Genomic DNA, 54514 nt, shown 5'->3' with positions numbered 1-54514 from the left:
AGTATCTGGAACTTATTAAAAGATTACCCAGAACGCTATATTTATGAAGCAGTGAAAACCGGAGTAGATTTACCATTACCGGAACATATTGCTAGAGGTTTAAATGATGTTTCTCAAAGACAGAATTGGAATCAACCAGCAGATGATAATTATGGTTTACCTACGGAAATTTGGAGAGAATATATTACCAGAAAAACCCGTTATTTAGAAATCAGAGAAAAGCTAGTTAATGGAGAAATTAATCATATCAATGATTTAATTACTTATAACTTGAATATTCGTCAATTTGCAGAAGATGTCATTAATAATTGTCAAGATCCGCAATTTTTATATAGTATCTATGACCAATTAGGTAAAATGTCAATTCTTGACCCTACTTGTGGGAGTGGGGCTTTTTTATTTGCTGCTTTGAATATTCTTGAACCTCTTTATGATGCTTGTTTAGAAAAAATGACCAGTTTTCTAGAGGATAATGATAACAATAATAAGAATAAGACTATCAAGCAATTTCAACAAATTTTAAATGATGTGAAATTTCATCATAACCAACGTTATTTTATTCTCAAAAAGATTATGTTAAATAATCTCTATGGGGTGGATATTATGGAGGAAGCGACGGAAATTTGTAAATTACGTTTATTTTTAAAACTAGTAGCACAGGTAACTCCTAATCATAGTTTACCTAATTATGGGATTGAACCTTTACCAGATATTGATTTTAATATTCGTGCGGGTAATAGTTTGGTGGGTTTTGCTAATTATGATCAGGTTAAAAAAGCCGTTGAAGGTTCTCAACAATTTATAGAAGTTTATGAAACTTTTAAAATAATGCAAACTTGTAATCAAACTTATAAAAATAAACAAATGATACAAGAAACTTTAAATATTTTAAATGAGGATTTGAATGAGTATTTAGCGCGGGAATATGGGATAGATGTTAAGAAGAAGCAGGAGTGGGAAAAGTGGAAATTATCTCATTGTCCTTTTCATTGGTTTGTGGAGTTTTATGGTATTATTAGTCGTGGGGGTTTTGATGTGATTATTGGTAATCCTCCTTATGTGGAATATAGTAAGGTCAAAAAGGATTATGAAATTAAAGGTTATCAAACAGAAAAATGTAATGATTTATATTCATTCTTAATAGAAAGAAGTATTTACATTTCTCATCAAAAAAGCTGGTTAGGAATGATTATTCCAATATCTTTTGTTAGTACAAATGGATTTGATTTACTGCGTAATTTAGTACAAATAAATTATGTAAAAACTTGGATAAGCACTTATGCAATGCGTCCATCTAAGCTATTTGAAAATGTAGATAAACATTTATGTATTTGTATTGGAAAAAAAAGTTTAATAAGTTTACAAAAAAGTATAAGCAATAATTTGGTATATTCTAGTAAATATTATCGGTGGTATCATGAAGAAAGAAATTATCTTTTTCAACTCTTGAAATATGTTATTATTCCAGAACATTTATTTTACTTAACCTCTATTCCAAAATTTGGAACAATTTTAGAAATTAGCGTTTTTGAGAAAGTTATTAAAGAACAAAAAACATTAGGTGAACAAACAAGTCAAAATGGTAAGTATTCTTTATATCATACTAGAAAATTAAGATATTTTTTACAATTCCTTAATCAACCACCAACAATCATAAATTCTCTAGGGAAAACACAAACAACTTCTGAGTTAAAAACAATAAATTTTGATTTAGAAATTAATTGTAATGCTGTTTTATCTGTTTATTTATCCTCGTTATTTTTCTGGTATTTTTTATCTTTATCAGATTGTAGAAATGTTAATAAACGGGAAGTCAACGGATTTTTGTTTAATTTAAACAAAGTGAGTAATAGTATTAAACTTTCATTATCAGAACTTGCTCAACAATTAATGTTAGATTTACAAAAAAACTCAATCATGAAAGATATTAATTATGTCAAGCAAGGTATATTAAAAGTTCAGTTCTTTTCTCCCAAATTATCCAAACCTATCATAGATGAAATAGATAAGATATTAGCAGAACATTATGGATTTACAGAAGCAGAATTAGACTTTATCATCAACTATGATATAAAATATCGCCTGGGTAAAGAACTAGAAGAAGATGATGATTAAATATCAGCTACCGAAATGCTAAAATCAGTGTAATGGTCTAAATGTCTGTCCCACTTATAGTACAAATGTATACATTATCACCCATTATCCTTTGCGGGTAACGCTTTTTTTCATAGGTTTTCCTTGTTAATCTCAAGTTAGTTAATCAAAAATTTACTAAAAAAGGAACTCGTAAATGATTATTGTCATGAAGGTTGGTTCCCCCCAGGAAGAAATAAATCGCATTACTACAGAATTATCTAGCTGGGGACTAACTCCAGAAAAAATTATTGGTCAACATAAGGTGGTCATTGCTTTAGTTGGGGAAACCGCTGATTTAGACCCCCCCCGTATTCAAGAATTGAGTCAATGGATTGAGCAAGTATTACGAGTGGAAGTACCCTATAAACGGGCTAGTCGTCAATTCCGTCATGGACAAGCTTCTGAGGTGGTGGTAAATACTCCTCAAGGAGATGTGGTGTTTGGTGAACATCATCCTTTGGTGGTTGTGGCTGGACCGTGTTCGGTGGAAAATGAGGAGATGATTGTGGAAACGGCGCTGCGGGTAAAGGCTGCGGGGGCTAAGTTTTTGCGAGGTGGAGCCTATAAACCCCGCACGTCACCCTATGCTTTTCAAGGTCATGGTGAAAGCGCTTTGGAATTGTTAGCTACAGCCCGGAAAGTTAGCGGTTTGGGGATTATTACCGAGGTTATGGATACGGAAGATTTGGAGAAAATTGGCCAAGTCGCAGATGTGATTCAGGTGGGGGCGAGAAATATGCAGAATTTCTCCATGCTCAAAAAAGTGGGAGCGCAACCTAAACCCGTGCTGTTAAAACGCGGTATGGCTGCAACCATTGAGGATTGGTTAATGGCGGCTGAGTATATTTTAGCAGCGGGTAATCCTCATGTAATTTTGTGTGAACGGGGAATTAGAACTTTTGACCGTCAATATACCCGCAATACTCTAGATTTATCGGTTGTGCCGGTGTTGCGGAAACTCACCCATTTACCAATTATGATTGATCCTAGTCATGGTGTGGGTTGGTCCGAATTTGTCCCTGCTATGGCCATGGCGGCGATCGCTGCGGGTACGGACGCGCTTATGATTGAAGTTCACCCCAACCCAGCCAAAGCGTTATCCGATGGACCCCAATCTTTAACACCGGACGCTTTTGATCAATTAATGTCAGAATTGGCGGTAATTAGTCAAGGGGTCGGTCGTTGGCCGAACCAAAAAAGCTAAAGAATGCTAACAAGAGTCGGCTCTATGTAAAGACGTTCCATGGAACGTCTCTACCACGGTCAACCTGACTTCATGGATAACCTTGTCAGGGAACGAAAAAACTTTTTCAGCACTTATTTCAGCACTATTTCAGCACTATTTCAGCAAGCCTTAATTAAAAATGCTTGAATCTTGTTTATAAAATCAACTAATCCTAGTACCAATTCATAAGCACCGACAAAACTCTGTTTGCGACTAAGTTGTTCTAGTTCTTCTGCAATTTTCCGCATGGCTGTAGCACCAACATTACCACTAGAACCTTTAAGATGATGAGCTTCCCTGGCCAGTTGAGGAAAGTCATTAACGGTAATTGCGGCTTTAATTCCCTCTACATGAAATAGGCTATCTTCCACAAAAACTTTTAATATTTCTAACTCAAATTCTGGATCATTGTCTGAGATTTGATGTAGATGTTCCCAATCAATTGGTAAATCTGTTAACGGATTATTTGTTATTAAAACTGCTGGCTCAGGGTCAGGAATAGTCACTAGTCGTCCTGCCATAATTCTGGAACTCCAAAGCTCTAATAATGTTGCTAATTTATCCTTAGTAATTGGTTTGCTAAAATAGTCATCCATACCAGCATCTAAACAACTCTGTTGATCCTCCTTCATAGCATTAGCAGTAATAGCAATAACTATAGGTTGTCGGTGATTAACAAATGAACTTATTGGCCGAGAACGAATTACTTTTGTAGTTTTTAAACCATCGAGAATTGGCATTTGACAGTCCATCAAAATTAAATCATAGGCAATGTTATCCAACATTTCCAAAACTTCTTGACCATTGGCAACGATATCAGCTTTATAGCCTAAACTGTGGAGTTGCTTGAGGATAACTTTTTGATTAACTGGATTATCTTCTGCTACGAGCAATTTTAACTTTGATTTTGTCGAATCAGGTATCTTTTCATCCAACACAGTTATAGAAGATTGCTCAATTTTAGAAGATTGGAAATTATCTAATTTTGCTTGGTTTCCTAAAATATCCATGATAGTATCTAGCAAGCGAGAAGGCTTTATTGGTTTAACTAAATAACTAATAAATCCTATGTTGATTGCTTTTTTCGATTCATCCTTTTGATTACTAGAAGTCAATAGAACTAAAGGAATATTGCTAATGGCAGAATTAGCCTTAATTTGTGATCCCAGCGTTAGACCATCTATCACAGGCATTTGCATATCAATGAGAACAATATCATAAGGGTGATTTTCGGTAGCAGCCTTTTGTAAAGCTGCAAGACCAGTATTTGCACAAGCCGCTTCATCTACCAACATTCCCCAATGAGTAGCTTGATGATAAATAATTCTCCGGTTAGTGCCATTGTCATCTATTACTAACAACCGTTTGTTAGTCAATATATCAAGCTCCAAAATCTGAGAAGAAGGCTGGATTTGCTTCATAAAAGGTAGCTCAAACCAAAACTGAGATCCTTTACCCATCTGACTTTTTACGCCAATTTTTCCACCCATTAAACTTACCAATTGTTGACAAATTGCCAATCCCAAACCTGTGCCACCATATTGACGGGTAATAGAAGCATCAACTTGGCTAAATGCTTGAAAAAGTTTGTTTTGATCTTGAAGACTAATACCAATTCCTGTATCTATAATAGTAAAGTTGAGAATGACTAGATCCTGAGTTTCTGACTTCAATTCTACTTCTAATAATACCTCTCCTTCTTTGGTAAATTTAATAGCATTACCAATTAAATTCATGATAATTTGTCGTAAGCGGCCAACATCTCCCGTCAGATATTTATAGACATTCTGTTGTACCAGTGTGGCAATTTCTAGTCCCTTTTGATGTGCTTGAGGAGCTAATAAATCTAGCACTTCTTCCAGACAATTACAAAGATCGAAATCTATGCTTTCGATGATCATTTCTCCAGCTTCAAGTTTGGATAAGTCTAAAATCTCGTTAATCAGAGATAAAAGAGCATCCCCACTCACGCGAACTATTTCTAAAAAATCTTTTTGTTCTGGGTTGAGAGGAGTTTCTAATAATAAACCAGTCATGCCCAAAATGCCATTCATGGGGGTGCGAATTTCATGACTCATATTCGCTAAAAAACTACTTTTGGACAGAGATGCTAACTCAGCTTGATGACGAGCAATTTCCAGTTCTCGTCTTTGCAGAATTTCCGCTTGCAGCAATTTAGCTTGAGCTAAAGCAATACCTATTTGATCAGATAAAGACTTGAGAAATTCTGTTTCCCAGTTAGTCCATTGACGGGGTTGGGTGCAATGATGAGCAATTAGTAAACCCCAAAATTCATCTTTGAGAAAAATAGGAACAACCAGGTTAGCTTTGACATTAAACTTTTGTAATAGTTCGACGTGACAAGACCGAATGTTAGCTTTCTCAATATCATTAATCACACCAATCCATCCTTGAGTATATTTCTCGATGTAATTTTTTGTCAAGCAAGGCTCAACAATATTTGTCCCCATAACAACTGGAATACCGGGAATTAATGCTTCTTTCCGCGCTGTTAAAGAGCCATCGGCCAACAACTCTAGAATCACTACACGGTCAGTTTTCAACAGTTTTTGGACTTCTGTAACACTCGTTTGCAGAATATCATCTATCTGCAAAGAACCGCGAATTTTTAAAGTAATATCAGCTAATAATTGCGATCGCAAGTTGAAGTATTTTAGTTCTTCCTCGGCTTCTTTGCGTTTACTGATATCACGGCCTACACAAATGAATCCTCCATCTTTCAACTTTGTCAGAGACATTTCTGCGGCAAAGTTACTGCTATCTTTTCTCTGAGCAATTGTTTCTCCATGCCAGTAACCTTGTTTCATTAGTTCAGGAAATATCTTTTTTTCAAACAATTTAACCTGCTCTTGTTCATAAACTTGTTGCCAATTTTTTCCTAGCAATTCCGTGGCATGACTATAGCCAAATATATTCACGTAAGAGCTATTGAGATAAAGATAATTACCCTGTTTATCAACAATACTAATGCCATCACTGGTCGCTTCTACTGCTGCTAATTGCCGTTTTAGAGACTCTTCAGCTTGTTTGCGTTCAGTGATATCTATGCCGGTACAAACAATAAATTCAATTTCACCATTTTCATTTGAAACCGTTCTATTTGACCAATTAATTAGCCGCAGATTTCCGTCTTTTATGCGCCAATAGTTTTCATATTCTTTTAACCCTTTACTTGATTTAATTTTTTCAAAAATAGATTGTGCCGTTCGACGGCGTTTCGGTTCTGTAAATACGTTCCAAAAGCATTGATTTCTAACTTCATTGTAAGAATAACCCGTGGTTTCTTCACAAGCTCGATTAAATCCAATAATTTCCCCTTCTGGGTTAAGAACTATCACTAAAGCATTAACTGTATCTAATACCGTTGAGAGAAGCAAACTATCTAAATTACGCCGCCATTCTAATTGTTGCATGACTTGGCGACCTAAAATATTTAATGCCTCTATCTGTTGTGGTGCGAGTTGTCTTGGTATGTCATCGAGAACACACAGCGCTCCTAAGCCATAACCGTCATCATTAATTAGGGGTATGCCCGCATAAAAACGGATCTTGGGATCTGATGTCACCAAAGGGTTATTCACAAATCTTGGATCTAAAGTAGCATCGGGAATGATCATGGGATCTGGTTGCTGGATAGCATGATTGCAAAAACCAATACTACGGGGTGTTTCTGATGCTTCTAGCCCAATTTTAGATTTAAACCATTGGCGGTCTGTATCAACTAAGGTCATTACGGCCATGGGAGTTGCACAAATAAAAGAAGCTAAACGGGTAATATCATCAAACTCCCGTTCGGACTGAGTATCAAGAATTCTGTACTGTAAAAGTGCTTCAATTCTTCCAGCTTCGTCATTGCGTAATAATGCTTTCATATTTAAAATTTACCCCTAGTTAAAAGTGTTGTGATTTTGGCTATTTTGAGTATGTAGACGTAAAAACACCAAAATGTCTAACAATATCTACGTAAATTTGGCTGATGCGTTATTTTACTTATTCACCACTTACCTACTGATAGCGAAGCGCTGCTGCAAGCAGATCAAGAAAATTCAGGATTTTTATACTTTATTTCTTGCTTCTGGGTATTATATTATAGGCAAAATAGCAAAAGTGCTGAATATTAAGAAAAATTTTCAACTCTGATCCTAAAATACATTATGATTTAGACTGAGTAGGTATGCCTAAGATTATCGGTATATGTTCAGCCTTGTAAACCAAGTCAGGACTCCAGGAAAAGTGTGGGGCGGCGAAATTGCCCCTCTGAATAAACTCAATGCCTCACGTACTCCATTACAGAGAAGAGTTTAAACCCTACAAAGAAATATCTAGTTTCTGTTCTAGAACCAAGTAGTTAAATAACCGAAAGTAACCATATACTGTGCATAACAATACAATTACAACAAACAATCCTCCTGTATCCTGGCGCTATGATCCCACGCTCTACGGAAACCGAGATCTAAGGATTGATTTTCTCCGGGGCATTGCCATTGTTTCCATGGTATTCAATCATTTAGAAAGTTCTTCTTATTTCAGTGCTATCAACAGGGGACATATTTACGCCAGTGCGGCCGAAGGATTCGTATTTCTCTCTGGGCTAGTATTAGGAATGGTGACATTGGGGCGTATCAATAAAGTTGGCTTTTCTGAAGCCATGAAAAAACTGTTAGAGCGTTCTGGAAAACTTTATCTCACCAGTCTTATTTTAATGTCTGTCCTGGGTTTATTAAGTATAATTGCCCCCGGTTGGACCCGTCCTGCCTTTGATTTTGCGCCTGGGACTTGGTGGCAAATCTTACTAGCGGCAGCTACATTCCATTTAGCACCACCTGTCATTGACATTTTGCAACTGTATGTATTGCTGTTGCTGTTTTCCCCCGCCATTTTCTGGATGTTAAGGAAGGGCTTTTGGTTGCCTGTTTTGGCTATTTCCTGGACATTTTGGAGTATCCAACAATTACATCCTTATGCCTTGAGTTTCCATCCTTTAGACAGAGAACATCCTTACTTTGCCTTAGCTGGTTGGCAAATTTTATACGTGCATGGGGTATTAGCAGGTTATTATCGTCAAAAACTACAAAAATTATGGGGAAAAATACCGAAAATCCCCCTAGTCTTATGCTTAGTATTAATCGTCATTGGCTCAATTACAACCGCACATTATGATATTCAGCTTGGTGTTTGGCCAGCCAAATTCTCAGATAGAGTTGCTTGGTTAGCATGGACAGACCGCAGTCGGGTGGGTTTTTTACGTTTAATTAATCACATCGGTTTCTTCCCTTTGCTGTACATGATTGTGGATACATTTTGGCAACCGTTGCATAAAATTCTGGGGAAACTGTTGATTAGTTTGGGTCAAAACTCCTTGTACGTCTATATTGTTCACGTTCCAGTCACAGTGATTTGGTTTTTAATTCCGGCTTTAGTTGATGGTAATCCCATAGTCACTACTATTGCTCAGGCTGTAGCTGTGGGCTGCTTCTGGTGGCTGGTGAAAAAAGAAGTGTTGTTTAATATTATCCCCCGCTAACCATGACACAAGATACAACTATCAATCCTACTCCGATCCAACCTAGTTTATTAAAACAAACTATTATCGCTGCGGCGATCGCTTTAGTTGGTTTTGGATTGCATAAAGGAATACAATGGCGTGAGACTAACATTCTCCCAATTCCAGTGACTTCCGTTGGTCAAAATCGGCTGAATGCAGAAGATATACAATTAGCCCGTACAGCTTGGCGCTATTTCGAGAAAAATCGGTTATCCACGGGTTTAGTTTCTTCTGCTGCGGACTTTCCCAGTACAACAATGTGGGACGTGGGTAGTCAGTTAGCTGGTATGGTGGCAGCACGGGAATTAGGCTTGCTCAAGCCAGCAGAATTTGATAAATGGATAGAGGAAGTATTGGCCACCCTAGCCAAAATACCTTTGTACCGGAATGAGTTACCAAACAAAGCCTATAACGCGAAAACTTTAATCCCGGTTAACTACGGCAAGTTGGCAGAACCTGAAGAAATTGGGTTTTCGGCCATTGATTTAGCACGACTAGTGCAATGGCTAGATATCATCGAAACTCGATACCCCAAACACGCTGCGGCTAGTAAAGCCGTCACGGCTCGTTGGCAGTTAAAGCGGTTACTCAAGAATGGACAGCTAATGGGGACAAGTATTAAAAATGGTAAAGAAACCTGGAACCAAGAAGGACGACTAGGTTATGAACAATATGCAGCCTATAGATTACAAAAAATTGGGATTGTAGCCCCCAAAGCACTCGATACCAAAGCCGAAACTCAGTTTGTCAATGTTATGGGTGTGGAACTACCAGCGGATAAACGCAGCACCTATCATAATTATGTCACTAGTGAACCCTATATTTTGGATGGGTTGGAAAGTGGTTTTCAGGCTTTACCTGCGGAATATGCAGCCAAGTTACTCCAAGTTCAACAACGTCGCTATCAAGCTACCAATCAACTCACCGCTTGGTCTGAAGATAATTTAGATCGGGAGCCTTGGTTTGTCTACAATTGTATTTTTGTCAATGGTCAACCTTGGAAAAGTATAGACTCATCTGGTAAAGATGCTTTTGTTTATCGGGGTAGTAGTGTTAAAGCCGCAATAGGCTGGAATATGCTGTTTCAAACTCGCTATACAGAAAGACTTTATAAGGGTATGCGCTGGCTGGCTGACCCGACTCGTGGCGTTTTTGCAGGTTTTTATGAGGAAACTCAAGAACCAAATCGAGCTTTGACTGTGAATACTAACGGTATAGTGTTAGAAGCAATACTATATCGTCGTGTGGGCAAACCCTTGACAGTTTGGGCTAAGGAAAAAGAACCCTAATCATCGGATAGGGCTTGCTGATAGCCTGCGTGGCGTAGCCATAAAAGTTGCCTGTGAGGGCAGGGAACAGGGAACAGGGAACAGGGAACAGGGAACAGGGAACAGGGAACAGGGAACAGGGAACAGAAATGGGGGCTTAGGGAGAGATATTTTGCGTAAATCCTGACTTAAAAAAACTAGACAAGAAAAAACTTTCAATTATATTACAAATTACCAATTACCAATTACCAATTCCATGATGAATTCTGATTTTGAGCCACCATCAAAAAAACTATCTTTTCTTGCTACCTTTGGCGGAGTTATAACCGCTGTAATTGCAATTATAGGTTTCAATTCTTTGTCAAAGTATTTAACTATAAATACTGATAATATTAGCAAGCTGAATACTAAATTAACAATTGTAGCAGGTAAACCCATTGCCGCTGCGGAATTGACAACCGCCAAAAGACCCTATATTGCGCCAGGAAGTGGGACATTAACTACAGAGGAAACTGCAATGGCGCGTCAAGCTTGGTTATACTTCCAACGTAATTGGAACGATCAAACTGGTTTAGTTAATTCTGTAAATAATTTTCCCTCTGTTACTATGTGGGACCAAGCCGCTGCTATGGCTGCTTTGGTCAGTGCTAAAGAACTTAATATCATTACCGTAGAAGAGTTTGAGAGCAAAATGAGTCAGATGTTAAAAACTCTAGCGTCTATGCCTTTGTATAAAGGAGAATTACCGAATAAAGTCTATAATTCAAAAACATTGATACCTGTAAATTATGGTCAATTAGATAAACGAGAAGAAATTGGTTGGTCTGCTTTGGATTTAGGACGTTTAGCTATATGGCTGAATATTGTTGGTACAAAATATCCCAAAATGCGATCGCCAACGGAAGCTGTCTGGAAACATTGGCAAATTAAGCGCTTGGTTAAAAACGGGCAAATGTACGGTACTTCTGTTATTGCTGGTCAAGAACAGTATACCCAGGAAGGGCGTTTAGGTTATGAAAATTACGGAGCTTATGGGTTAAAACTCTGGGGTTTAGATGTCAAAAAAGCCTTAGATTATACATCCAATACAGACTTTGTAGACCTCTACGGGCAGGGTGTTCCTTATGATCGACGGGATTATCAAAATTCAGGTGCAAATAATTATGTTCTCAGCGAACCTTATATTTTAGATGGCATTGAAACCGGATTTCAAGCTTTACCTAAAGCATTCTCAGACCGAATTTTAGCCGCTCAAGAAGCTCGTTATCAAACAACTAAATTTTTAACTGCTGTCACGGAAGATAATTTAGATCGCGCTCCTTACTTTGTTTATAGTAGCTTATTTGTGAATGGAGAACCTTGGGCAACCATCACAGCAACAGGGAAAAAATATGATGATCTACGTTTTCTCAGTGCTAAAGCCGCCGTAGGTTGGCACGTCCTTTATAATACTGCTTACACAGACAAATTATTTAATTTTGTGCAAACTCAACTCAAATCTGATCAAGGTTGGTACAACGGGTTTTATGAGTCTTTAAATCAGCCAAATAAAGCTCTTACTGCCAATAATAATGGTGTAATTTTAGAAAGCTTGCTGTATAAAAAAGTTGGTAAACCTCTCACGGTTTGGGCTGGAATAAAAGAGTAAAGTAAAAGTTTATTTTGATGCTGTGAAATTCGATAATTTATGATTTCGATTTCCCTGCTTTTACTTTTTTAAACTTTTAAAATCTTGGGTTGTCAGTAAAAAAACAGGTCAAAATTTTATCTGTAATTGGCCTGTTAATGTCTGATTATTATACAGACTTTCCCCAGTCATAAGATTGTGAGACTTACCTAAACTATAACCTAAATCTAAAGCTATATTTGGTGATATTTTGACTGTACAGCGAGTTTGATAGCCAGTACCTCCACTTTTACTACCATTAACTCTTTGTCTTCCCAAGGTGGTATTTAAGCGACAATTTAAAAAAGGAAAAATGTTTTTTCCCCATCCGATTTCACCGTTATAAACTAGAGAAGATTCTGGAGAAAAATAGCCACTACTTTCTTGGCGATCGCTTGTATACTTCCAAGCGAAAACATTACCAGCAAACCAAAATTCACCCCACTTATGTTCCAAGCGATTAAAAATCTGTTGCTCAAAATTACCATCATTATATAAACCCACACGATAGGAGCCAAAAAAGCTAGTATTAGGGTCAATTTGCCAAAAAGTATTGAAACCAGAGCGTATAGCTGTAATTTGATTTTCCAGTGTTTTCACACTAGTTTTATAAAGACCTTGTTCTACGACTGCTGATAAAAATAAACCTGACTTGAGGCTATAATCTGGATTGAGTTTAACAGCAATTGGTCTATCTATCTGAGCATTGAAATTGAGAGCCATTGGTAAGCGATTAAATAGATCAATTCCTGCTCCTAATTTTAGAGTATATTTACCTGTTTTGCCTTCCCATCCGAACTGAAGGGGAATATTAGTAAGAGATGTAAATTTCGTTTGACTCAACTTATTAAAGGCAGTTTTCAATTTAATTTTCTCTCCATTGAATAACCGGAATTGAAAGACTGGTTCAATAATTTGATTCTCCTGCTGGGAACTATTCATGTCCGTACGAAACCCTGTTTGGATACTTTCCAAAACAAACGCTGGCTGCACAGGTGTAGTAGGAGTTGGTTGTGAAGTTGATTGTACTGTAGGAGTTGGTTGTGAAGTTGGTTGTACTGTAGGAGTTGGTTGTCTTTGCGGAGGAGATACTTGTTGGGAAGTTAACCTTAGCTGAGGATTGAAGTTTTCAGGTGCAGCAATTAATATTGGTATTGACTGCAAATTCTGAGGAAGAAAGCTGCTGTCAAAAACTATGTTTAAGTTTTCTAAAATACCAAAATTTGTAATTTGTGCGGTTAATTCTGGAAATGAGTTCAAGTTTTTATGTAGTGGGAAAAAAATAGAGGAATCTGTTTCTGTAATATCCCCGTTATTTTGGCGTGAATTTGGTACATTATCAACCACAGGAACGGGTTCTATCACAAGTGAGACTGAACCCCAATTTTCATCTAGTTGAATAGGAGCAGCAGATACAGACTTAATACCGGAACTAGTGATCATACTTATTGGAAAAAATAAATATAGTATTCGTTGTAGCCAGTTCACTGAGAGTAACATCTTACAAAACAGTTACGTAAGGGAAGAGAATGAATATTTTCATATTAATACCTCATATTAATACCTTTGCCAATTTATCAAAAATCGCCGTAATACCCCGTTCTTCATAAGACGGGGATATAAGGCGAGACAAAAATTAAACAGACTCTAAGTGATATTAAGTATAACTTAATCATGCAGAGTGTAGTTTGATTTTTGTTAATTAGGGTTTACTAATTCCCTAAGTTAGATTAAATTGGTATCAAGTCGAAAAGGAAAAATACCGTCAGTAACCCAGCCCTAAAGGGACTGGGCTTGCAAGAGTAATCAAGCAAGCCGTACTGACCAGACCACCCTGAGTTTACTCTCATGGTAGCCGTTATTTGAGTCACGACACCCTGGAATGCGTAGCTAGTTCCCTGCTCTGTCGCTGGCAATTAAACAGTTTTAAGGTAACAGAAACAGTGTTGCCAGCCTAACAAGCTCTTATAACAGGTCGAAGCTAACATTACCCCGCAAGGGAGTTGGTTTCCAGATTCCAATCAAAAATCTGGTTTCAATTTTAAGATTCACAGCGGTTAAAACCGCTCGTGCCGTTTCCCTCTCAGGGCTAAAGCCACTGAGTTTCCCACTTGCCGGGTATTCTTATGATTGTTTTAGAATTTAAAGCCAAAGGCACGAAACAACAGTTTCAAAATATTAACGAAGGTATACGAATAACCCAATTCATTCGGAATAAGTGTCTACGGTTTTGGATGGACAATCAAGGTGTGAAACCTTACGACTTAAACAAATATACTGCTGTTTTGGCTAATGAATTTGATTTTGCGGATAAATTAAATTCTATGGCTAGACAAGCAGCAGCCGAAAGAGCCGCATTCGCAATTAAAAGATTTTTTGATAATTGTCAAGCTAAAACTCCTGGAAAGAAAGGATATCCAAAGTTTCAAAAGAATAACCGTTCCATTGAATATAAAACTGGATGGAAATTATTGGAAGACCGAAAACACATTAACTTTACAGATAAATGTGGAATTGGACAACTAAAATTAATTGGAACTTGGGATTTACATTTCTATCAAATCAACCAAATCAAAAGAATTAGAATAGTTAAACGTTCTGATGGATATTACGTTCAATTCTGTATAGATGCAGAAAGAAATATTGAGATTAAACCAACAAATAAAACTATTGGTTTAGATGTTGGACTCAACAGTTTCTATACTGATTACCAAGGAGATAAAGTTGATAATCCGAGGTATTTACGAAAATCAGAAAAATCTTGAAAACGATTACAGAAAAAAGTTAGTCGTAAAAAGAAAGGTTCTAATAATCGCAAGAAAGCTATTAACCGTCTTGGTAGAGGACACTTAAAAGTTTCACGTCAGCGTAAAGACTTTGCTATAAAAACAGCATTGTGCGTGGTTAGATCTAATGATTTAGTGGCGTTTGAAAAACTGCAAGTGAGAAACATGGTTAAAAATAGCAAATTAGCCAAATCAATTAGTGATGTGGGATGGTCAGTGGATTTTGGATTTACGATTTTGGATTTTGGATTGACTTCACCCTCAAGTGTGGAGCTTGGGGATTTTAGATTAGCAATTTTGGATTAGTTCCGCCCTGAAATTGTAGGGGTCAACGGCCGTTGCCCCCTACTTGTACCGAAAATTCCCAATCTAAAATCTAAAATCTAAAATCTAAAATTTCTTGGTCATTGTTTACTCAATGGTTAGAGTATTTTTAAAGTCTATGGGCGTGTAATTATACCTGTTGCACCTCAATATACTTCTCAAAATTGTTCTAATTGTGGGGAAATAGTTAAAAAATCTCTATCAGTTAGAACTCATGTTTGTAAATGTGGTTGTGTTCTTGACCGTGACCATAATGCTGCAATCAACATTCTAACTAAGGCACTAAGACAAGTTGGCTAGGATGTAAGTACGGTGGGGCGCACCGAAACTAACGCTTGTGGAGAGATGACCCTCTACCCAGACTTGGAGACAAGTTTATTGAAACAAGAATCCCCGTCCCTCTATAGGGCGGGGAGCGTCAAGAAATATCTCCTCTTTCATAGTAACGACGATAAAGTAATTCTAACTGACCACCATATTCTTGAATCCAAGCAATTTGGCGTAAATACATTCCCCGAAAGGTATTAGCAAAAAACAGGGTAATAATAGCTACCACTAATCCTGATGCTGTAGATACTAAGGCTTCACTAATTCCAGAGGTGACACCGGCGGTTTTTGTCCCGCCGACATCACCAATATTCAATGATTTAAAGGAAGCAATTAAGCCCAATACTGTACCTAGCAGACCCAACAAGGGGGCTAAACCAATAATTGTATCGAAAATGTTCTGAAACCTTTTTAATAGGGGAATTTCTGCCTGTGCTTCACTTTCTAAAGCCAAACGAAATTCTTCTGGGTTGGGTTCTTCCAGTTCTAAGGCTGCTAAAAAAATCCGGGCTATAGGTAAATCAGCATTTCTATGTAGTATGTCTAAAGCAGCGACTACATTACCTTGACGATAAGCTTTAAGGACAGTTTGGACAATACGGTTTTGACGGTTGCTGATTTTTACCCAAAAGGCAACGCGTTCAATAATTAGCGCCACTCCTAACACCGAAAAAAACAGCAGTGGCCACATGACTATACCACCAGCTTGGAATAAATTACTAATTTCCATTAATTTCCATTGACTATTTTGCTAATCTTCCACACTTAGATTAACAGATCGTGGTCAAGAAACAAGAATCAGTAAGTGTTGTTTTATTTTTAAGTAATTTAATTTACAATTGAATCTGTATTCCTGGGTTAATGGCTCGGAGTTTTTTGGTAGAGATTAACTTTGGATTTATTGTTAGATCATATATTGACACAACACAATTTAGGATGCAAAATACTTTTTGCTACTTTTGATCCTTAAAATTAAAAGTTATCAATATAAAACAGGGATATAAATTGGCATTATCTAATTAATTTTGATTATTAGGTAATGTCATTTTTGAAAAAATGATTTATAGATTAAACATTATGATTTTGAATGAATGGCAGTACAATATTACTAAGGCACAAATGAATAAATTTGAGTTAGCAATGGCTCAATATGCTAGTAAACCAGTTCCAGAAGATGAAAACCAAAAACTACGTTATGAGGCTCGTATTGATTCACTCAAAAGCCAAATTGAGGAGTTTACTCAAGAGATAAAAGAGTACGAAAATCTCAAAAATAATCAAGGTAAAATTGAGAAATTGCAATATGATAGTTTAGAAAAACTACCAGAAGCACTCATCAAAGCGCGGATTATTCGTGGACTCACTCAAGAGAGTTTTGCCAAACTTTTAGGAGTTAAACCTCAACAGGTGCAACGTGATGAAGCAAATGGATATGCTAGTGCTAGTTTGACAAAACTTTTGAAAATTCAACACACTCTTAATCTGGAAATTCGGGAGGAAATTATCTTTAAATAAGGGAGGATTAATTCACTTTTCCACGAATATCTACACCATTACTTTTCAATTGTCCATCTTCCATGTAAATAATCCGATCAGCTATATCGAGAATGCGGTTATCATGGGTGACAAGCAAAATAGTACAGTCTTGTTCTTTGGCCAACATTTGCATTAATTCTACCACATCGCGGCCTGATTGTTTATCTAATGAAGCTGTAGGTTCGTCTGCTAATACTATTTTTGGGTGACTAACTAAAGCGCGGGCTATAGCTACCCGTTGTTTTTGTCCACCGGATAAATTCTCTGGATAGTAATTAATATGTTCCCCTAAACCAACGTGTTCTAACATCGCTATAGCTTTGGCATTAATATCACCTTTGAAGTAATTTTCGTGCAACTCTAAAGACATCCTGACATTTTCTTTTGCTGTTAAAAAACTCATTAAATTATGGGCTTGAAAAATATAACCAATTTGACGACGTAATTTAGTTAATTGTCCCTTACTTGCACCAGACATTTCCTGTCCTAATATTTGTAAACTTCCACTTTGGGCAGAACGTAAACCCCCCATTAATGATAATAGGGTAGTTTTGCCCGAACCAGAGGGACCTGTCATAATCACAATTTCCCCCGCATTAATCTCTAAATTAATATCAAATAATACTTGTTTTTGTAGCGCACCTTTACCAAAATAATGATTAAGATTGGCTACAGAAATCACTGTTTCTGAACTAGAAATAACTTCAGGAGCAATAGTTGTAAGTTTCAATGGCATAGTTCCTTCCCTTGGGGTGAGATATAAAAAAGAGTTTTATTGATTGAGAATTAAAAAATGTCAGCAGGATCAGCAGAACGCAGTTTTCCCATGGCAACTGCTCCAGAAATAGTACACATAATTACTGTTAAGATAAAAACATTAATTGCCCGATCTAATTTCATAGCTATGGGTAAAAGAGTCGCAGTAAAAGTTAATTGATATATCCCAAAAGATAGCAACAATGCAGGTAAATAACCTAATGCAGCTAATAACAATGCCTCTTGTAATAAAACTCCCAATAGATAATGATCAGTATACCCCATGGCTTTGAGAGTTGCGTATTCTGGTAAGTGATCAGAAACATCAGAATAAAGGATTTGATAAACAATGACAATACCAACAATAAAACCGACAATCACACCCAAACCAAAAATAAAACCAATACCTGTACCATTAGCCCAATAATCCTTTTCCTTTTGAGCAAATGTTTCTGGAGTTCCAACTTCCACAAAAGGATTTTGAGGATCTGGATTTAATCTTATTCTCAATTCGGCTTTGATTTTTTCAAGATCAGCACCGGGTTTGAGAGTAATTAAACCAACTTCAATTTGATCAGGTTTGCGGTTAGGAAATAATTGTAAAAAAGTGGAATCACTAGCCACAACATTACCATCAGAAGCAAAGGAAGCACCATTTTGAAATAAACCTTTAACATTGATATTTTTTCCGTTTAATTCAGTATTAAATTTCCCCGTTGCTCGAAAAATTTTGCCAATTTCCCCATATTCTGGACGACTGGCTTCATCAAACAAAACTTGATTTAATTGTTTGAGATCATCTTTATTAGCTTGGACTTCAGGAAATTTTAAACCAGGTGTAGCTGGATCTACACCCCAAACTAAAATAGATCGATCCATTCTTGTCTCAGGATTACGCCATTGTCCTATACCTATGTAAATAGAACTAACTGATTTGACACCTTCATAACTTAATGCTTGATAAAGTCTTTCTCTAGAAAAGCTTTTAACTGAAAATAGAGTTTGAAATTGGGGATTAGTTAAGACTAAATCGGCTTGTAAATTGCGATGAGGTTTGATAGCAGAATCAAATAATGCACTTTCAAAACCCATTTGAATAAATATTAGTATATCAGCAAAGGCAATTCCTGATACTGCAATTACTAACCGCGTTTTTTCTTTCATTAATTGTCGCCAAGCTAGGGGTGTTTTTTTAAATATTTTATTAATCATTAGTTTGATTTTTTGCACCTTTATGGGTAAGATTTTACAATTTAATTGCTGTTTGGACTTGCAAGTTAGTTAAGCCAGAAACTCGTTTACTATCTTCAGGATTTAGGCGAATTTTTACTTCAATAATTCTACCATCTAGGTTTTCTCCTGGTTGATCACCAAAGACATTTTGGCGCTTGACTTGTAACCCAATTTGTTGGACTATACCTTTTAATTCTCCTGTAAATCCTTGACTGGTAATTATGGCTGTTTGTCCTAATTTGATCTTACTAATATCGGTTTGATAAACTTCTGCTACTGCCATCATTATGTTAGTTTGGGCAAAGTCAGCCACCCCTGGTTTATCAATTTTTTCACCGACACGGGCATGAATTTTAATAATTTGTCCCGTCATAGGGGCGCGAATATAAGCTCCTTGTAGTTCGGTTTCTGCACGTTGCAAATCAGCGATCGCACTTTCAACTTCTGTTCTGGCTAATTCTATATCAACGGGACGAATTTCGCCAATACTACTAAGTTTAGCCTTGGCTTCACTAATTTCTTTATTGCTAGTATTATTAATACGATTTAGGGCAATTTTAGCTTCTGCTAGTTGTTTATTTGCGGTGGTATTAATCCGTTTGAGAACCGCTTGAGATTCATTTAATATTTGTTTTGCGGTTTCTACATTTAAACGTTTACTATCAATTACAGAATTAGAAATTACACCCTCAGAAAATAACTGTTGATAGCGTTGATATTCTGCTTGGGCATTGTTTAATTCTGCTGTTAGTTTATTAATAGTTGCTGTTTGGGCAATTCTATCACCTTCCCATTGGGCTGATATCCGAGCAATATTTTCTGCTTGGGCTTGTTTATCTCCTGTATATTGGGCTTTAATTCTCTCAATAATTGCTTGCTGTGCGGCAATTTCTCCTGACTTAGCACCAGCCTTAATTTGCTGTAATTTAGCTTGGGCAACTTTCACCTGTTTCTGTCTTTGAATCAGGGCTTTTTTTAGCAGATCACGAGATTGTAAAATGGCAATTACTTGCCCTACTTTAACATTATCACCTTCTTTAACTAATAGTTGAGAAATGCGATCGCCATCTAATGCTAAGGGTGCAGATAATTTAATTATTTCTGTTTCTGGTTCTAATCTTCCTAATGCAGTCACCATGGGCGAAATTGGGACAATTGGTTTTGCTTCAATTACAGAAGATTTTTCCATTTTGCCAAAGTTAGAAATCCCATAAATAGCAATTCCTCCTGTTATCGCAGTGGCCGCAACTATTAAAGCAATTAACCCTTGATTTTTAGGTTTAAACAACAGTTTATAACTCATCATAATTCACAAAATTAGCCATACCCACATACCCAACTTCTTTAAAGAGGTCGGGTATTTTTTAGATATAAAGAATAATATGACAGTTTTGTAATCTTTGTCAATATATCTTTACAAATTAGATGTGATCATTAAAACGGTGTTTTTACCTGTAAGTGTAAGGTTTTTTCTAACTGGGGATGGTAAAAACTCAACTCCCTTGCGTGTAAATATAATCTACTGACACTCTTGAGACAACCATAGAGTTTATCCCCTAAAATCCTCATTCCCAGTCCTCTCTTATCAGCAGCATGAACCCGTAATTGATGGGTACGTCCAGTCAGAGGTATAAATTCTATTCTAGTATATTTTCCTTCTGCGCCTATTACACGAAAGCGCGTTAAACTAGGCTTACCCCGTTCTAAATCCACTTGTTGATAGGGACGATGATCTGGATTTCCCCATAAAGGTAAATTAATTTCCCCTTCATTAATAGTTAGAGAACCTGTAATTATAGCCTCATAAACTTTATGAATTTTCCTTTGTTCAAATTGTTGACTTAATTGGGAATAGGTAACTACATCTTTAGCTATTAATAAAATCCCAGAAGTATCTTGATCTAAACGATGTACAGCTATTATTTCCTGATTATATAGATAACCTAAACGACTAATTACACTATCTTGATTATGAGAATAACGACCGGGAACAGACAATAATCCTGATGATTTATTAACTGCAATTAGCCATTCATCCTCATAAATGATTTCTGGTTGATTTAGCTTTAATCCTGATAATAAAAATCCCATTAATGGCTGACATCTTTCCAAACAAGCACCATAAAATTCTCCAGAAACCTTATTTTCTATAGAAGAATTACCCCACCAAAATTCAGCCATTGCTAAAGGTTTTAATCCATGGGTTGCAGCATAATGTAATAATTTAGGAGCGCAACATTCCCCCGTTCCGGTTGGTGTTCCTCCCGGTAATAATTGCTGTAAAGATAAAGATTGTCCAGAAAAATTAGTTAGACTATAAGCAGCGTGCATTTGTGTTTGTAATTTGCGAGATAGTTCTTTGCGCTGTTGTCTTAATTCCGTAATTCTTCTATCTGTGGCGGCTATAATCTCCTGCAAAGGCTGTAAAACTTCATTTTGACGGCGTTTGATATTTCGGCGTTCAATTCCCTGTTGACGGCTTTGTGCTGCTAGTTTTTCTAAGGCAATTTTTAGAGATTCACCGCTAAGAATTTGCTCTAATTTTTGCCGTTGTTCCTGTCGTTCTATTTTGCTATGATGATGATGTAAACTAATAGCGTGTAATTCCTGGGTATATTCATCAGAAAGAGTTTGATATGTTTGTCTTTCAGGAATTTTTTGGAGATTAATTATCTCTTTTTTAATAGTTTCTAATTCTGCTAAAGTCTGAGTTTCTAATACAGCCACTTCCTGTCTACCAGGAATAGGTGGAATCCAACCCTCGACCAGACTATTACCATGGAATAAACCAGAAAATGCCTTAATAACTCTTAATTCACTATTGGGTAATTCAACTAATAAAATACCATACATTTTTCCCTCACGGGAATAAGGATAATTTTCCTCAAGTTGTTGCATGAGACTATGGGCTATAGCTTCTGCTAAACCAGTGCGAGGTAATCTTAATATTTCACCAGTTTGGGGACATTTACCTTCATAGTAATAGTTTGGTTGTGAGGGAGAAATTATAGCATCAGAGTTGATAAAATCGGAAATTGGATGAAGAATATTCATAATAGTCAGAAAATATATAGTTTAGGAATTACTAACTTTTTTATAAGTTTTTCAGGAATTTTATCATTTACTTTTTCTTAAATTCAATTATTTTTCTAACAACAAAAAGCAAACATAGACTCATAGATAAAATAACTGCAAAGGGAGTGAGATAAGTCCAATTACCGGACATTTTATCTAAAATATGCCAGGGAAGTATAAACAAACATAGATAGGTTAAATTGTGGATTTTTTTCCAATTTCCTTTAAGTTTTCTCATACTTTCATCATTAGAAGTTATAGCTAGAATCGTGAAAATAATTATTGATGATAAACCTTGGAAATAAGTAATCCAAGTATTAAAATCTAAGAGATTTAAAGATCTTGTCCAGATCAATAATGCACCGTGATTACAAGCAAAACAAAAAGCAGCAACACCAGTGTAGCGTCGGGTTTTTAATAAGCTTTTCCAAATAGATTGTTGCTTATAAAAATTCGGAAAAACTGTTTTTATCATAGTAGGAATAATAGTCAATGAATAATATATTAAAGACAAAAAACCAATAATATTTGCATAATCAGTATGTGGCATCAAAAAAAACAATACAGCACTGACGGTGTAACCAATAAATACTAATGCGACAAAACTAAAACAGCCCTTGAAGTTGTTATTAAATAGAGAGTTCATGTCCAGATTCCTTTAATCAATGAATACTTAGATATCAGTACCGAAACAAAAAAGTCTTAGCTAACAATCAAAGCAATCAAAACTATACTGAAAATTATACTGACTTCACTATTACTCTTTATTACTTTTTCTCAGACAATACGGTCTAATTTTTTCACAATTAGCAAGAAATAGCAATATTTCCAAAGGTAGTTGACAGAATTTTATTAGTATGATGCGGGGAATTTCCATTAGTATTATCCTTCCGCAAGCCACTGTTTATAACCATACATAAGTAATCTTTCCTTTAAATTAGCAATAGCTTCGGATCTGGGTATATTAATTGACTGTACGCGATATACATCATATTGATATATAATGAAAATGAATAATTTTTGATATCTGCTTATGACATTACAAGAATTGCAAAAACAAGTATTACAGTTACCAATGAGCGATCGCTGGCAATTGGTACAAACTATATTAGAATCAATACAACAAGAAACTATATCACTATCAAAGCAGGGTAATTTATCTCGACTGCGTGGTATTGCTAAAAGTGTAAATATCTCCAGTGATGAGAATATTAATGGAGATTATGTCACTTATCTAACTGAAAAATACCAATGAAGCGAGTTTTTATTGATACGAATGTCGTCCTAGATTTTTTGCTGGAACGAGAACCTTTTGTAGAAGATGCAGTCAAGCTATTTGCAAAAATTGATGCAAGTGAGATTATAGGGTTTATTGCTGCTACTACAATTACTAATATTTATTATATTATTCGTAAAGCAGCAGGTGTAAAAGTTGCTCAAGATGCAATTTATCAAATTCTCACAGATTTACACATTTGCACAGTTGATAAAAATATTTTAGACTTTCAATTAATCTTTTACCATTACTAAAACGCTGCAAGAATTATGCAATTGATTCAGTTCCATCTTTGATTATCGCCTGTTGAACTTGTTCTTTCCAATTTTCATCATTTGGGTTAATTGTGATCATCCGTCCTTCAGATTTAGAACGATCAACATAAGCGTGAAAAGCTGAAATATCTTCTCTGTGAGTAAGAATATAACGACGTAATTCTTTCAGAGTCATTGCTTTATAATTAACTAATGTCATCGTTCATCCTCTATTAAAATTTCTTACTTTTCTTAGCGTCTACCCTGGGGGATATATAAGAGAGATTGCGCGAAACAAAAAATATACTAACTTACACTAATTCAGCAGCTAAAAGCCTACCTTCAAATGGTTCATACTCATCTTCTAGTAACCATAACTTGGCAGTTTCATAATCATTACTAGAAAATACAACCTTATCACCCTGTTTTGGATCATAAATTCGACAATTTCCCTCACTATCACAAAGTAATAACAGAATATATGGAGGTGATAACATCGGATCTATCCATACTTCTGTAAATTCCCAGTTATTCTTCACTTGGTCTGGTGCGGGGTATGACGTGGTATTGGTTGTCTGCATTGATTTTTATCTCCCCATAGTAAAGTGGAATATTACTACCATCTGGACTAATTCTATAACCTATTGGTTCAGTAAAAAACATTCCATAGCGTTCATAATCTCGAACAGTGCCGATAAACTCACCTTCTTCTATTATGCACTGAGCAACTTGATTCATGGTATTTTCATCGTTAAATACATGAGCGGCTTGTCCTTTTTTTAGAAGTCTCTGCATTTGCGGTGTTCCTGGTAAATGCTTGGCAATATGTCTAACGTCAAGGGTGATTTGACGATTAATTAATTCTGATGTCATTTAATTTTACCTAATTTACTTTATATAACAAACTTAATGAGGTCTATATCTAACCGAAAATGGTGTATATGGGAGAATACCGTCCTCAAAGGTCGTGATATTACTACTTGCTAAAAAGTATTTTGTATGCTGCATCTTCATCTGTAAAAAAAATCTCCCACACAGCAGGAGAGATAAAAATGAAAGTGATTATTAGCTTTTATAAGTTAATATATAAGCACCTTTTATGCTTTTATTGTTACCATTTTTTTTTATTGATTCTTGGTAATCAGTGTAAACATGATGTTATGCTAAGAAAGTCGTACATATATGATTAGTTGAGATAACCATGTACAAAGTTTACAAAATTGATGTCAAAGAAAATGAAACAGTTTTAATCAAACTGAATCGTCCCAATAGCAGACGGCGTATTAAATATGCTCTGGTGTCTGAAAATCTCTACTCTAGAGCAAATGAAATTTTATACAAAAGAGGACTGTATTTTTTAGACTACCTCAATTTTCTCCGTAAACACGAAAATAAAGAATTTGTTTTCCTAACAGAAGATGAAAAATTACAGGAATTAATTTCAGACCTTTTGGAGAAAGGTACTCCTTATGTAAGATGCTCTCATTTCGTTTTTTCAGGTATGTCTTGGATTCCGTCTATCGAAAAATTTGCTCTAGAATTTCCTGAACTCAATGACAAATTATTAGACCGTATTAAGCCTGAAAGTGATTTTAGCCTTGACATTGAAGACGGTAATTATGATTACAGTTATGATTCTAGTGAAAGACCACTAACAAAGCTTGAGTATTACGGGTATGAACCAAATTATGAACGTGATATAGATCTAGCCGAACGACTTTACGGAGTACCTGATCCGAGGTTAGTTGAAGATGACTAGTCCCCTACAAAAACCTCCTTCCCCTCTCCGCGCCTGGAAGTTTCTCAACGAACTGTTCGTTGCAATCATCTAAGTCCGCTACAAAAATCTCCTTCTCCTATTTGCTCCTTAGCGTCTTTGCGCGAAACAAAAAAACGGTAGAGAACCGAAATCCTCCACCGTGCAATTAACAATTAAAAAACCTAACTAAGACTCAACACCTTGGGGTAATAACTCCCGTGTTTGCTGAGAACTAACTTGCACAATGCCATTTTCATCAACGTCAACAAGAGCAGTATCGCCGTCTTTGATACGTCCAGACAGAATTTCTTCCGCCAAACTATCTTCTAACAAGCGCATAATTGCCCGACGTAATGGCCTTGCACCGTAGCTAGGACTGTAACCCTCAGTGATCAAGCGATCCTTGAAGCGGTCTGTAACTTCTAAGACAATGCCCTTTTCCGTCAAGCGACCAAACACTTCCTTGAGCATGATATCGGCGATTTCCGTGACTTCAGCCTTATTCAACTGACGGAAGACGATAATTTCATCTAACCGGTTCAAGAACTCAGGACGGAAGTAATTCTTCAGTTCCTCATTCACTAAAGAACGAATGCGATTATATTGAGATTCGTTAGCATCTTCAGCAAAATCGAAACCAATACCGCTACCGCCTTTTTCAATTACCTTAGAACCAATATTGGAAGTTAAAATCAGCAAAGTGTTCTTAAAGTCCACCGTGCGACCTTTCGCGTCAGTTAAACGCCCATCTTCCAAAATTTGTAAGAGCATATTGAAGACATCCGGGTGGGCTTTTTCGATTTCATCGAATAACACCACAGTGTAAGGACGACGACGGACAGCTTCTGTTAGCTGACCACCTTCGTTGTAACCGACATAACCAGGAGGTGAACCGATCAACTTACTGACGGTGTGACGCTCCATGTATTCGGACATATCTAAGCGAATCATCGCTTCTTCTGAACCGAAGAAATAAGAGGCTAAGGATTTTGCCAATTCAGTTTTACCCACCCCAGTTGGACCGGAGAAGACAAAACTAGCGATCGGCCGATTAGGATTTTTTAAACCGACACGAGCGCGACGAATAGCGCGGGAAACAGCCTTCACAGCGTCATCTTGACCGATGAGGCGCTGATGTAAGGTATCTTCCATGTGCAGCAACTTCTCGGACTCAGATTCAGTGAGTTTGTTAACTGGTACACCAGTCCAGGAAGCGACAATGTGAGCAATGTCTTCTTCTGTAACTACGGGTTCAATACCGTCACCACTAGAGCCGTTACTCTTAGTTTGGGCAATAGTGCGGATTTCCGCCTTGATTTCCATTTCCCGATCGCGCAATTCCCCCGCCCGATCAAAGTCCTGAGAACGGACTGCATCATCTTTTTCTTTTAAGATTTGCCGTAGTTCTTTGTCTAATTCCTTAGCTGCTGGGGGCAGTTGGGAGTTAATTAAGCGCACCCGTGAGCCGGCTTCATCCACCAAATCAATGGCTTTATCTGGCAAATAGCGATCGCTAATGTAACGATCAGACAACTTAGCCGCCGCCACCAATGCTTCATCGGATATTTTCAGCTTGTGGTGTGCTTCATAGCGATCGCGCAAACCATATAAAATTTCTATTGTCTCATCAACGCTTGGCTCACCCACCATCACAGGCTGGAAGCGTCTTTCCAACGCTGCATCCCGTTCAATGTGCTTGCGGTACTCATCCAAAGTAGTCGCGCCGATACATTGTAATTCACCCCGGGCCAAAGCTGGCTTGAGGATATTCGCTGCATCAATAGCCCCTTCCGCCGCGCCCGCACCGATGAGGGTGTGAACTTCGTCAATAACTAGGATGACATTACCCGCCGAGCGGATTTCATCCATAATTTTTTTCAGACGTTCTTCAAATTCACCACGATATTTAGTTCCTGCTACCAGCAGACCAATATCAAGAGTGACTACACGCTTATCTTCCAGGATATCGGGGATATCCTTGCTGGCGATACGTGAAGCTAAACCTTCGGCGATGGCGGTTTTACCAACACCTGGTTCTCCTATCAACACGGGATTATTTTTCGTCCGGCGACCCAAAATTTGGATTACCCGCTCAATTTCCTTGGCGCGTCCCACCACAGGATCGAGCTTGTTATCTATGGCCATTTGGGTCAGGTTCGAACCAAACTCATCGAGAGTTGGGGTTTTCGTGCGACCAGAGGGGCCACCCGGCGTAACTTCCGCCGTTTCTCCCAACATCCGAATCACTTGGGTTCTCACCTTGGTCAAATCTACACCCAGGTTTTCTAGCACCCTAGCTGCCACACCTTCACCTTCGCGGATCAGTCCCAACAGCAGATGCTCGGTACCAATGTAGTTATGCCCCAATTGGCGTGCTTCTTCCAAGGATAGTTCTAAAACCCGTTTTGCCCGTGGCGTAAACGGAATTTCTACGGCGACAAAGCCTGAACCCCGTCCTATGATTTTTTCAACTTCAATGCGAGCATCTTTGAGATTAACTCCCATTGATTTCAGCACCTTCGCGGCCACCCCTGTACCTTCGCCAATCAGACCCAAGAGGATCTGCTCAGTTCCGACAAAGTTGTGACCTAAACGGCGGGCCTCTTCTTGGGCCAGCATGATTACCTTAATGGCTTTTTCTGTGAAGCGTTCAAACATGGCATTTTTCCCATCACCTGCGTCGTGCCGGTATGCTGATTTTAGCACAGGCTAAAATTTTGGATATCTATATCAACAATATTAGATATCCAATTACCATGACACAGGTTGATGGGTTAATGAGTAGCTATTAATTCTTTCTTTGGAGTTAGTGTACTGAGGAGAGTGATTTTACCAGCATTTTGGGGGGGTAAATCCAAACAGTGAACCATTGATGTGGGGTTTTTGGTTAACCCTCCCAAACAAAACTACATATCATAAAATGTCTAGCATTGTCAAATTAATTGGCTTAATGATAAGTTTTTTATATAGATAAAAATTTTAATACAATATATTTTGATATAAAATCAGGGCAAAAAATTTATTTTATCTTCATAAATGTGGTTTAAAGTAGTCGGCTGGTGAAAATTTTTATTTCGAGTTTTCAAAGCCAGAGTTAAATACTGGTGATTAATTTAATCTCACTTTTAACAAGCGAATGTTCAGCTATCAGCGCTAATTTTGGATTTAGTTCCCTTTTCAAGAACCCACTGACTGCTGACCGGTGAATACTAGTATCTCTTTTAGATGTTACAGCAGTTTGCGATCAAACCCGCCACAAAAAGAGCTATTTAAATAGGCTCAAAAAATAAGCCACAATGATTAAACCAGTTGAGTGATATTTTGTCCTTTATTTCCAGGGCGGTCATCATCAACTCTGATTCCACCTTCACCTCTACCATAATGTTGTGTCATAATAATTTTACCGTTCTTGTGGCGGGTTTGATCTTAAATTGCTGTTAAAATACATTTAATTTATACATGAAGTCCGTCAGGGATGCCCACCCCACAAGAATTAAAATACAGTCTAATTTATTACTTGCCTTGGTGAATGGAAGTGGCAGTTCATCTTGCACACAGACAAAACCCATCTTTTATGTTTCAAACCCTTAATTTTTAGTTAGTCCACGTAGGTGGACTTCGTTAGCGATTTCTAATCGCCGATAGCGTAGCGTGGCGTTAGCTAATTGCTACACATTAAATCGGAATAACATCACATCACCTTCTTGGACAATATACTCTTTTCCTTCACTTCTCACTAATCCTTTTTCTTTGGCTGCATTCATGGAACCATAATTTACTAAATCATTATAAGCGACAGTTTCAGCGCGAATAAATCCCCGTTCAAAATCAGAGTGAATGACTCCTGCCGCTTGGGGTGCTGACATTCCGGCATTTATTGTCCAAGCGCGGGTTTCTTTTGGTCCACAGGTGAAATAAGTCCGCAAACCTAAAAGGGTGTAAGTTGCACGAATTAAGGATTTTAAACCACCTTCTTTCACACCTAAAGATTCCAGAAAGTCAGCTTTATCGGCTTCTGGTAATTCGACTAATTCCGCTTCTACTTGTGCGGATACTATCACAACTTGGGCATTTTCGATCGCAGCGACTTCTCGAACTTTTTCCACAAAATCATTACCCGTTGCTAAGTCTTCTTCAGACACATTAGCAGCATAAATAATTGGTTTATTGGTAAGTAATCCTAATCCTTTAATAATTTCAGATTCTTCTGTAGTCAAACTGACTTGACGGACAGATTTACCTTCATTTAAAGCAGCGGCTAATTTTTCTAAAATTGTCACTTCAAATTGTGCATCTTTACTAGTGCGTGCGGCTTTGCGAGTTCTCTCAATGCGTTTTTCAATTTGGGATAAATCTGATAAACCAAGTTCTAAATTAATGATTTCAATATCTCGCGCTGGGTCAACAGAACCGGCTACGTGAATGATATCATCATTTTCAAAACAACGGACAACATGAACTATGGCATCAACTTCTCGAATGTGGGATAAAAATTGATTACCTAGTCCTTCTCCTTGACTCGCACCTTTGACCAAGCCAGCAATGTCCACAAATTCCACACGGGCGGGGACAATTTGTACTGAGGTAGCAATTTTTGCTAAAACGTTTAACCGGTCATCGGGGACTGAGACCATGCCAACATTGGGTTCAATGGTGCAAAATGGGAAATTAGCGGCTTCAGCTTTAGCGTTAGCGACTACAGCGTTAAATAAGGTTGATTTTCCGACGTTGGGAAGTCCGACAATTCCGGCTCTTAGCATTGTAGATTTTAGATTTTGGTGTCAAGTATAAGGATAATTCAAACGGGTGAAGATGGTGGAGAAACTGGGGAGAATATTTTAGGTATCCTGATTTTCCCACAATTCTAACAAACCAACTGTACCGACAAAAAATGTATAAATTGCATATTTGATTGCTGTCTGATTGCGTGTTGGGGCATAATAAGCGGCAATTAATGCTTCCATAAAATGAGCAGATAGGGCAATATGGGCAATGATTAAAGCTGGGGTTAAGATACTTGGTAGTTGATTATTGGTTATGGATGTTTGCATATTCCATAATTCTAACCCCATTGCGCCGGTGATGAGTGCGGTGGAGATGATTTTGATAATGGGGAATAGTTTTTGTTTGATATCTTTTAAGTTCATGTTGTTTGATTTTTTCAAAGTAAGAATATTTTACATTTTATTCTATCAAATTATTGATTAATTCATCTATTCTTAAAAGTTCATCAGTAATTTGGGTTACAGTATTTAATTCATTTGCCGGATCTGGAGTTTGAATAGTCATGTATGATGTAGCTGATTTATGGGCTACAAGACCTCGTTTTTGTCCAAATGTATTCATATTAGCAAGCCAAGTATTATTAGGATCTAAGTCATTACTATTTATTCCTATGGGTAATAGTAATGCTAAAATATTTTTTTCTTTTAATCCATGATTATTATCAATAACCTTCTTAAAGCTATTGATAGCTGAATTTATTTTTTCAGTTATTTGCAATCGCTTATAGTGATTATCTTGACTTACATTGTTGGGTTTTCTAAGTGTATCTGGTGGTTTATCCATAGTTAAATCAGAGAAACCAAGCAGACATATTAAAGTACGAGTTGTTTTACCGCTTGTATCCCACAGAGTTTTGGCATTTTGAACAACTTCCCAAGCTCTTTCTTCAAGATAAGACTCAATTTCAGCATGAGCAAGAACTCTGTATGCAGCAGTTCTAGATAACTGACTCTCGGAATATGAACTTGTCGGGCTAATTTCAGGAAGAAATTCGTCTTTTAACCTGTTTAGCTGGGTTCTTAAAGTAATAAATTTATCAGATTCTGGCATATCTTATTAAGAACCTACCTCAAACCATTGAAAATAATCCGATTCCCATCTAGTTCAGGTACATTAAAGTTTATTTCTAAAACTTTTCGGAGACTTTCACCCCACAACCTGAGACGATTATAAATCTCAGGAATATTCTGCGTTCTGCGTTCAACAGCTTCTCTAAAATCACTGTTTGATGAACATAATTCCTGAAAAGCAACTTTAACTTTTTCTTGATGATCTTCAGCAGATTTCCTGATTATTTCATCTGCAAAATAAAAAACCATCACATCTAAAATTGCTCGATTGAATTGGCTTTGATATTTATTATTTCTGCTCGACCATAAACGAGAGAAGTTTTTTTCTTCAAATATATTAATAGTTGTTTGTACTGCTTCTTCAAATTGATTGACTATATTTGTAATATCATGATATCTCTGATTATTAAGCCTTTCACAAGTCATGTCAAGAAATTCCTTGAGATTTCCCCTATAATCAGATAAAAAATAATGAAATCCTATATAACGTAATAGTAATTCAACATCACGCATCCGATAATCAGGATTTGATGATTTAAATATCTTTCTCAGAGCCTTACTTTCAACTGATTGATCATCTAACCAATTGGTAAAAGTACCTGGATGTAATGCTTGTCTTAGCTCTTGAGGGGATAATGGAGTACCCCCTATATTCAGCCGCAGAAAAATTTTATATAGTAAGTTTTCCTGGGTCCAACTCCTAATTAATACTGTACGAATAGTTTGGTTATCAAGATCATTACGTACAGAACTCAAAAAGACATCATTTTTAAAATCTTCATATTTTTTGCCAATTAAATCACGTCTAAATTCTAGATTTTTTAAAGCAAAGGCATTGTTATTATTCGATATTCTTTCATCACTTCCACCATAAAATTGCAGAATAGTTAACAATCGTTGTTTCCCATCAAGAACAATAAATTTACCTTTTTCCTGACGATTAACAGCTAATACTATTTGTGGTACTGGAAACCCAAGTATAAGTGATTCGATAAACCTACTTTTACGAGTGATATCCCAAGCGTCTCGTCTTTGAAATCTTGGATTTAACTCTATATTACCCCGATCAAGTTGATTAAAGATTGTCTCTGTTGTCCAGTCACTACCAGAAACAACAATTTCTCGAATTTGCTTTAATTCAGGAATTAACCCACTCAGCGGTTCAGGCTCAATTTCTTGATCTTCCTCTTCCTCAAAAAAGATTTCTTCTTCGTTAGTCATAGTTTCCGTTTGCATAAGGGTTTGAATTTAAAATATATCATATCATATAGGAATCCGGCTTGATTCTTCAAAACATACGTGGGGTGCGTACGAATACAGCTAACACACCCCTCAAGGACGAATACCAAGACAGTTTTACTCCTGAATTATGCTGTATGCTGTAATTTTTTCAACTTTGTTGAATATGACTATGTAACATTACTAAAGTCTCCGCTAATTGACTCAAGCGATTTTCTAAATCTTGTTTACGTCCTAATAATTGCCGTAATCTTTTATGACGAGCGATCGCTATACTAACACTAGGCACTTGTTCTACTGGACAGGGGCGTGACCAAACCTGACCCGCTGCATCTACTCCACAGAGGCGATAGTCAGTATGCACTGATTTATAAGATTTTTTGTCACCATTAGCGCAAATTTCCTCTACATAGTCCATGAGTCGATCTACTTCGGCATGACGCAACGTAGCTGTTACACCTGTTTCCGGTTGTTGGGGATGAGATTCTAACCAACCATTAATAATTGCACCTTCTAAATAAATATCCTGAATTTGTTGTACAATAGTTTGCAGTTCTATTTGCCAACTAGCAACTTTTTCTTCAATTGCTTGGAGCATATTCATGGCCAGCGCTGGGTTAGCTCCGTGACGATGACTACTAAAAGACGGGGTTTTAAATTTAGGGAGAGTTGGTGTTTTTTCTCCAGTCTCTCGGTCTGGAAAAACTGGTACAGAATCATGATGAGGAAATACATCCTCTGAACTTCCATGATTAAGGTCTGTATTTAAGTTTGTATTCTGGGCTGCTCCTGTAGCGGCAAAATTGTCCGTATATTCGGGGTGTCCGATGCTAATCCGAAAGGAGAAAGATCGTTTTGTTTGATCACCCGTTTCTGTAGTAACATCATCATGGCGAGTTTTTAAGTCATGTAGCGTTGCCTCGATGCGTTTTAACCCTGGTTTCATAAAAATATCCTAAAATTTATGGTCTTGATCAAAAAAGAATTGAGGATGGACAATGAATTTCTGCTCAGATTGGTAAATTTAGTCGGCTTTCCTCTAGGGACACTTAATTTCCCTCGTGGATTCTTTCCCTGCAAGTATTATACAATGAAATCAGTCATGAATAAATTGATTTTGGTGACGGGTGCAGCCCGGTCAGGTAAAAGCGAATGGGCGGAAAATTTGGCAGAAAATTCAGGAAAAACAGTTGTATATGTCGCCACAGCTACACAAAATCCAGATGATCAAGAGTGGCAACAACGCATTGAAAAACACCAACAACGACGACCTCAAGATTGGCTGACTCTGTGTGTACCAGTGGAACTTACGACTACTTTAGCTCAATCCCAGACCGATACTTGCTTGTTAGTTGATTCTTTGGGAACTTGGGTAGCTAATTTTCTAGAAATAGAAGATGTAATCTGGGAAAATACTGTAAAGGAGTTGCTAGAAACCTTGCCCTTAGTTGCAGCTGATATCATATTTGTGGCGGAAGAAACAGGTTGGGGTGTAGTTCCAGCTTATCATCAGGGGCGCAAATTCCGCGATCGCCTCGGTATTTTAGTACGGAAATTAGGTAATATTTGTGAACCTGTTTACTTAGTGGCGGGTGGTCATGTTCTCAACTTAAGTTTACTAGGCGTACCGTTACCATTACCTAAGTTTTAATTTAATTGATGCCAATTATGCCAAAAAATTAGAAAAATTAAATAGAAAATTAAATAGAGATAATTTTATAATTTTTATTTGCCAACTGACAAAATTCCGTACTATAATAGAAATGTGAAGTGTATGGGGCTTTAACGGTTTCGACAGGTTGGCGAAAGCTACTCTGTGATTCAGGTCGAGAGCGAGTCATCTCTCGGAAATCAAAGACTCGAAAAAAAAGTAAATGCGAACAATATCGTAAAATTTGCTCGTCGGGAAGCTCTAGTAGCTGCCTAAAACACCTCTTACAGGTTCGAGCGTCTTTAATTTGACTCCGTTAAGGATTAAAGACCTAACCCCCAACGGATGCTCCAACAAACGTTCTCTGGTTGGTTTGGTGGCTAAGATTAAATCAGAGCATCCTACGTTCGGGATAATGAACGATTCCCGCCTTGAGGGTCAGAAAGGCTAAACCTGTGAACGAGTGGAGGGTTAATACCCAATTTGGACATGGGTTCGACTCCCATAAGCTCCATTTTCAATAACTCTTAAGCCCGCTAAATACTTTAATGTGTAGGTGGGCTTTTTGCTATGTATAGCTGTAGCCAGGTTACTTAGGGCTTGCTGAATAAGTTGTCTGTGAGGGCAGGGAACTCTTAACAGGGAACAGTTTTACAGCAATTTGAGATCAAACCCGCCACAAGAATGGTAAAATTATAAAGATGTAAAAAAGAAGATTATTGAGAAATAGCCCCATATTCGATAGACCTACGACAAAAGATATTAAGTGCCTGGGAAAATAAAGAAGGTACACAAAGAGAATTGGCGGAACGATTCAAAGTTAGTTTATCCTTCATCCGTGACTTTTTGCGTCGATATCGAGAGACATCGGAAATAACTGCCAAGCCTCAAGGAGGAGATAGGCGCTCGAAAATTCCAGGTGAAAATCAAGAATTGTTCAAGAAAATAGTCACAGAGAAAAGTGATATAGACTGGTGAGAAATTCAGGAAATAATCAAAGAGAGTAAAGGAATAGAGGTAAGTGTATTAAGCTTGTCACGGACTCTTAACCGCTTAAATCTAAACCCTTCCCAGTTTATCGTCGTTAAGATATTCTGGTTTAATTCCTGCTCCTATTAGATGTTCACAGGCTATTGTTTGAAAATATTTGGGAAACATATATAAAGGTTTCGATACGAATCCTAACCCGTTCAATCAGATTTTTGTTGATGTGTGACAGTTGGGGTGCGGAATGTGGGATGTAAAGCCACTAAGATTATGCAAGGGCTGTTGACGCTCTACCCCAATGCCTACTTTAGCGATCGCTTTTTTAAAAGCCTCACCGTTTAACCCCATTGCTTCATATTTGGCTTTAGCTTCTATCACAGCTAGTTTAGTAGGTTATAAAACAGAATATAAACGCCGCAACACAATCAAGGGCAACATCACCCGACCATATTGGGGCGGGCGGTAGGGTCCACGGAGTTTATCAGCAATAGCCCAAATAAAACCAATTAAATCTTGATGATGATAATTTTCTGTAATTGCTACCATATTTATAGAATTTGTATTAGACTTACTGTCCCAATGTTTCATTAAATTTGCAATGGTGAGTAAGTTACCCACCATGATTGTAATTAATCAGAGAGCCGCTGATAATGGCTAATAATTTGTGCAGCCACTTCAGAAGCCGTTAAACCATCAGTTTCGACCTCAATAGCATCAGCCGCTTTTTGTAAAGGGGAAATCTTGCGAGTGCTGTCTTTCAAGTCTCTTTCAGCAATGTCCCGTTCTAGCTGTTCTAAACTAACTTGGGGTTGATTTTGTTTTTCAAAGTCTTGCTGACGACGACGGGCCCGTTCACCCACAGAAGCAGTTAAAAAGATTTTAACTTCCGCATCGGGGAAAACATGAGTCCCAATGTCTCTACCTTCCGCTACTAAACCCCCCCGTTGTCCCCAACTTTGCTGTTGTCTAACCAATGCTTGTCGGACTGCACTTTGGGCGGCGATCGCTGATACTAGAGATGTTACCTCAACTGTGCGAATTTTTTCAGTGACATCTATATCATTAATCTGGACTTTTACGGGAGATTGCAGACTTTCACCAGGAGTAAGTTCAATTTTACACCGCGTCGCCAATTCAGCTACGGCACAATCATCATTAATATCAATACCCTGTTCCAGCACTAGCCAAGTGATGGCTCGGTACATAGCTCCTGTATCTAGATATACTAAACCTAATTCCTGTGCCACTTGACGAGCGACTGTAGATTTACCAGCGCCCGCAGGACCGTCAATAGCGATAATCGGTTGACGGATTTGATCCTTGACATCCCGTAGAATCGTGTTGTCAATTAACCTGGTAGAACCAAGACGAGCCGCGATCGCCAACATTCCTTCATTCTCAACTTTTTCTAAAAACATCAACGTATTTGGTTCAACTAATTCAATATATTCCAAGCTGATAGCCCTAACTTTTGCGATTTCTTGCCTTACCAATGCTATTAGCTCACTACTGTGACGAACGCCAGCTTGAAACGCCGCTTCAGCTTGTTCTAAAGCTTTAAATAACACCGTTGCTTGCTCTTTTTCCGTGGTAGTCAAATATTGATTCCGAGAACTTAAAGCCAAGCCAGACAATTCCCGCACCGTGGGACAAGTCACAATCTCAACGGGCAAATTCAAATCAGTTACTAACCGCTTAATAATTGCCAGTTGTTGACCATCCTTTTGTCCAAAGTAAGCTCGGTCAGGTTGTACCAAGTTGAAGAGTTTAGTCACAATCGTGGCTACCCCCGCAAAATGACCCGGCCGAAAATTACCACACAAACCAGACATCATAGCAGATGGAGGGATAACTTGTGTCATTTGAGTTTCTGCAATATTCTGTAGAGGCAGACCAATTTCTTGGGGAGTTGGGGCAAAAATCGCATCTACACCCGCTTGTTGACAAAATTCCCTGTCCTGTGCTAGAGTCCGGGGATAGCGTTGATAGTCCTCATTTGGTCCAAATTGCAGCGGATTAACAAAAATACTGACAATTACCGTGGAATTTTCCTTTCTAGCTCGGTGAATCAAACTAAGATGCCCTTGATGTAAACTACCCATAGTTGGCACTAAACCCACCGCAGTGGGATACCAAACAGCTTGATCATCAACTGCCCCATCCTCGGTCGTCCCGAAATGGCAATACCTCCGACGGCCATTCAAATAAAAGCGTAAAGCCGTAACTGTTGTCAGCACCTGCACAAAAAACCCCCAGTTCCTTTCGATCCTTTCCCCCGTTAGTGTATATCTGATAGCGCGGCGTGGCACAATCGATAATTGGGGGATAAGATAGATGAACCAGGGGAATTTAATAGTGAAGAGCGAAAAGAAATAAGGAACGAGAAAGGGGGTTATCTTCCTAAAACTTCCAGACTGACTGGAGCAAGACCACTGCCGATCATCCCTAATAAACGGGCAGCACCCGCAGAAAGATCGATAATTCGACCACGGATGTATGGACCTCTGTCATTGATGCGCACGACGACAGAACGCCCATTTCTGGTATTAGTAACGCGGATTTTTGTCCCCATAGGTAAACTCCGATGAGCAGCAGTTAACCCTTCGGGATTATATCTTTCCCCACTGGCTGTTCTATTGCCAGAGCCGTCATAACCATACCAAGAAGCTATGCCGCGAAAATTAATATTGACCCTGCCAAAAGCAATTTTTTGTGATAACTTTGGTGTGGAGAGTGATTTACCAGCGGGTAAATTGGCGATTTCCTTGATGGGATTTGCGTTGCCCATCAGCCTCCGCAGTCTATTAGTTGCCTCTAAAGCATCTTGAGCCAGATTAGTGGCTGGGGTTTTTCTGTTGCCATTAATATTGGCTGATAGTCGCGTGGTTTTATTGACTTCTACCAGTTCTTGACCGTCAATTGTGATGGTGTAGCGATCACGGAGCGATCCATAGGAATCCCCAGACGGTCTGCGAACGGAAAGGCCATTCTTGTAAGCTTTATTATTAGTTGCGGGGGCATCCGCTATTTTCCAACTGACGGTAATCTTGCTTGCGTCTACATTGTTTTCAACTAGTTCATTAATTCTAGCTGCTATGACACTAGCTTTCTGAACCGGGTCATTGTCAATGGAGCCAACTTGTTTGTTGATATTGATTGTATTGTCAGTATTGCTAAAACTGGCAAATTTACCTGGCTCAGTAGCAACTCCAGAATCAGAATTGAAACTCTGATTGTTGCCAATGACTCCAATTTTGATTTTCTTGTTAGTAACTCGGGCAGAACCCAGAAAGGTGAGAACGGGAGTATCCCGAACATAAAGAGTTGCTGCTTGTAAACCCCGAATACTGTGAGGCTGAATTCTGGCAATCACAGGCTCGGAAATGGGTTGTTCTGTCGGTAATTGGTATTCTCCAACTTTAACCGCATCACTGGCAGATGATTTGGCAAGAGTTGGAGAACTTCCCTCACTGGCTTGACTCCGAGCGACTGAGGGGAGACCCAAAACGGTTAGGGTCAATATTGTTTGGGCTACGACAGTATTCCACAAATGTCTTTGATTCATGCGTCCGATTTTTAAAGCGACTTGAGAACTTAAGTTTTTTTTAGTTGGGTTTTTCACTTGTGATGGTGACAGTACCTGCAAACTCGAACCTGTTCCGCTTCCACTTTGCATTTTGTAACTGCAATAGACTAGCATGAATTTTCAAGCTTGGGGATCAGGGTTTTAGCGTAAATCTCAACAGACTGGCAAAATTTAAACTCAGATTTAGGCTGTCAAACTGTCTTCAATTCAGGATTTTAGCTATGTAACGTTTTTCGAAGATTTATATATTTTCAGCAAATAAATTTAATATTGACTAATACTTCTGTCCAACGGTTACTATTTTATATTCCTTATCTTTCATTCTCCGTACTTATTTTTTTTTAGTATTTAAAACACATCAAGCTAGTTTATGTTTAAGTGTAATTGTACTGGTAAATAGTTTCATCAATCTCAAATGTAATTTCCGCAAACACAATCTATACAAGGAATAAACACAAAATCAATACTTTTCATACTTCGCTAATTACTTGATTCATTATCTGCATAATCAACGAATAAACACTGATATATATTATAATTATTAGTATTAATAGTTTTAGATACTGTCGAGTAATAAATGTGCCTTTCCTCTAGCAGGTATTTATTCTTAATCTCATAGAATAGTTAATAGACGCGTATATATAGATAATTTAAATATAAAATAATACAGTATTTGCACCATATCAGTGATAACCTCAGCACTAAACTTAATATCAAGCTATTAACCTTATTTTTGCTCCAGATACTTCACAAAAATCATCGGTGGTACGATTGATGACAGCTGTAACGTTGTAACTAAGAACGTGAGTTAGTAGTTGCAATTTTTTGTGAAGTACAACTACTAACTTTAATTTATAACTTATAACTTCTGCAATAATTCCTGAGTTAATTGCATAAATGCTTTAGAACCCGCTGTATTGGGACTTAGTAAAGAAACTGGCATAAAACTATCAACGGCTTTGGCAACATTCACATCAACTGGTATTTGCGCTTTACAGATTTTATCTACTCCAAAATCTTCGATGACTCGGTGCATTACCTGTTTATAATATTTACTATTCAGGATATTTGCGCTGGACATACTAAAGACTATTCCCAAGATTTTAATATCTATTTTGGCTTCCTGTTTGTGGCTATCTTTTAATTGGGAAATCCGTCTTTCTAAAAGTTGAATTCCTACTACAGATAAGGGTTCTGGCCTAGCTGGGAGAATGTAGAAATCACTACTAGCTAAAGCACTACGAGTCATGAGATTATAACCGGGAGCACAATCTAAAAGAATAAAATCATATTCATCGCGCACAGGTTTTAAGATATCTCTAATTAAGACTCTTTCAAAGCGATTCCAGATAGTTTCAAAGTCCTGTTCACCCAATGCTACTGATTGATTATGCAGCATTTCCGAAACCACAAATTCATCATATAAATCTATATCTCCCGGTATTAAATTTAATCCAGGAAGATTACAAACTTGCGGTTGAATAATGTCATGAATGGTAAATTTTGCCTCTGGTTCGGGGTTGATAATTTGATCTAGCAAATATCTCAATGTCTTTCTTTGTTTACGACGTTTGGCAAACTCTACTGGTGACATTAAACTCAGTGTGGCACTAATTTGACTATCTAAATCTAAAACCAGGACTTTTTTCCCGTAATTTTTCGCTAAACAAGTAGCTATATTGACTGTAATAGTGGTTTTACCGACTCCACCTTTCATATTTGCTGTTGCGATTATATGTCCCATTTTACTTCCTCTACTGACGCTTTCCCATTTAGATAGCGTTCATATTATCTAATAGATTTTAACTTTGGTTATGTTACTCAGACCCCAGACTTCTCCAAGAAATCGGGGATATTGTTAGGATAGTTTAATACTTTGTGCTAATAAACTCTGAAGACGTTGCAAGTGCGAACCAACTTGGTAAACTAAATCACCTTTGCCTATCAGATAAGCTGCTACGGTTGATGTTCCACCTAAAATGATTTTTGAATCAGCTTCACTTTTGGTGCTGAGTGCAACCCTTCCAGGTAGGTTAGAACGGATAATTGGGGTGACAATACTCGCTTCTGGACGTTGCGTAGAAATAATCAAATGAATACCTGCGGCTCTTGCCATTGCGCCTAAACGTTTGATACTTTGTTCTAATATGGTGCGAACCTCTTTTTCTGCCATAAAATCAGCATATTCATCAAAAATACAAACAATGCGCGGTAACATTGGGGAGGAACGTTGATTATAAACTGTTAAATCTGCACATTTAGCTTTTTCAAATTTTTGATAACGAGATTCCATTTCTGCAACTAGTTCTTGCATTAATTCTACAGCGCGATCGCTATCTTTGACAACTGGTGCATATAACCATGACATTTGTTCAAATTCGGGAAATGTTACCCGCTTAGGATCAACTAAAGCAATTTTTAAATGTTGGGGAGAATGACGATAGATTAAACTGAGAAGAAGCGATCGCAAAAATTCACTTTTTCCGCTTCCTGTTGTTCCTCCCACCAAAAAATGACAGGTATTTGGATCTGATAAATCAGCCTCTAACAATTTACCATCAATACTCACCCCAATGGCAATTTTTACGGGTGCTGTTGGGGGTAAAAACTGCTTTTGAATAAAATCTTCAAACTTAGCAATTTGTCTATCTTGACGCGGTAAATCAATACTTACATAACCAGCTTGAGGTGCAATTAAAGGCGGATATTCTAACCCCAATTGTACTTGTAAATCAGCGGATAATTTGAGAATTGAATTTACCTTTACACCCGAATTTGGTTTAAGTTTGACTCTGATAAATGCTGGACTTACCGCAGCACCATGATACTCAACACCAATACCAAAAGATTGCAAAGTATTAACTAGATCTTCGCCTATCTTATCAGCTATAATAGATGGATCTGGCTTAGGAGGTTCTGTATCTGAATTTTGATCATGATTAGATTCAACATCAAAAAAAGTTTGACATTTTTGTTGTTGGGGACAAATTTCACATAAATGAGGTTGAGTTGTCCCTGGTGGTGGGTTAGGATTGGGAGATTCCCAACTTAACCAGTTTTGCATTTGTAATAGTTTATAGGGAATTAATTGATGAACCGTATTTTCTAACTGTTCCCAAGAATATTTGTACTCTTTAAATTCTGGTAAAACACAATAAACAGCAGAATCAACAGGTGTTTTTTTCTGCTTCGATAACATATAACTATAGAGAGAGACTTGCGCTAATTGTGCTGCTGAATCTACAGGTTGATAGGTTTTAAATTCTACCATAAAAAGGCGTTTAAGTTCAAAATTAAAAACCAGACAATCAAACTCACCTTTAATTAATTGCTTTGTGCCATTAGGTAAATCAAAGTAATATTCTAAATTGTGTTCTCCAGAAATAAAAGTATTCTGAATAACTGTTTCCGCACTGCAATAACGACGATTGATGATCAACAATTCAGTAAACTTTTTAATTAATCTTTGTAAACCTTGCCAAACTTGTAGTAGTAGAGAGGCTTTACTCGCGTCTTTTGCAATTGCATTTTGCAAATAGGGAAAGAACTTAATTTGATAGAATAATTGTTGAATTTCCAACGAAATTACATCTACCTTTAATTGTGTTGCAGATGGATTAAATAAACTTTTAAATCTGGGTTCAATCAGCAGTAAATTAATAAAATCATCTGCTAACTTATGAAAAACATTACCAACACCCCCAACAGTATCTTTAGGAGAGAATATGGCTTTACAATTAAAATGGTGATTTAGATAAAATAGTCGAGGACATTCAAAAGCTAATCTAACTTTCGTCGGAGTTAAAGAGGAATTTTCAGATTTGTGATCTACCATATTAAATACACGACTGATAACATCAGGATTGGATATTTCAAGCAAGCGATAATGAACAGCAGCGAGATAAACAGTATCCATAGCTGCATAGTTTAACTGTTTTTGAGTCAGGGGACGTTTTCCCCAATCACTGCCTCCTTCTTCTGCGTCTACATGAGAAAATTGACAGAGTTCAGCAGCTAGAGTTTTTAGTTTTAAGTTGGTAGTTTGTAAAACTTCTTTAGTGATTTTTCTCGCTATTTTTAAAGTACAAGTGACATTTTGAGCTAGTTCTTTGCCTAAATATTTTAAATCAAAACCAGCATTATGAAAAACTTTCTCAATTTGCGGATTAACCATGATTTGGTTAATGAAATATACAGCCAAATCAGGTTTACCCAAAACATCAAAAATGTAAGCAGATTCACCAGTTAAATCTGTATAATCAGCCAATACCTGAATTAGTGCTAATTTTGGTTTATCGGTATACCAATCAGCAATTTCTGTATCTATCCATAGGGTTTTAGATAGGGACAGTTGGGAAATTTGATTGTAAATTTCAGAAGCTTCTGTCAGGTAGTGCATTGGCTGATATAAAAAATGTGCTGGATAGATTACTTGCGAGGAACTAAGCAAATTAATTGAGCTTCTGGCTTGGCTTTGGGGTCAAGAATTTGAATTTTATTTTCCTCACATAGTTGTTGAATCAATACATTAATTTGAGCTTCGTTAACTGTGGGAAAGTTGCTAATAGCATTGTCAATTAAAGTTGGTTTTCCTAAAAGATGTTGAGTTTTAACTAGATTTAATAAGAAATCCTTAACAGGTCTTAAATCTTCTCCTTCCTTACCATTTGTTTCTGGTTCTGGCTTTGGTTTAGAAACAATTCCCAAATCTTGTAATAAAGTACATTTATGCAAAATCTCAGATTTATTAATTAAAGTTTCTAGTTCTTGTAAATTAATCGTTTGTCCACCAATTACCAATTCTTGAGATTTGGCAGAATTTACCAAACTTTGATATGTTGCCAAATAGTGAATAGACTGTAAACTTGGTTTGATATGAACATGATTAGTATCAGTGAAAATCTGTCTATAGAGTTGATTTCCAGCCATGTTTGGTTTTCCTAAATCCCCACCACGAATTAAGTACATAGTTTGACAGAGATTTTTTTGAAGGACTGTTTGACAAGCATTCATTATATGATAAAAGCTATTCATATTTGAGTCTTCTGTCCAAACTATACCCAATTTTTCCCGCTTGGTAGGATGTTGATAACTCAAGGAATAACTAGCATACTTTCCGCTTAAGAGTTTAGTCTTAACTCCCTGCATTTTTAAACTAGATATAGACTGCTGCAACATCTGAATTAAATCAGGTGATGATAACAGAGAAATCTTGGTAATTTTCCCCTGACTTTTTGTATATTCGTGCTGCCATAATAATTCAAATTCTGCTTGAGGATTTACGGGTGGTGGAGGAAGAGTTGGATCTGGAACTGGAAGTGGTGGGGGAGGAATAACTTTATATTTTTGATATTCTTCACGACCTAGAGTTAGTGCATTTCTAGGCATAGTTTTACCACCAGGATAGGTTTTCTCTAAAATTTCCCGATTTAGGGGAAAAATAGGAGATTCAGGTCTGGGGTTTGCTAGTTGGTGTAATGACTGAAGTTGATAGGACCAAAGTGCTTCTGCCTGTTCTATCGTAATACGTTTTAACTGAATTGTTTTATGTATTCCGGCCTTATCTGCTGGGAGAATCCGATCAAAATGCCGCTTTAATGTATCTGTAATAACGCTAATTATCACCAGAAAATTTTTCAGATTATCCCCATGAATTGTGGTATTGACATTGAAAAAAGGTTGTATGTCCAGAAAACCTTCTGGTAACTGGGGCATAGTATCTAAATTGTCAAAACATAAAACAATCGGTTGAGTTTGTGTAGAAATTCTGCCAAAATTTGCTAAGATATTTTTTGCAGCATCTTCTGTATCAATGCAAGTTTTGACCTTGATTTCCTTCATAGAATCTTCATTTAAATCATCACCACGTAGCCATTCACAAGCTAAATCATATAATTCTGGATTTGCCAGATCATGCAGCACTCCAAAAAACATATCAGGATTATAAATCCCTGCTTTTTTATAACTATCCTTGAGGTGTTTGATAAATTTTTGCCGATTACTTTGTAATGCTTCCCAAAAATTATCATTAAATATTCGTTGTTTTATATCGCGTTTTGTAAACGCCGTTAAACTTTTTAGCCACAATATTAACTGTGATTCTTTTTCCCCTTCGGGAACTTGAATCAAACTATCAACAGTGTGACGTAAAATATGCCGCCAAATATTACTACTATCAGCCCAGTTGCAGAGAATATAAGCAAAAAAGGCTTTCGGGTTAAGAGTACGTTTCAGCCGACCTAATACATAACTTTTGCCAGAACCAGACTCACCAGCTAATAAAACTGTGCGGCTACGATGATCTTGACCTACTAAATCAAGTAAACCTTCAATTTCTATGATTGCGTTTTTATGAATTGACTCAACCATGAGTTTTGAATCTTGTTCTTCAGCCCAAAAATTAGTAGGCTTTAAATTGATCACGTCAAAAGGGTTGACCTCGCGTTTAATAATGTCGTTAATGTCTGTCATAGATATAGGTGAGTGAGAGGAAAAAGTAATGAAAAAATGAAAAATATTGGAAAAACTGTTAATTAACTATGAGAAAGAACAGTTGTCCGCCAATATTTTGAGGAATTCCCGCGTCAATTTGTTCTGGTGTATAAGCACTGACTTCTTGTAAGGTACTAAAATCAATTTTGTCACTTTTTTGTAATCTATACAACGCCTGATCTAAATCATCTCGCAATAAAGGTGGTTGTAATTTTTGCCGTAAATGGAAAATTGGTAAATAATTCTCTGTACCCAATTCCCGATCTAATTTTTTGATAGTCTCTAAAATTTCTTCATCACTGATATTGCTAGGAATATCAGAATGTGATTCTATATTATCAGAAACTAAAGTAGAAACTTGTTTTGACTCAAACCGCAAATTCTTCCGTAAAAACTGCACATAATTACCTAGCAAATTAAAGTCTATATTTGCTTTTCCTTCGGGAATATATTCATCCCGCAAAACCTCAATACCTCTTTCTGTTAACCAAACTTCAGTTTTAAGTCTTTTCATTTTAATTTCAGCAGAAATCAAACCCCTTTCACTCAAGGTTTTTAAGATTACATCTCGTTGATCAGATTTTAGTCCTGAAACTTTGATTTCACTGGGGGCTATTTTTCCATAACTTTTACTTATCTTCTCCAGTACCTTGAGTTCTTGATCATCAATAGGTAACTGTGCTAGGTCGAGTTTCAATAGTGCTTGACCAGCAGGTAAAATTTTGACCGTAGCAACTTCGCGGGAATAGTCCACATATTCCAATTCCCCCAAATCTCGACAAATTTTGTTTTTCTCGCTTTTAAAACCATCAAAAGTGCCAGAACTCAAGCTAGTCCGATAATTGGCACATCCCAGCAGCTTTAATAGGAACTTTAACTGTTTCGTTTCCATCGGTTACTTAGATTGTATTTGATACCTAACAAGTCTAGTCAGAATTACAAAAAATTAATAAACCTTCTCCAAAATAACACAATGAGTATAATTCGTCTATATTTCTACAATTTTTTCAACACCAAGTGGATATGTTTCCTTAGTTCCCTTATGTTTCAGAAAAATCTTATACAGATAGTAAATAATTTCCACAAAAAGCGAGATTTATATGTATCATCTTTTAGATAACTAGATCATCCAGAAATATTAGCCTAAATACCAGGTAAAATCATGAATAATTACAGCCATTGTCCGCGCACTTATCTGCTGCAAAAACCAGTAAATAAAGATCAAATCAAACAAAAAGAATTATGTGATTTTTGTTGGAATCAATATTGTTTTTGTTGGTCAGAATACTGTTTAAACGAATGGTATGAAATACAAATAAAACATGACCATCTAAAAAGTAGACATCATACCAAAGATAAAAACTAAAATAGACCTGACTTCTCTTTGCGTCTTTGCGTCTGTGGGAGAGGAAAAAAACTTAGGGTAGTCCAAAAACTGCCCCTAATCAACAATCTGCTAAAATCAAATTCCACTCATCTTCAGACAAGGGTATCACCTCTATTTCCATAGCAAAACAATCACAAGCTGCGGCTATTAAGGCCTTAATAATTGTGTCTTGATTAATACCTTCAGGAAATTGAATAGGATGAAAAAACTCCTGATTAAATACTTTTATAAACAAATCCACAGCCGGGTTTAATCGTATAGAACCATGTTGAAGAACTGCGTCACCTCTGCGTAATTGGGCGCTACCAATAAGTTTAGAACCATCTGCTAAAACCAAATCTGCACCAGTGGCCGTTCCAAAACAATTAGGATTATGAATATAACCGCGTCCAGCCTGACCATAGTACAACTCTATGCCAAGCGATCGCCATCCTTGGATTAAAAATTCACAAATCTTTGCATATATTTCTAGAGTATTGCCCCTGACTCCAGAAGTAACAACTGAGTAAGTTAAATCACCTTGGTGTAAAACCGCTCTCCCACCAGTAGGACGACGTACCAAATCCAATTTTTCGCCTTTCCAGATTAAATTTTGCCAAAATTCAGGATATTGACGTTGATGATAACCCAGAGAAATTGCCGGGGGAGACCAGGTATAAAAGCGCAGAATCGGTGGACATTTTCCCGACTCATGCTGTACTAATAACCAACGGTCTATAGCCATCTGGACAGAACCAGAAGCTGCTAAAATCGGAATAAATCGCCACTGCTCAGGCATTAAAAGTCAACCCCCAGGCTAAAATACTAAATTAGTGACAGCAATAGTTACAGCAGTTTTCATGTATTTAAACCACAAAATCAACGTATTTCTTTACGGCTTTGCTCCTTTGCGTCTTGGCGCGAAATACCAGAAACATAAGAAACATAATTTATACCGCAATAGTGCAATACTTAAACTGCACAAAACTCAGATTGCAGATATTCATCATTATCATCAGCGATAGTTGCAACGATAGTAATGATCCGGGAAACTTCCCCCGGAGACAACTCTGCTAAAGTGCGTGTAGAAATCACCACCACTTGATTGTCAATAATCCCAAAACGGGATTCAAAGGTACTAACACAGTTCAATTCTAATAAATATCGTGTTAATCTGGCCTCATCTTGAACTGGTAGCGTCAGTACGGCAGACCAAACCGTAATTGTATCTTCATCAGTAGTTCCCGTCAACTGTACAAATACTTCTACACTGCCATACTGGAATTTCCACAAATACCCACCCTCGGACGAATGGCTCACCATTGCACTTTGATCTTCCGCTAGAGTATTAATCACATTTTCAATGACTTCTACATGATTTAGCGGTGTGGTTTCTTGCATAACTTCATCAAGCAACTCTTCTGGAGATTGGGTTTCTAGGTAGCTTGCCATACAGATTTTTTTCCAAAAATATAGTTCCTAGTGTAATCTACTATTATGCTACCAAAAATGCCAGTATCTACTTTGCTTGTTAATCTAGCTCTAGCATCAGCGTACATAAAAAACCGTTGATATATATCGAATTTGCTTTAATCTTTATTGAGAAGTATAAATAAAAGTATAACTATATAATAGCTTATGTAAAATCCAGCCAATCTGACAATTATTTTTTCCCGGTTTCAGACGTTTACATCCAGAAATATTAGATGTAATTTGTCTTTACCACCGTTGGGTATCAACATTAGGTAAAGATTCTCCAATTTATTGTTTACTGCGTCTGATCAACTAAACACAAAACCGTCTATCTTACTTTACTTGCAGCAAACGCCTTTTGTCGGTTACATAAACTACTAATTTGGTTGATAAATTTAATCAAATTAATCAAAAATAGTTTATTTGGTACAGCCCAAAAATCACCTGACTTACTTGGTGTTACAAGATGCAAGACGAACAGTAAAAGAGCAAGTTAATTTACAGTATCAGGGGATACGGAAATATGAGTTAAATTCTGCACTGTTGTGTGGAGTTCTCTAAAAACTCAAATTGACAAGTTGGGGTGACATCTGTTAAAAGATTCTGGAATCTCACGGAAAAAAAACCAAAAACTTTTGAGAGATTTTTCCGGATTAGTCAAAAAATCTCTGATTATTGTTACACTGATTTTAATAAGCACTATGAATATCAAGCTTGATCACAGCACCCCATGTCATTTAACTTCCTTCTTTGCTTTACTCATGAAAGAAGGTATTTCCCCGAATCAAATCGTTCTTGGTATTGTTCAGTTAGCCACTCAAACACATGAATTAGATGGCATGATGGCATCAACAGACTGTTTACGTTTGCTACTAGTGCTAATGCCAGCAACAACTTGTGCTAAAGGCGTTTCCGAATATATATCATCTTTAGCAGCAGAAGGCATTACCACTTTGATGCTATTAGATGCTCTTAGTTTAGCTTGCTACCTTTGTGGGCAATTAGATGAAGCTAATTTAGTTCACTTGACTTACAAAAGATTACAGGCAGATGCAATTATTTCCCAAATGCTTCGTGATTAAGAACTAAATTATTAACTTTTGTTACTTTTTTCACAATCCAACCATTTTTAAGTTATTTTGTACTCATACAGTTCAATTTCGGACTGAACAATTCCGTTTGTTTACTAAGCAATCGGTGAAATACTATATATTCTCTGTCTTCTCTGTGCAATTCTTGGTTAGTTGCTGTTAAGACATGAATCATGGCTATGATTTTAATCTAGCAATGTTTATAGAGTGTTTGACAGCAGCTTATCTATCAATTGTGATTGAGTTTAGAGTTCTTCAGTGCTGGGATAAATCCCTACATCAAAACTGCTCAACTTTCCCACTCACCCTGTTGATATTCCATTAAAACCTGAAACTAAAATTATTGTCTGCCAAATTGCCAAAACGTTAGATCATGAATGCAACATTTCTGGAAATATAGGTTTTGCAGATGAAGCGAGCATTTGGTTTCCAGAAGTTAGATTAATAATTTCACCTTTATTTCATCTGGAGTTGGCATCTTGAGAGATGAACAGTATCGAGCTAATAACAATGCTTACTTACTCTCCAGAACCGACCTTGAGAACCAGCTTATCAAAATCACCCCTATTTGCAACGGTGACGGAAGCACTAGGTAACGTTCCTATTGTCCGCTTAAATCGAATTCATGCCAGTTGTCAAGATCATCATTTATATTTAAAACTAGAATCTTGTAATCCCGGTGGGAGTATTAAGGAAAAAAATGCGGCTTATCTGGTGAATGAAGCCGAAAAACAAGGTTTGTTGCGGTCAGGTGGTACAATTGTTGAATCTAGCTCTGGTAACTTTGGCATTGGATTAGCAATTGTGGGCGCAACCAAGGGTTACAGGGTGATGATTATTATTGATGCGAAAACCCCTGTCACCATGCGAAGAATGCTGACTGCGTATGGTGCAGAATTGGTACAAGTTCCTCTGAGTGCGGCTGATGCTCAAGGTTCGATGCAAGTAGCAAGAATGGCAAAAGCTCAGGAATTAGCCACAAATATTCCTGGTGCATGGTATCCTTGTCAACATAAAAATCCTAGCAATACTGATGCCCATTCCCTGTGGACGGCGCGGGAAATTGAAGCTGCTTTCGGTGGCGCGCCAGATGCTATCGCGATTGGAGTCAGTACAGCCGGACAGTTGGGCGGTATCAGTCATTACTTTAAAAAGTATTATCCCCAAACCAGAATTATTGGTGTAGATGTGGCAGGATCGGCTATTTTTGGTACACCCAGACACCCTTATAAGATGACTGGACTGGGTTTATCTTTCGTTCCCCCCAATTTTGACCCGCAAGTGTTAGACGCAGCTTATAGCGTGGATGATGGTTTAGCGTTTTCTGTTTGTCATGCTTTGGCTAAACAGGAAGGTATGCTTTTAGGTGCTTCCACAGGTGCAATTGTGGCAGCAGCCTTAGGGGATGCTGGTAGATTTACTCAGCCTCAAACTATGTTACTACTTAATCCTGACCGGGGCGATCGCTATTTAGAAACAGTTTACAATACTGATTGGCTTACAAGACAAGGAATCAATATTCTTGAACATTCCCATCTCACAGAAGCAATTGCTAATCTTCTGCCTGTACCATTAGATATTGTCGGTAGGAGTCAAGAGTGAAATTGCAAGAACCCCAATCTCAATCAGTTAGTTTCGGCACTTTATGGCGGGAATTTTTGCCTTTATCCCTTAGTGATGTGACTATGGCCTGTGGTGATCCGATGATTACCACTACATTAGCTCATCTTCCTGATGCTCAAGTTAACCTGGCGGCTGTAGGTATTGCCAAATCTTTGGCGATATTTTTTGAAAGTCCGATTATTATGATTTTGCACGCTTCTAATGCTTTAGCTGGTTCTCAAGATTCACGCAAAGCATTGTGGCGGTTTACATTATTGGTGGGTGGGGGACTAACTTTTTTATTAAGTTTATTGGGACTACCGATTATATTTAGTTTTGTGGGTGTGAGTCTGTTGGGCATACCATCAGCAATGTTAGCCACTGTTAGTCAAGTATTATTACTAATGGGGGGTTGGCCATTTGCGATCGCTTGGCGGCGTTATTTTCAAGGGTTATTAATTTATCATGGTCAGTCTCGATCTGTAGCTAAAGCTAGTATTCTCAGGTTATTCACATTAGCATTAGTCCTCACAGGTGGATTTTTCTTCCCCATATCTGGGGGTATACTTGCTGGACTTGCCCTCATCAGTGGGGTGATTGTCGAAGCAGTAGCTGTAACAATTTTTGCTCGGCTTTATGGTGCAACTATACCGCCGGAAACAGTCACACAACCTAATTTACCCCGTAACTTAGCACAAGTTGGGAAATTTTATTTACCCTTAGCTAATTCCATGATGGTGGTTTGGGGCGGAAGGGCGATATTAATTAGCGTTATTGCTCGCGCTGAAGATGCCACAGTGGCTATTGCTGCTTGGTCTGCGGCTTGGGGACTGGTTCTCGTAATTGCCAATTCTACCCGCATGATACAGCAAATGGTGATTAAATATCATCATCAAGTGAGCGATAAGCAATTACTGACTTTTGCTATCAGTGTCGGCGCTGCTTGTTCTACCTTACTATTATTCATGAGTTTAACACCTGTAGGCGATCGCATTGTCCAAAGTTTTATCGCTAATGATCTTACCCTGGCTAAAAGCATGAAACCAGTTCTTTTAATCTGTGCAATTGTGCCATTACTAGTAGCTTTACAAAATGCAACTCAAGGTTTTTTAGTCAGTGAAAATCGCACAGGTCACGTCAATCTATCTACTTGGTTAGGAACAGCAACTTTATTAATAATTGCTACTTTAGCTATTAACAAAGGCATGAATGGGGCAATATCTGCCGCTATGGCTATGATTACATCTATGTTAGTTGAAGTTACCTGTTTAATTTGGAAACGAGCGGCAAAATCACAGTAAATGTACTGCCCTTATTTACATGACTTTGTACTTCTAATTTGCCTTTATGAGTTTGGACAATAGCCAAAGTAATAGCCAAACCTAATCCCGAACCACCAGTATTGCGAGAACGATCTGCATTAACTCGATAAAAGCGCTCAAAAATGTGGGGAAGATCAGAATTAGGAATACCAATACCTGTATCTTTGATAGTAATTACACCTTGATGATCATTAGTTGTCAGATGAATATTTACTTCCCCAGATGCAGGAGTGTATTTAATGGCATTACTAACTAAATTCAACAACATTCGATAAATTTGACTTTCATTACCTTGAATATAAAAATCAGATTGATCAGGAATGTGACTAGATAATAAAACTTGTGCATCTATAGCTATTGGCATTAATTCTTCTTCTACATCTGCAACTAAATCATTTAAACAAATTTGTTGTAATTTGGCTTCTTGCAATCCACCTTCTAGTCTAGATAATAATAACAAATCCTGTATTAAGGTTACTAATCTTTTAATTTGTCTCTCCAGTGCTTTTTGAGTTTCTGGGTTAATTGAATTTGTTTCGACAATGGTTTGTAAAGATGTAATAGGAGTTCTTAATTCATGTGCCGCATCAGCGGTAAATTGTTGTAATTGTTGATATGATTTTTCAATGGGCTGCATAGCTAAACCTGCTAACCACCAACCTGCACCACCAATAATGATCATAGAAGAGGGAATACCCAATCCTAATAACCAATGTAAGCTATTCATATAATCATTTAATCTTTGTACAGTTCGTCCAACTTGTAAATATCCCCACAATTGATTATTGTTGATTTTTAAGGGCATTAAATGTAAATGATATAGTTCACCATCACGATTTTTGATATCATAAGAATGATTGAGGTAAATATTATCAGGAAATTCATCGGAATTATTACCAATTGCGGCAATTGCTTCTCCTGTTGGTGTTAAAAATCTGAGATAATATCCTTCTGCCAATAACCCCAGTAACTCTGATTCTGATTTAATAGGTAAACAAGATTGTTGTTTAAAACAAATTCCTGGCAAAGATTTCTGAGTAGTAATAGATAATTCTCCAGGAATTTTTAACTCTGTTTTTAATTGATCTTCAAATACCTTACCAAAAACTTCTAATTCTCGATCAACTGTGCGAGTAAAAGCTTGTACCATAACAATATGAGCCATATAGCCACATATTAATAAGGTTGTTCCCATCACACCAGCATAGGTAATGGCTAATTTTAACCGAGAATAATTGAATAGTGAATTATTATACATCTGATTTTAGATTCTATAAATACAAGATCCCTGATTTCTGGCATTAATTGATAACTTATTGACAAAATAAAAAAGAAGTCGGGGATCTCAACTATGCAGAAAAACGATAACCAAAACCTCGGATAGTTTCAATTGCTTTATAAAAACCACATTCTGATAATTTACGTCTTAGTAATCTTACTTGTGCAGCAACAACATTACTCACAGTATCACTTTCAAAATCCCACAATCTAGCGCGAATTTGTTCATGAGTTAGTATTTGTTGAGGATGTTGCATAAAATATTCTAAAAGTTGAAATTCTTTAGCTGTGAGAATAATTGGTGAAGAATTTTCCGCTTCTAAATTCACAACTGAAAAATTACTATAATCTAACATTAATGAACCTATTTGTAATTGCGGTGGTTGAAAATTTGGTAATCTTCTCTGTAATGCTCTTACCCGCGCCAATAATTCTTCCATCCCAAAAGGCTTAACAAGATAATCATCTGCACCCGCATCTAAACCCGTAACACGATCATTCATGCTATCTCTAGCTGTTAATAACATAATTGGTAATTGATTTTTTTGCGCTCTTAATCTTTTACACAATTCCAATCCTGACAACTTTGGTAACATCCAATCTAAAATCGCAATTTCATATCTTAGTGGTATTGTCTGTAAATAATCCCAAGCAGTCTCTCCATCTTCCACCCAATCTAATACATAATTACATTGGGTAAGAGCATGATGAATACTCATTGCTAAATCATGTTCATCTTCAACTAATAATAAACGCATATATAAAATATAAAAACAGTATTTAATAATACTAATTATCGGATACAGGGAACAGGGAACAAGGAATAAATTGGTGTGTACTTCATTAGACTGGGAAACGATACATATAAAAATTATATTTAATAATACTGATTATTAGGGTGAGTCAGATATGAAATTTTGTCCATCTTTTCTCACTTATTGAGTCTGAAACACCCTATAATTTCTGAGTACGATTTTCACAATGCCAACGCGATAGATTACAAGAGATTACAGCAGTTTTCTGCGATTTAAACCACACTTTAATTACCTTCTTCCTTTGCGCCTTTCCTACTTTGCGCCTACCCTTAGGGATCTCTAAGAGAGATTGCGCGAAACAAAAACCGTGGTTCATTTACCAGAAAAATCGCTGTAATTGCTCTACTCTCTTGCTGATTATTTGCTACAAGAAAATTTTGGAAATGAAATAAAATTAAAATCAAAAAGCGTCCGGGAGTGTTGCCGTGTTTCCACCCCAGACGCTTTTTGAGTTTTCTCCTCACACACAAATATAACTTATCACTATTTCAATTAAATGGCAAGTACCTTAGACAACAATTTTGGAAATTGTTTTTCCAAGGTAAAACTAATGTAAAAAGTGCCGGACAC

The 54514-nt window shown here is 37.2% G+C and carries 45 protein-coding genes, 1 other RNA gene and 3 pseudogenes (1 of these 49 running past the window's edge); 18 read left to right on the top strand and 31 right to left on the bottom strand.

Features of this window, described 5'->3' with window-relative positions; genetic code table 11:
- A partial coding sequence (locus H6F62_RS08125; protein ID WP_190371780.1) for a DNA methyltransferase occupies positions 1-2115 on the top strand: 2115 nt, incomplete at its 5' end.
- Between the two features lie 175 nt (positions 2116-2290).
- Positions 2291-3340, top strand: a complete 1050-nt coding sequence (aroF, locus tag H6F62_RS08120) for a 3-deoxy-7-phosphoheptulonate synthase (protein WP_190371779.1) — start codon at positions 2291-2293, stop codon at positions 3338-3340.
- A gap of 140 nt (positions 3341-3480) precedes the next feature.
- Here the strand turns inward: aroF and H6F62_RS08115 are convergent, their stop codons facing one another.
- Entirely contained in the window at positions 3481-7254 is a 3774-nt protein-coding gene (locus H6F62_RS08115; protein ID WP_190371778.1) for a response regulator, read from the bottom strand.
- A 503-nt stretch (positions 7255-7757) separates the two neighbouring features.
- Here H6F62_RS08115 and opgC point away from each other — a divergent pair.
- The 3 genes from opgC to H6F62_RS08100 all read left to right on the top strand — a co-directional run bounded on the left by opgC (position 7758) and on the right by H6F62_RS08100 (position 11843).
- Positions 7758-8906 (top strand): OpgC domain-containing protein, encoded by a 1149-nt coding sequence (opgC, locus tag H6F62_RS08110; protein WP_190371777.1) that lies wholly within the window; start codon positions 7758-7760, stop codon positions 8904-8906.
- 2 nt (positions 8907-8908) lie between these two features.
- Complete coding sequence (locus tag H6F62_RS08105; RefSeq protein ID WP_190371776.1) at positions 8909-10216, top strand: DUF3131 domain-containing protein; 1308 nt, start codon at positions 8909-8911, stop codon at positions 10214-10216.
- 238 nt (positions 10217-10454) lie between these two features.
- Complete coding sequence (locus H6F62_RS08100; protein WP_137908332.1) at positions 10455-11843, top strand: DUF3131 domain-containing protein; 1389 nt, start codon at positions 10455-10457, stop codon at positions 11841-11843.
- Positions 11844-11951: 108 nt separating this feature from the next.
- Here the strand turns inward: H6F62_RS08100 and H6F62_RS08095 are convergent, their stop codons facing one another.
- Positions 11952-13304, bottom strand: coding sequence for a PT domain-containing protein (locus H6F62_RS08095; RefSeq protein ID WP_190371775.1), 1353 nt, complete (start codon positions 13302-13304; stop codon positions 11952-11954).
- A 683-nt stretch (positions 13305-13987) separates the two neighbouring features.
- Between H6F62_RS08095 and H6F62_RS08090 the strand changes: the two are divergent.
- Both H6F62_RS08090 and H6F62_RS08080 read left to right on the top strand, forming a co-directional pair.
- Positions 13988-14863 (top strand): annotated as a pseudogene (locus H6F62_RS08090) (transposase); the annotation flags it as partial.
- 182 nt (positions 14864-15045) lie between these two features.
- Positions 15046-15256, top strand: a pseudogene (locus H6F62_RS08080) (transposase); the annotation flags it as partial.
- A 133-nt stretch (positions 15257-15389) separates the two neighbouring features.
- On the opposite strand, the gene H6F62_RS08075 reads toward H6F62_RS08080, so the two are convergent.
- Positions 15390-16028: a MotA/TolQ/ExbB proton channel family protein gene (locus tag H6F62_RS08075; RefSeq protein WP_137908202.1), complete on the bottom strand. Its 639-nt coding sequence runs from the start codon at positions 16026-16028 to the stop codon at positions 15390-15392.
- 347 nt (positions 16029-16375) lie between these two features.
- Between H6F62_RS08075 and H6F62_RS08070 the strand changes: the two genes are divergently transcribed.
- Positions 16376-16813, top strand: coding sequence for a helix-turn-helix transcriptional regulator (locus H6F62_RS08070; protein WP_137908201.1), 438 nt, complete (start codon positions 16376-16378; stop codon positions 16811-16813).
- 7 nt (positions 16814-16820) lie between these two features.
- On the opposite strand, the gene H6F62_RS08065 is transcribed toward H6F62_RS08070, so the two are convergent.
- From H6F62_RS08065 to H6F62_RS08045, 5 genes are all read right to left on the bottom strand, one after another.
- Positions 16821-17570: a DevA family ABC transporter ATP-binding protein gene (locus H6F62_RS08065; protein ID WP_190371773.1), complete on the bottom strand. Its 750-nt coding sequence runs from the start codon at positions 17568-17570 to the stop codon at positions 16821-16823.
- A 50-nt stretch (positions 17571-17620) separates the two neighbouring features.
- Entirely contained in the window at positions 17621-18802 is a 1182-nt protein-coding gene (gene devC, locus H6F62_RS08060; RefSeq protein ID WP_137908199.1) for an ABC transporter permease DevC, read from the bottom strand.
- A 34-nt stretch (positions 18803-18836) separates the two neighbouring features.
- Entirely contained in the window at positions 18837-20126 is a 1290-nt protein-coding gene (locus H6F62_RS08055) for an ABC exporter membrane fusion protein (protein ID WP_190371781.1), read from the bottom strand.
- 131 nt (positions 20127-20257) lie between these two features.
- Positions 20258-21877: an RluA family pseudouridine synthase gene (locus H6F62_RS08050; RefSeq protein WP_190371772.1), complete on the bottom strand. Its 1620-nt coding sequence runs from the start codon at positions 21875-21877 to the stop codon at positions 20258-20260.
- Between the two features lie 67 nt (positions 21878-21944).
- Positions 21945-22544, bottom strand: a complete 600-nt coding sequence (locus H6F62_RS08045; RefSeq protein ID WP_190371771.1) for a ferric reductase-like transmembrane domain-containing protein — start codon at positions 22542-22544, stop codon at positions 21945-21947.
- 387 nt (positions 22545-22931) lie between these two features.
- Between H6F62_RS08045 and H6F62_RS08040 the strand changes: the two genes are divergently transcribed.
- Both H6F62_RS08040 and H6F62_RS08035 read left to right on the top strand, forming a co-directional pair.
- Positions 22932-23153, top strand: a complete 222-nt coding sequence (locus tag H6F62_RS08040) for a hypothetical protein (RefSeq protein ID WP_137908196.1) — start codon at positions 22932-22934, stop codon at positions 23151-23153.
- A complete protein-coding gene (locus H6F62_RS08035) occupies positions 23150-23428 on the top strand; it encodes a PIN domain-containing protein (RefSeq protein ID WP_190371770.1) in 279 nt (92 codons plus the stop codon). The genes H6F62_RS08040 and H6F62_RS08035 overlap by 4 nt, the downstream gene beginning before the upstream one ends.
- A gap of 13 nt (positions 23429-23441) precedes the next feature.
- Here H6F62_RS08035 and H6F62_RS08030 read toward each other — a convergent pair whose 3' ends face one another.
- From H6F62_RS08030 to H6F62_RS08020, 3 genes are all read right to left on the bottom strand, one after another.
- On the bottom strand, positions 23442-23648 hold the full coding sequence (locus H6F62_RS08030; RefSeq protein WP_137908195.1) for a hypothetical protein: 207 nt from the start codon (positions 23646-23648) through the stop codon (positions 23442-23444).
- A 91-nt stretch (positions 23649-23739) separates the two neighbouring features.
- Positions 23740-24009 carry a hypothetical protein gene (locus H6F62_RS08025; RefSeq protein ID WP_137908194.1) on the bottom strand — a complete coding sequence of 90 codons (270 nt, stop codon included), beginning with the start codon at positions 24007-24009 and terminating at the stop codon, positions 23740-23742.
- The gene (locus H6F62_RS08020; RefSeq protein ID WP_137908193.1) at positions 23957-24301 is read right to left on the bottom strand and encodes a hypothetical protein; all 345 of its coding nucleotides are present in this window, start codon (positions 24299-24301) and stop codon (positions 23957-23959) included. Before H6F62_RS08020 ends, H6F62_RS08025 begins: the two co-directional genes overlap by 53 nt.
- A 328-nt stretch (positions 24302-24629) precedes the next feature.
- On the opposite strand from H6F62_RS08020, the gene H6F62_RS08015 reads away from it, so the two are divergent.
- Entirely contained in the window at positions 24630-25187 is a 558-nt protein-coding gene (locus H6F62_RS08015) for a hypothetical protein (RefSeq protein WP_137908192.1), read from the top strand.
- Between the two features lie 186 nt (positions 25188-25373).
- Here the strand turns inward: H6F62_RS08015 and H6F62_RS08010 are convergent, their stop codons facing one another.
- The 6 genes from H6F62_RS08010 to H6F62_RS07985 form a co-directional block, all read right to left on the bottom strand.
- Entirely contained in the window at positions 25374-27845 is a 2472-nt protein-coding gene (locus tag H6F62_RS08010; RefSeq protein WP_137908204.1) for an ATP-dependent Clp protease ATP-binding subunit, read from the bottom strand.
- A gap of 1010 nt (positions 27846-28855) precedes the next feature.
- Positions 28856-29947, bottom strand: coding sequence for a redox-regulated ATPase YchF (gene ychF, locus H6F62_RS08005; RefSeq protein WP_137908191.1), 1092 nt, complete (start codon positions 29945-29947; stop codon positions 28856-28858).
- A gap of 78 nt (positions 29948-30025) precedes the next feature.
- Positions 30026-30334: a hypothetical protein gene (locus H6F62_RS08000; RefSeq protein ID WP_137908190.1), complete on the bottom strand. Its 309-nt coding sequence runs from the start codon at positions 30332-30334 to the stop codon at positions 30026-30028.
- Positions 30335-30371: 37 nt separating this feature from the next.
- Positions 30372-31022, bottom strand: a complete 651-nt coding sequence (locus tag H6F62_RS07995; RefSeq protein WP_028089266.1) for a HEPN domain-containing protein — start codon at positions 31020-31022, stop codon at positions 30372-30374.
- A gap of 14 nt (positions 31023-31036) precedes the next feature.
- Positions 31037-32263 carry a DUF262 domain-containing protein gene (locus H6F62_RS07990; RefSeq protein WP_228036461.1) on the bottom strand — a complete coding sequence of 409 codons (1227 nt, stop codon included), beginning with the start codon at positions 32261-32263 and terminating at the stop codon, positions 31037-31039.
- Between the two features lie 169 nt (positions 32264-32432).
- On the bottom strand, positions 32433-33227 hold the full coding sequence (locus H6F62_RS07985; RefSeq protein WP_190371769.1) for a hypothetical protein: 795 nt from the start codon (positions 33225-33227) through the stop codon (positions 32433-32435).
- Positions 33228-33383: 156 nt separating this feature from the next.
- On the opposite strand from H6F62_RS07985, the gene cobU reads away from it, so the two are divergent.
- The 3 genes from cobU to H6F62_RS20910 all read left to right on the top strand — a co-directional run bounded on the left by cobU (position 33384) and on the right by H6F62_RS20910 (position 34910).
- Positions 33384-33932 (top strand): bifunctional adenosylcobinamide kinase/adenosylcobinamide-phosphate guanylyltransferase, encoded by a 549-nt coding sequence (gene cobU, locus H6F62_RS07980; protein WP_137908188.1) that lies wholly within the window; start codon positions 33384-33386, stop codon positions 33930-33932.
- Positions 33933-34057: 125 nt separating this feature from the next.
- Positions 34058-34449, top strand: a transfer-messenger RNA (tmRNA) gene (ssrA, locus tag H6F62_RS07975).
- 284 nt (positions 34450-34733) lie between these two features.
- Positions 34734-34910, top strand: coding sequence for a hypothetical protein (locus tag H6F62_RS20910; protein ID WP_236097132.1), 177 nt, complete (start codon positions 34734-34736; stop codon positions 34908-34910).
- Positions 34911-34994: 84 nt separating this feature from the next.
- Here H6F62_RS20910 and H6F62_RS07965 read toward each other — a convergent pair.
- The 9 genes and pseudogenes from H6F62_RS07965 to H6F62_RS07925 all read right to left on the bottom strand — a co-directional run.
- Positions 34995-35132: pseudogene (locus H6F62_RS07965) on the bottom strand (DUF4277 domain-containing protein); the annotation flags it as partial.
- Entirely contained in the window at positions 35127-35297 is a 171-nt protein-coding gene (locus H6F62_RS20905; protein WP_190371768.1) for a hypothetical protein, read from the bottom strand. The gene H6F62_RS20905 and the pseudogene H6F62_RS07965, both read right to left, overlap by 6 nt.
- Positions 35298-35312: 15 nt before the next feature.
- Entirely contained in the window at positions 35313-35465 is a 153-nt protein-coding gene (locus tag H6F62_RS20900) for a type I restriction-modification system subunit M N-terminal domain-containing protein (RefSeq protein ID WP_242025932.1), read from the bottom strand.
- A gap of 83 nt (positions 35466-35548) precedes the next feature.
- Positions 35549-37162: a bifunctional pantoate--beta-alanine ligase/(d)CMP kinase gene (locus H6F62_RS07950; RefSeq protein WP_190371767.1), complete on the bottom strand. Its 1614-nt coding sequence runs from the start codon at positions 37160-37162 to the stop codon at positions 35549-35551.
- A 149-nt stretch (positions 37163-37311) separates the two neighbouring features.
- Positions 37312-38484: a septal ring lytic transglycosylase RlpA family protein gene (locus H6F62_RS07945; RefSeq protein WP_137908203.1), complete on the bottom strand. Its 1173-nt coding sequence runs from the start codon at positions 38482-38484 to the stop codon at positions 37312-37314.
- Positions 38485-39364: 880 nt separating this feature from the next.
- The gene (locus H6F62_RS07940; RefSeq protein WP_190371766.1) at positions 39365-40249 is read right to left on the bottom strand and encodes a ParA family protein; all 885 of its coding nucleotides are present in this window, start codon (positions 40247-40249) and stop codon (positions 39365-39367) included.
- 114 nt (positions 40250-40363) lie between these two features.
- On the bottom strand, positions 40364-42904 hold the full coding sequence (locus H6F62_RS07935) for a DNA translocase FtsK (protein WP_190371765.1): 2541 nt from the start codon (positions 42902-42904) through the stop codon (positions 40364-40366).
- A 29-nt stretch (positions 42905-42933) separates the two neighbouring features.
- Complete coding sequence (locus H6F62_RS07930) at positions 42934-44976, bottom strand: ATP-binding protein (protein ID WP_190371764.1); 2043 nt, start codon at positions 44974-44976, stop codon at positions 42934-42936.
- A gap of 58 nt (positions 44977-45034) precedes the next feature.
- Positions 45035-45889, bottom strand: coding sequence for a transcription factor RcaD (locus H6F62_RS07925; RefSeq protein WP_190371763.1), 855 nt, complete (start codon positions 45887-45889; stop codon positions 45035-45037).
- 270 nt (positions 45890-46159) lie between these two features.
- Between H6F62_RS07925 and H6F62_RS07920 the strand changes: the two genes are divergently transcribed.
- Positions 46160-46363 (top strand): hypothetical protein, encoded by a 204-nt coding sequence (locus H6F62_RS07920; RefSeq protein ID WP_190371762.1) that lies wholly within the window; start codon positions 46160-46162, stop codon positions 46361-46363.
- A gap of 79 nt (positions 46364-46442) precedes the next feature.
- Here the strand turns inward: H6F62_RS07920 and H6F62_RS07915 are convergent, their stop codons facing one another.
- Together H6F62_RS07915 and H6F62_RS07910 are read right to left on the bottom strand one after the other, a co-directional pair.
- Positions 46443-47162, bottom strand: a complete 720-nt coding sequence (locus tag H6F62_RS07915; RefSeq protein WP_190371761.1) for a biotin/lipoate A/B protein ligase family protein — start codon at positions 47160-47162, stop codon at positions 46443-46445.
- A gap of 173 nt (positions 47163-47335) precedes the next feature.
- On the bottom strand, positions 47336-47815 hold the full coding sequence (locus H6F62_RS07910) for a YbjN domain-containing protein (protein WP_137908181.1): 480 nt from the start codon (positions 47813-47815) through the stop codon (positions 47336-47338).
- Between the two features lie 722 nt (positions 47816-48537).
- Here H6F62_RS07910 and H6F62_RS07905 point away from each other — a divergent pair.
- The 3 genes from H6F62_RS07905 (at position 48538) to H6F62_RS07895 (ending at position 51830) form a co-directional block, all read left to right on the top strand.
- On the top strand, positions 48538-48918 hold the full coding sequence (locus H6F62_RS07905; RefSeq protein ID WP_028084553.1) for a hypothetical protein: 381 nt from the start codon (positions 48538-48540) through the stop codon (positions 48916-48918).
- A 519-nt stretch (positions 48919-49437) separates the two neighbouring features.
- On the top strand, positions 49438-50529 hold the full coding sequence (locus H6F62_RS07900; protein ID WP_190371760.1) for a cysteine synthase family protein: 1092 nt from the start codon (positions 49438-49440) through the stop codon (positions 50527-50529).
- The gene (locus H6F62_RS07895) at positions 50526-51830 is read left to right on the top strand and encodes a hypothetical protein (RefSeq protein ID WP_190371759.1); all 1305 of its coding nucleotides are present in this window, start codon (positions 50526-50528) and stop codon (positions 51828-51830) included. Before H6F62_RS07900 ends, H6F62_RS07895 begins: the two co-directional genes overlap by 4 nt.
- Here H6F62_RS07895 and rppB read toward each other — a convergent pair.
- The 3 genes from rppB to purH form a co-directional block, all read right to left on the bottom strand.
- On the bottom strand, positions 51790-53109 hold the full coding sequence (gene rppB, locus H6F62_RS07890) for a two-component system sensor histidine kinase RppB (RefSeq protein ID WP_190371758.1): 1320 nt from the start codon (positions 53107-53109) through the stop codon (positions 51790-51792). The genes H6F62_RS07895 and rppB overlap by 41 nt on opposite strands.
- 91 nt (positions 53110-53200) lie before the next feature.
- Entirely contained in the window at positions 53201-53887 is a 687-nt protein-coding gene (gene rppA, locus H6F62_RS07885) for a two-component system response regulator RppA (protein ID WP_190371757.1), read from the bottom strand.
- A 604-nt stretch (positions 53888-54491) separates the two neighbouring features.
- On the bottom strand, positions 54492-54514 hold the final stretch of the coding sequence (purH, locus tag H6F62_RS07880) for a bifunctional phosphoribosylaminoimidazolecarboxamide formyltransferase/IMP cyclohydrolase (protein WP_190371756.1). Its footprint extends 1501 nt past the window's final position; only the last 23 of its 1524 coding nucleotides appear in the window; its start codon lies off the right edge, out of view; it ends in the stop codon at positions 54492-54494.

The organism is Anabaena sp. FACHB-1391 (genome assembly GCF_014696755.1).
In the GTDB taxonomy this organism is placed as follows: Bacteria; Cyanobacteriota; Cyanobacteriia; order Cyanobacteriales; family Nostocaceae; genus Dolichospermum; species Dolichospermum planctonicum.
Note: the sequence above shows the minus strand (reverse complement) of the source record. Positions and strands in the feature narration are given on the sequence as shown.

What these genes read in the sequence shown, in the direction of transcription:
- aroF (WP_190371779.1), top strand. Translation starts at nt 2,291, where the DNA reads ATGATTATTGTCATGAAGGTTGGTTCCCCCCAGGAAGAAATAAATCGC.
- H6F62_RS08115 (WP_190371778.1), bottom strand. Translation starts at nt 7,254, where the DNA reads ATGAAAGCATTATTACGCAATGACGAAGCTGGAAGAATTGAAGCACTT.
- H6F62_RS08105 (WP_190371776.1), top strand. Translation starts at nt 8,909, where the DNA reads ATGACACAAGATACAACTATCAATCCTACTCCGATCCAACCTAGTTTA.
- H6F62_RS08100 (WP_137908332.1), top strand. Translation starts at nt 10,455, where the DNA reads ATGAATTCTGATTTTGAGCCACCATCAAAAAAACTATCTTTTCTTGCT.
- H6F62_RS08095 (WP_190371775.1), bottom strand. Translation starts at nt 13,304, where the DNA reads ATGATCACTAGTTCCGGTATTAAGTCTGTATCTGCTGCTCCTATTCAA.
- H6F62_RS08075 (WP_137908202.1), bottom strand. Translation starts at nt 16,028, where the DNA reads ATGGAAATTAGTAATTTATTCCAAGCTGGTGGTATAGTCATGTGGCCA.
- H6F62_RS08070 (WP_137908201.1), top strand. Translation starts at nt 16,376, where the DNA reads ATGATTTTGAATGAATGGCAGTACAATATTACTAAGGCACAAATGAAT.
- H6F62_RS08065 (WP_190371773.1), bottom strand. Translation starts at nt 17,570, where the DNA reads ATGCCATTGAAACTTACAACTATTGCTCCTGAAGTTATTTCTAGTTCA.
- devC (WP_137908199.1), bottom strand. Translation starts at nt 18,802, where the DNA reads ATGATTAATAAAATATTTAAAAAAACACCCCTAGCTTGGCGACAATTA.
- H6F62_RS08055 (WP_190371781.1), bottom strand. Translation starts at nt 20,126, where the DNA reads ATGAGTTATAAACTGTTGTTTAAACCTAAAAATCAAGGGTTAATTGCT.
- H6F62_RS08050 (WP_190371772.1), bottom strand. Translation starts at nt 21,877, where the DNA reads ATGAATATTCTTCATCCAATTTCCGATTTTATCAACTCTGATGCTATA.
- H6F62_RS08045 (WP_190371771.1), bottom strand. Translation starts at nt 22,544, where the DNA reads ATGAACTCTCTATTTAATAACAACTTCAAGGGCTGTTTTAGTTTTGTC.
- H6F62_RS08040 (WP_137908196.1), top strand. Translation starts at nt 22,932, where the DNA reads ATGACATTACAAGAATTGCAAAAACAAGTATTACAGTTACCAATGAGC.
- H6F62_RS08035 (WP_190371770.1), top strand. Translation starts at nt 23,150, where the DNA reads ATGAAGCGAGTTTTTATTGATACGAATGTCGTCCTAGATTTTTTGCTG.
- H6F62_RS08030 (WP_137908195.1), bottom strand. Translation starts at nt 23,648, where the DNA reads ATGACATTAGTTAATTATAAAGCAATGACTCTGAAAGAATTACGTCGT.
- H6F62_RS08025 (WP_137908194.1), bottom strand. Translation starts at nt 24,009, where the DNA reads ATGCAGACAACCAATACCACGTCATACCCCGCACCAGACCAAGTGAAG.
- H6F62_RS08020 (WP_137908193.1), bottom strand. Translation starts at nt 24,301, where the DNA reads ATGACATCAGAATTAATTAATCGTCAAATCACCCTTGACGTTAGACAT.
- H6F62_RS08015 (WP_137908192.1), top strand. Translation starts at nt 24,630, where the DNA reads ATGTACAAAGTTTACAAAATTGATGTCAAAGAAAATGAAACAGTTTTA.
- H6F62_RS08010 (WP_137908204.1), bottom strand. Translation starts at nt 27,845, where the DNA reads ATGTTTGAACGCTTCACAGAAAAAGCCATTAAGGTAATCATGCTGGCC.
- ychF (WP_137908191.1), bottom strand. Translation starts at nt 29,947, where the DNA reads ATGCTAAGAGCCGGAATTGTCGGACTTCCCAACGTCGGAAAATCAACC.
- H6F62_RS08000 (WP_137908190.1), bottom strand. Translation starts at nt 30,334, where the DNA reads ATGAACTTAAAAGATATCAAACAAAAACTATTCCCCATTATCAAAATC.
- H6F62_RS07995 (WP_028089266.1), bottom strand. Translation starts at nt 31,022, where the DNA reads ATGCCAGAATCTGATAAATTTATTACTTTAAGAACCCAGCTAAACAGG.
- H6F62_RS07990 (WP_228036461.1), bottom strand. Translation starts at nt 32,263, where the DNA reads ATGACTAACGAAGAAGAAATCTTTTTTGAGGAAGAGGAAGATCAAGAA.
- H6F62_RS07985 (WP_190371769.1), bottom strand. Translation starts at nt 33,227, where the DNA reads ATGAAACCAGGGTTAAAACGCATCGAGGCAACGCTACATGACTTAAAA.
- cobU (WP_137908188.1), top strand. Translation starts at nt 33,384, where the DNA reads ATGAATAAATTGATTTTGGTGACGGGTGCAGCCCGGTCAGGTAAAAGC.
- H6F62_RS20900 (WP_242025932.1), bottom strand. Translation starts at nt 35,465, where the DNA reads ATGGTAGCAATTACAGAAAATTATCATCATCAAGATTTAATTGGTTTT.
- H6F62_RS07945 (WP_137908203.1), bottom strand. Translation starts at nt 38,484, where the DNA reads ATGAATCAAAGACATTTGTGGAATACTGTCGTAGCCCAAACAATATTG.
- H6F62_RS07940 (WP_190371766.1), bottom strand. Translation starts at nt 40,249, where the DNA reads ATGGGACATATAATCGCAACAGCAAATATGAAAGGTGGAGTCGGTAAA.
- H6F62_RS07935 (WP_190371765.1), bottom strand. Translation starts at nt 42,904, where the DNA reads ATGCACTACCTGACAGAAGCTTCTGAAATTTACAATCAAATTTCCCAA.
- H6F62_RS07930 (WP_190371764.1), bottom strand. Translation starts at nt 44,976, where the DNA reads ATGACAGACATTAACGACATTATTAAACGCGAGGTCAACCCTTTTGAC.
- H6F62_RS07925 (WP_190371763.1), bottom strand. Translation starts at nt 45,889, where the DNA reads ATGGAAACGAAACAGTTAAAGTTCCTATTAAAGCTGCTGGGATGTGCC.
- H6F62_RS07920 (WP_190371762.1), top strand. Translation starts at nt 46,160, where the DNA reads ATGAATAATTACAGCCATTGTCCGCGCACTTATCTGCTGCAAAAACCA.
- H6F62_RS07915 (WP_190371761.1), bottom strand. Translation starts at nt 47,162, where the DNA reads ATGCCTGAGCAGTGGCGATTTATTCCGATTTTAGCAGCTTCTGGTTCT.
- H6F62_RS07910 (WP_137908181.1), bottom strand. Translation starts at nt 47,815, where the DNA reads ATGGCAAGCTACCTAGAAACCCAATCTCCAGAAGAGTTGCTTGATGAA.
- H6F62_RS07905 (WP_028084553.1), top strand. Translation starts at nt 48,538, where the DNA reads ATGAATATCAAGCTTGATCACAGCACCCCATGTCATTTAACTTCCTTC.
- H6F62_RS07900 (WP_190371760.1), top strand. Translation starts at nt 49,438, where the DNA reads ATGCTTACTTACTCTCCAGAACCGACCTTGAGAACCAGCTTATCAAAA.
- rppB (WP_190371758.1), bottom strand. Translation starts at nt 53,109, where the DNA reads ATGTATAATAATTCACTATTCAATTATTCTCGGTTAAAATTAGCCATT.
- rppA (WP_190371757.1), bottom strand. Translation starts at nt 53,887, where the DNA reads ATGCGTTTATTATTAGTTGAAGATGAACATGATTTAGCAATGAGTATT.